At 61.4% G+C, this 57,671-nt stretch carries 51 protein-coding genes and 4 pseudogenes; 26 read left to right on the forward strand and 29 right to left on the reverse strand.

Annotation, left to right across the window (positions count from 1 at the left end; translation table 11 throughout):
* Positions 1–2 precede the first annotated feature (2 nt).
* Complete coding sequence (locus RS887_RS17770) at positions 3–746, forward strand: enoyl-CoA hydratase-related protein (RefSeq protein WP_322616355.1); 744 nt, start codon at positions 3–5, stop codon at positions 744–746.
* Positions 743–1,924 carry an acetyl-CoA C-acyltransferase family protein gene (locus RS887_RS17775; protein ID WP_322616356.1) on the forward strand — a complete coding sequence of 394 codons (1,182 nt, stop codon included), beginning with the start codon at positions 743–745 and terminating at the stop codon, positions 1,922–1,924. The genes RS887_RS17770 and RS887_RS17775 overlap by 4 nt, the downstream gene beginning before the upstream one ends.
* 924 nt (positions 1,925–2,848) lie before the next feature.
* On the opposite strand, the gene RS887_RS17780 is transcribed toward RS887_RS17775, so the two are convergent.
* Positions 2,849–4,129 carry a serine/threonine transporter gene (locus RS887_RS17780; protein WP_322616357.1) on the reverse strand — a complete coding sequence of 427 codons (1,281 nt, stop codon included), beginning with the start codon at positions 4,127–4,129 and terminating at the stop codon, positions 2,849–2,851.
* Positions 4,130–4,508: 379 nt separating this feature from the next.
* Between RS887_RS17780 and RS887_RS17785 the strand changes: the two genes are divergently transcribed.
* From RS887_RS17785 to RS887_RS17805, 5 genes are all read left to right on the forward strand, one after another.
* Positions 4,509–4,892: a tautomerase family protein gene (locus RS887_RS17785; protein ID WP_322616358.1), complete on the forward strand. Its 384-nt coding sequence runs from the start codon at positions 4,509–4,511 to the stop codon at positions 4,890–4,892.
* A gap of 29 nt (positions 4,893–4,921) precedes the next feature.
* Positions 4,922–5,509, forward strand: coding sequence for a TetR/AcrR family transcriptional regulator (locus RS887_RS17790; protein ID WP_322616359.1), 588 nt, complete (start codon positions 4,922–4,924; stop codon positions 5,507–5,509).
* A 198-nt stretch (positions 5,510–5,707) separates the two neighbouring features.
* A complete protein-coding gene (locus RS887_RS17795; RefSeq protein WP_322616360.1) occupies positions 5,708–6,673 on the forward strand; it encodes a 2-hydroxyacid dehydrogenase in 966 nt (321 codons plus the stop codon).
* 144 nt (positions 6,674–6,817) lie between these two features.
* Positions 6,818–7,885 carry a phosphotransferase family protein gene (locus RS887_RS17800; RefSeq protein ID WP_322616361.1) on the forward strand — a complete coding sequence of 356 codons (1,068 nt, stop codon included), beginning with the start codon at positions 6,818–6,820 and terminating at the stop codon, positions 7,883–7,885.
* 107 nt (positions 7,886–7,992) lie between these two features.
* Positions 7,993–8,760 (forward strand): SDR family oxidoreductase, encoded by a 768-nt coding sequence (locus RS887_RS17805; protein ID WP_322616362.1) that lies wholly within the window; start codon positions 7,993–7,995, stop codon positions 8,758–8,760.
* 127 nt (positions 8,761–8,887) lie between these two features.
* Here RS887_RS17805 and RS887_RS17810 read toward each other — a convergent pair whose 3' ends face one another.
* The 7 genes from RS887_RS17810 to RS887_RS17840 form a co-directional block, all read right to left on the reverse strand.
* A complete protein-coding gene (locus RS887_RS17810; protein WP_322616363.1) occupies positions 8,888–9,109 on the reverse strand; it encodes a hypothetical protein in 222 nt (73 codons plus the stop codon).
* Between the two features lie 143 nt (positions 9,110–9,252).
* Complete coding sequence (locus RS887_RS17815; RefSeq protein ID WP_322616364.1) at positions 9,253–9,414, reverse strand: hypothetical protein; 162 nt, start codon at positions 9,412–9,414, stop codon at positions 9,253–9,255.
* A 29-nt stretch (positions 9,415–9,443) separates the two neighbouring features.
* Entirely contained in the window at positions 9,444–10,547 is a 1,104-nt protein-coding gene (locus RS887_RS17820) for a helix-turn-helix transcriptional regulator (RefSeq protein WP_322616365.1), read from the reverse strand.
* Positions 10,548–10,648: 101 nt separating this feature from the next.
* Positions 10,649–11,542: an RNA polymerase sigma factor SigJ gene (gene sigJ, locus RS887_RS17825; RefSeq protein WP_322616366.1), complete on the reverse strand. Its 894-nt coding sequence runs from the start codon at positions 11,540–11,542 to the stop codon at positions 10,649–10,651.
* A gap of 3 nt (positions 11,543–11,545) precedes the next feature.
* Entirely contained in the window at positions 11,546–11,980 is a 435-nt protein-coding gene (locus tag RS887_RS17830; protein WP_322616367.1) for a carboxymuconolactone decarboxylase family protein, read from the reverse strand.
* Positions 11,981–12,074: 94 nt separating this feature from the next.
* Positions 12,075–13,358 carry a Zn-dependent hydrolase gene (locus tag RS887_RS17835; RefSeq protein WP_322616368.1) on the reverse strand — a complete coding sequence of 428 codons (1,284 nt, stop codon included), beginning with the start codon at positions 13,356–13,358 and terminating at the stop codon, positions 12,075–12,077.
* 147 nt (positions 13,359–13,505) lie between these two features.
* Positions 13,506–14,990 (reverse strand): NCS1 family nucleobase:cation symporter-1, encoded by a 1,485-nt coding sequence (locus RS887_RS17840; protein WP_322616369.1) that lies wholly within the window; start codon positions 14,988–14,990, stop codon positions 13,506–13,508.
* A gap of 565 nt (positions 14,991–15,555) precedes the next feature.
* Between RS887_RS17840 and hydA the strand changes: the two genes are divergently transcribed.
* The 3 genes from hydA (at position 15,556) to preA (ending at position 19,791) form a co-directional block, all read left to right on the forward strand.
* Positions 15,556–16,995, forward strand: coding sequence for a dihydropyrimidinase (gene hydA / locus RS887_RS17845; protein ID WP_322616370.1), 1,440 nt, complete (start codon positions 15,556–15,558; stop codon positions 16,993–16,995).
* Positions 16,996–17,148: 153 nt separating this feature from the next.
* The gene (locus RS887_RS17850; RefSeq protein ID WP_322616371.1) at positions 17,149–18,516 is read left to right on the forward strand and encodes an NAD(P)-dependent oxidoreductase; all 1,368 of its coding nucleotides are present in this window, start codon (positions 17,149–17,151) and stop codon (positions 18,514–18,516) included.
* Positions 18,517–19,791 carry an NAD-dependent dihydropyrimidine dehydrogenase subunit PreA gene (gene preA, locus RS887_RS17855; RefSeq protein ID WP_322616372.1) on the forward strand — a complete coding sequence of 425 codons (1,275 nt, stop codon included), beginning with the start codon at positions 18,517–18,519 and terminating at the stop codon, positions 19,789–19,791. It abuts the gene before it with no gap.
* A 116-nt stretch (positions 19,792–19,907) separates the two neighbouring features.
* On the opposite strand, the gene RS887_RS17860 is transcribed toward preA, so the two are convergent.
* Entirely contained in the window at positions 19,908–20,528 is a 621-nt protein-coding gene (locus RS887_RS17860; protein ID WP_322616373.1) for a TetR/AcrR family transcriptional regulator, read from the reverse strand.
* Between the two features lie 135 nt (positions 20,529–20,663).
* Here RS887_RS17860 and copC point away from each other — a divergent pair, with 135 nt between their 5' ends.
* The 9 genes and pseudogenes from copC to RS887_RS17905 all read left to right on the forward strand — a co-directional run bounded on the left by copC (position 20,664) and on the right by RS887_RS17905 (position 29,364).
* Positions 20,664–21,029, forward strand: coding sequence for a copper homeostasis periplasmic binding protein CopC (gene copC, locus RS887_RS17865; RefSeq protein WP_322616374.1), 366 nt, complete (start codon positions 20,664–20,666; stop codon positions 21,027–21,029).
* A 3-nt stretch (positions 21,030–21,032) separates the two neighbouring features.
* Complete coding sequence (gene copD, locus RS887_RS17870; protein ID WP_322616375.1) at positions 21,033–21,890, forward strand: copper homeostasis membrane protein CopD; 858 nt, start codon at positions 21,033–21,035, stop codon at positions 21,888–21,890.
* A 244-nt stretch (positions 21,891–22,134) separates the two neighbouring features.
* A complete protein-coding gene (locus RS887_RS17875; protein WP_322616376.1) occupies positions 22,135–23,430 on the forward strand; it encodes an OprD family porin in 1,296 nt (431 codons plus the stop codon).
* A 291-nt stretch (positions 23,431–23,721) separates the two neighbouring features.
* A pseudogene (locus RS887_RS17880) lies at positions 23,722–24,544 on the forward strand (NAD-dependent epimerase/dehydratase family protein).
* A gap of 52 nt (positions 24,545–24,596) precedes the next feature.
* Positions 24,597–25,490, forward strand: a complete 894-nt coding sequence (locus tag RS887_RS17885; RefSeq protein ID WP_322616377.1) for an SMP-30/gluconolactonase/LRE family protein — start codon at positions 24,597–24,599, stop codon at positions 25,488–25,490.
* Between the two features lie 67 nt (positions 25,491–25,557).
* Positions 25,558–26,529, forward strand: coding sequence for a TRAP transporter substrate-binding protein (locus RS887_RS17890; protein ID WP_322616378.1), 972 nt, complete (start codon positions 25,558–25,560; stop codon positions 26,527–26,529).
* 78 nt (positions 26,530–26,607) lie between these two features.
* Positions 26,608–27,135, forward strand: coding sequence for a TRAP transporter small permease (locus RS887_RS17895; protein ID WP_322616379.1), 528 nt, complete (start codon positions 26,608–26,610; stop codon positions 27,133–27,135).
* The gene (locus RS887_RS17900) at positions 27,136–28,416 is read left to right on the forward strand and encodes a TRAP transporter large permease (protein ID WP_322616380.1); all 1,281 of its coding nucleotides are present in this window, start codon (positions 27,136–27,138) and stop codon (positions 28,414–28,416) included. It begins immediately after the preceding gene.
* Between the two features lie 60 nt (positions 28,417–28,476).
* Positions 28,477–29,364, forward strand: a pseudogene (locus RS887_RS17905) (aldose 1-epimerase).
* Here the strand turns inward: RS887_RS17905 and RS887_RS17910 are convergent.
* The 14 genes from RS887_RS17910 to RS887_RS17975 form a co-directional block, all read right to left on the reverse strand.
* Complete coding sequence (locus tag RS887_RS17910) at positions 29,340–31,076, reverse strand: NahK/ErcS family hybrid sensor histidine kinase/response regulator (protein ID WP_322616381.1); 1,737 nt, start codon at positions 31,074–31,076, stop codon at positions 29,340–29,342. The pseudogene RS887_RS17905 and the gene RS887_RS17910 overlap by 25 nt on opposite strands.
* Positions 31,060–32,223, reverse strand: coding sequence for an alcohol dehydrogenase-like regulatory protein ErcA (gene ercA, locus RS887_RS17915; protein ID WP_322616382.1), 1,164 nt, complete (start codon positions 32,221–32,223; stop codon positions 31,060–31,062). Before ercA ends, RS887_RS17910 begins: the two co-directional genes overlap by 17 nt.
* A 222-nt stretch (positions 32,224–32,445) precedes the next feature.
* Positions 32,446–33,588, reverse strand: a complete 1,143-nt coding sequence (gene pqqE, locus RS887_RS17920; RefSeq protein ID WP_322616383.1) for a pyrroloquinoline quinone biosynthesis protein PqqE — start codon at positions 33,586–33,588, stop codon at positions 32,446–32,448.
* Complete coding sequence (gene pqqD, locus RS887_RS17925) at positions 33,566–33,838, reverse strand: pyrroloquinoline quinone biosynthesis peptide chaperone PqqD (protein WP_322616384.1); 273 nt, start codon at positions 33,836–33,838, stop codon at positions 33,566–33,568. The genes pqqE and pqqD overlap by 23 nt, the downstream gene beginning before the upstream one ends.
* Entirely contained in the window at positions 33,835–34,587 is a 753-nt protein-coding gene (gene pqqC / locus RS887_RS17930) for a pyrroloquinoline-quinone synthase PqqC (RefSeq protein WP_322616385.1), read from the reverse strand. The genes pqqD and pqqC overlap by 4 nt, the downstream gene beginning before the upstream one ends.
* Before the next feature lie 112 nt (positions 34,588–34,699).
* Entirely contained in the window at positions 34,700–35,614 is a 915-nt protein-coding gene (gene pqqB / locus RS887_RS17935; protein WP_322616386.1) for a pyrroloquinoline quinone biosynthesis protein PqqB, read from the reverse strand.
* A 55-nt stretch (positions 35,615–35,669) separates the two neighbouring features.
* The gene (gene pqqA / locus RS887_RS17940; protein ID WP_003253598.1) at positions 35,670–35,741 is read right to left on the reverse strand and encodes a pyrroloquinoline quinone precursor peptide PqqA; all 72 of its coding nucleotides are present in this window, start codon (positions 35,739–35,741) and stop codon (positions 35,670–35,672) included.
* A gap of 261 nt (positions 35,742–36,002) precedes the next feature.
* Entirely contained in the window at positions 36,003–37,523 is a 1,521-nt protein-coding gene (locus tag RS887_RS17945; protein WP_322616387.1) for an aldehyde dehydrogenase family protein, read from the reverse strand.
* A 267-nt stretch (positions 37,524–37,790) separates the two neighbouring features.
* Positions 37,791–39,566 (reverse strand): PQQ-dependent methanol/ethanol family dehydrogenase, encoded by a 1,776-nt coding sequence (locus RS887_RS17950; protein ID WP_322616388.1) that lies wholly within the window; start codon positions 39,564–39,566, stop codon positions 37,791–37,793.
* Between the two features lie 276 nt (positions 39,567–39,842).
* A complete protein-coding gene (locus tag RS887_RS17955; RefSeq protein ID WP_322616389.1) occupies positions 39,843–40,781 on the reverse strand; it encodes a quinoprotein relay system zinc metallohydrolase 1 in 939 nt (312 codons plus the stop codon).
* A 16-nt stretch (positions 40,782–40,797) separates the two neighbouring features.
* On the reverse strand, positions 40,798–41,559 hold the full coding sequence (locus RS887_RS17960; protein ID WP_322616390.1) for a quinoprotein dehydrogenase-associated SoxYZ-like carrier: 762 nt from the start codon (positions 41,557–41,559) through the stop codon (positions 40,798–40,800).
* Positions 41,560–41,568: 9 nt separating this feature from the next.
* On the reverse strand, positions 41,569–42,444 hold the full coding sequence (locus tag RS887_RS17965) for a substrate-binding periplasmic protein (protein WP_322616391.1): 876 nt from the start codon (positions 42,442–42,444) through the stop codon (positions 41,569–41,571).
* A 3-nt stretch (positions 42,445–42,447) separates the two neighbouring features.
* The gene (gene pedF / locus RS887_RS17970; RefSeq protein ID WP_008017475.1) at positions 42,448–42,909 is read right to left on the reverse strand and encodes a cytochrome c-550 PedF; all 462 of its coding nucleotides are present in this window, start codon (positions 42,907–42,909) and stop codon (positions 42,448–42,450) included.
* A 56-nt stretch (positions 42,910–42,965) separates the two neighbouring features.
* Complete coding sequence (locus RS887_RS17975) at positions 42,966–43,130, reverse strand: hypothetical protein (RefSeq protein WP_322616829.1); 165 nt, start codon at positions 43,128–43,130, stop codon at positions 42,966–42,968.
* A 157-nt stretch (positions 43,131–43,287) separates the two neighbouring features.
* Here RS887_RS17975 and RS887_RS17980 point away from each other — a divergent pair, with 157 nt between their 5' ends.
* The 6 genes from RS887_RS17980 (at position 43,288) to RS887_RS18005 (ending at position 48,481) form a co-directional block, all read left to right on the forward strand.
* Positions 43,288–44,472: an ABC transporter substrate-binding protein gene (locus tag RS887_RS17980; RefSeq protein WP_322616392.1), complete on the forward strand. Its 1,185-nt coding sequence runs from the start codon at positions 43,288–43,290 to the stop codon at positions 44,470–44,472.
* A gap of 28 nt (positions 44,473–44,500) precedes the next feature.
* A complete protein-coding gene (locus tag RS887_RS17985) occupies positions 44,501–45,460 on the forward strand; it encodes a YVTN family beta-propeller repeat protein (protein ID WP_322616393.1) in 960 nt (319 codons plus the stop codon).
* The gene (locus RS887_RS17990) at positions 45,457–46,188 is read left to right on the forward strand and encodes an ATP-binding cassette domain-containing protein (protein ID WP_322616394.1); all 732 of its coding nucleotides are present in this window, start codon (positions 45,457–45,459) and stop codon (positions 46,186–46,188) included. Before RS887_RS17985 ends, RS887_RS17990 begins: the two co-directional genes overlap by 4 nt.
* The gene (locus RS887_RS17995; RefSeq protein ID WP_322616395.1) at positions 46,185–46,976 is read left to right on the forward strand and encodes an ABC transporter permease; all 792 of its coding nucleotides are present in this window, start codon (positions 46,185–46,187) and stop codon (positions 46,974–46,976) included. The genes RS887_RS17990 and RS887_RS17995 overlap by 4 nt, the downstream gene beginning before the upstream one ends.
* 225 nt (positions 46,977–47,201) lie before the next feature.
* Complete coding sequence (locus RS887_RS18000) at positions 47,202–47,759, forward strand: PQQ-dependent catabolism-associated CXXCW motif protein (RefSeq protein WP_322616396.1); 558 nt, start codon at positions 47,202–47,204, stop codon at positions 47,757–47,759.
* 56 nt (positions 47,760–47,815) lie between these two features.
* Entirely contained in the window at positions 47,816–48,481 is a 666-nt protein-coding gene (locus RS887_RS18005; RefSeq protein WP_057397452.1) for a response regulator transcription factor, read from the forward strand.
* Positions 48,482–48,596: 115 nt separating this feature from the next.
* Here RS887_RS18005 and nahK read toward each other — a convergent pair whose 3' ends face one another.
* From nahK to RS887_RS18035, 6 genes and pseudogenes are all read right to left on the reverse strand, one after another.
* Positions 48,597–51,239, reverse strand: coding sequence for a hybrid sensor histidine kinase/response regulator NahK/ErcS' (gene nahK, locus RS887_RS18010; protein WP_416339981.1), 2,643 nt, complete (start codon positions 51,237–51,239; stop codon positions 48,597–48,599).
* On the reverse strand, positions 51,169–52,332 hold the full coding sequence (gene nosP, locus RS887_RS18015) for a nitric oxide-sensing protein NosP (protein WP_322616397.1): 1,164 nt from the start codon (positions 52,330–52,332) through the stop codon (positions 51,169–51,171). Before nosP ends, nahK begins: the two co-directional genes overlap by 71 nt.
* A gap of 315 nt (positions 52,333–52,647) precedes the next feature.
* A pseudogene (locus RS887_RS18020) lies at positions 52,648–53,831 on the reverse strand (porin).
* A gap of 209 nt (positions 53,832–54,040) precedes the next feature.
* Positions 54,041–54,847 (reverse strand): sulfite exporter TauE/SafE family protein, encoded by an 807-nt coding sequence (locus tag RS887_RS18025; RefSeq protein ID WP_085718101.1) that lies wholly within the window; start codon positions 54,845–54,847, stop codon positions 54,041–54,043.
* Between the two features lie 9 nt (positions 54,848–54,856).
* Positions 54,857–56,101, reverse strand: a complete 1,245-nt coding sequence (locus RS887_RS18030; protein WP_322616398.1) for an FAD/NAD(P)-binding oxidoreductase — start codon at positions 56,099–56,101, stop codon at positions 54,857–54,859.
* A 164-nt stretch (positions 56,102–56,265) separates the two neighbouring features.
* Positions 56,266–56,606: pseudogene (locus RS887_RS18035) on the reverse strand (ArsR/SmtB family transcription factor).
* Positions 56,607–56,705: 99 nt separating this feature from the next.
* On the opposite strand from RS887_RS18035, the gene RS887_RS18040 reads away from it, so the two are divergent.
* The gene (locus RS887_RS18040; RefSeq protein ID WP_322616399.1) at positions 56,706–57,569 is read left to right on the forward strand and encodes an MBL fold metallo-hydrolase; all 864 of its coding nucleotides are present in this window, start codon (positions 56,706–56,708) and stop codon (positions 57,567–57,569) included.
* Positions 57,570–57,671: the final 102 nt, after the last annotated feature.

A 57,671-nucleotide genomic window follows, 5' to 3' on the forward strand; every position in this document is an offset into this window, starting at 1 on the left:
TGTTGACGCTGACCATCGACCGCCCGGACAAGCTCAACGCGCTGAATAACGCCATGTACACGCAACTGGCCGACCTGTTGCTGGCTGCAGACGAAGACGCGCAGACCGGCGTGATCATCCTCACCGGCGGCCCGGCCTGCTTTACCAGCGGCAATGACCTGGTGGATTTCCTCCAGCATCCGCCGACGCATCTGGACGCCCCGGCGTTCCGCCTGATGAAAGTCGTCACGCGCCTGCAAAAGCCGCTGATTGCGGCAGTCTGCGGGGCCGCCATCGGCATCGGCACCACGTTGCTGTTGCATTGCGACCAGGTGCTGGTCACCCGCAACGCCAAGTTGCGCATGCCGTTCGTCAACATCGGCCTGTGCCCCGAATTTGGCGCCAGCCTGTTGCTGCCACGCCGGCTCGGCCATGCCCGTGCCGCGAGCCTGCTCCTGTTGGGCAATGGCCTGGACGGCAATGAAGCGGTGGCCTGGGGCCTGGCCAACGAAGCCTTCGATGACGGCGAACAATGCCTGGCGGCGGCCACAACAATCGCCCGGCGCTTTCTGGCCATGCCCCAGCAAGCCTTGCGCCAATCGCGGCAACTGATGAAACAGGCTTCCCTGGCCGAACTGGAAGCCACCCTGCGCGAAGAAAACACCCTGTTCATTCAGCGCTTGAACACCGACGAGGCGAAAACCGCCTTGAACGCCCTGCTCAATCGCAGTACAGATAAGAATCCACCGAAAGGAAACCAGCCATGAACACTCCGGAAATCTACGTCGTCAGTGCCGCCCGTACCGCCATCGGTACCTTCGGCGGTTCGCTCAAGGACGTGCCACTGGCCGACCTGGCGACCACGGCCGTAAAAGCGGCCCTGCAACGGGCCGCCGTGGACCCGGCGCTCGTTGGCCATCTGGTGATGGGCAACGTGATCCCGACCGAAACCCGCGACGCCTACATCTCCCGCGTCGCGGCGATGAATGCCGGCATCCCCAAGGAAACCCCTGCCTACAACGTCAACCGCCTGTGCGGTTCGGGCCTGCAAGCCATCATCAACGCTGCGCAGACACTGCTGCTGGGCGATGCTGAAATCGTCGTGGGTGCCGGTGCCGAATCCATGAGCCGCGGTCCCTACCTGATGCCTTCGGCCCGTTGGGGTTCGCGCATGGGCAACGCCCAGGTCATCGACTACATGCTCGGGATCCTGCATGACCCCTTCCATGGCATCCACATGGGCATCACCGCCGAGAACGTCGCCGAGCGCAATGGCATCACCCGCCAGATGCAGGACGCCCTGGCCCTGGAAGACCAGAAACGCGCCGCCCATGCGATTGCCAACGGCTACTTCGGCGAGCAGATCGCGACCGTGGAAATCCAGGATCGCAAGGGCACCAAACTGTTCAGCGTCGACGAGCATCCGCGCGCCACGTCCCTGGAACAGCTGGCGGCGATGAAGCCGGCGTTCAAGAAGGACGGCTCGGTCACCGCCGGCAACGCCTCGGGCCTCAACGACGGCGCCGCCGCACTGGTCATGGCCACCGGCAACGCGGTCCAGGCCAATAACCTGAAACCCCTTGCCCGCCTGGTCAGCTACGCCCATGCCGGCGTCGAACCGGAATTCATGGGCCTGGGCCCGATCCCGGCCACGCGCCTGGCGCTCAAGCGCGCCGGCCTGACCATCGCCGACCTGGACGTGATCGAAGCCAACATCGCCTTCGCCGCCCAGGCCTGCGCCGTCAGCCAGGAACTGGACCTCGACCCAGCCAAGGTCAACCCGAACGGTTCCGGCATCGCCCTGGGCCACCCGGTAGGCGCAACCGGCGCAATCATCGCCACCAAGGCCATCCACGAACTGCACCGCACCGGTGGCCGTTACGCGCTGGTGACCATGTGCATTGGTGGTGGTCAGGGGATTGCGGCGATTTTTGAGCGGGTTTGAAAGGGCTGACTTGGGGCTTTAACCGCGTACATATCCATTGCTGCGGTTACGGCCACTTATGGTTTCGCCCTTACGGCGAGTTACTTTGGAAAAGCGCCAAAGTAACCAAAACGCTTTGCCCCTGACGTTCGGTGCCTCGCTTAGGCTCGGCATGCCCTCCTTCCGGTCCTGCTCCGTGGGCCCGCCGCCATCGGCCATCCATGGCCGGCGGCGGCTAAACCGGCATCCATGCCGGTTTGCCCACTGCGCAGAACCTCCACTCGGCCTCTCGAGGGGGCAAGAAGATCAAAAGCCAAAGCCAAAGCGAGGCGGCCTGACAGCCGACCTGGCTTTGGCTGGCGTCCCCGATTCCCTGTAGGAGCGAGCCTGCTCGCGATGGACGTCAACGATGACGCGGGGTGTCTGGATGAACACGTTGTCTGGGCATTTTTCGCGAGCAAGCTCGCTCCTACAGAAAATTGAGTACAGCCACGATAGCCAGGTCGGCCCGCAGCAGGCCGCCTCGCTTTTGCTTTTGCTTTTGCTTTTGCTTTTGATCTGCCCTGCCCCGTCGAGAGGCCGAGCGCAGGTTCTGCGCAGTGGGCAACCCGGCATGGATGCCGGGTTAGCCGCGTACGGCCATGGATGGCCGATCGCGGCGGGCCCACGGAGCAGGACCGGAGCGAGGGAACCCTGAGCCTAAGCGAAGGGCCGTACGTCAGGGGATAAAGCGCTTGGTTACTTGGCGCTTCTCCAAGTAACCCGCCGTAAAGGCGGAACCAATAGTGGCCATCACCACAACAATGGATATGCCCACCATCCAAAAACCCGACCAACTGTCACGCCGCCTTCACAAGCAGGCTCGCTCCCCCGAGATCCCCCCAAAAAAAACGGCCAACCCGAAAACCGGATCAGCCGTCATTGACTCACCAAATCAAACAGCAATCACGCACTCAGCGAATACACCAACGCCGAAATCGCCACCAAGCCCACCGCCGTCACAAAGACGTTGGACGCCTGACCGCGATAGCGTGCCATCGCCGGCACCTTGCGGATGGCGTACATCGGCATCAGGAACAGGATCGCCGCAATCACCGGACCACCCAGGGTTTCGATCATCCCGAGAATGCTCGGATTGAGTGTCGCGACGATCCAGCACACCACCAGCATGAACGCAGCGGTCATGCGGTCCAGCGACTTGGCGGATGGACGCTTGCCGCTCTTGACGATCAGGCCCTTGAGGCCTTCGCTGGCGCCGATGTAGTGCCCCAGGAACGACTTGGAAATGGCCACGAAGGCAATCAACGGCGCCGCAAAGGCGATGGTCGGATTGCTGAAGTGGTTGGCCAGGTACGACAGGATCGACAGGTTCTGCGCCTTGGCTTCAGCCAGTTGCGCTGGCGACAGGGTCAGCACACAGCTGAAGACGAAGAACAGCACCATCACCACCATCAGCAGGTGGGCGCGGGACAGGATCTGCGAGCTGCGCTCCTCGGCATGCTCCCCGTAGCGACGCTTCTGGTCCACGGCGAACGCCGAAATGATCGGCGAGTGGTTGAACGAGAACACCATCACCGGAATCGCCAGCCACAAGGTGTGCAGCAACGCCGACGGCGCCGGCACGCTGCTGGCGGTGGTCAGGATACCGCCGTTCCAGTGGGGAATCAGGTACACCGCCAGAAACAGCAGGGCGACGATGAACGGGTAGACCATCAGGCTCATGGCCTTGACGATCAGTTGCTCACCGCAACGCACCACGGCCAGCAGGCCGAGGATCAGCACCAGCGACAGCACGGCACGCGGTGGCGGCATGATGTGCAGTTGATGCTCGAGGAAACTGCCCACGGTGTTGGTCAGGGCCACGCTGTAGATCAGCAGGATCGGGAAAATGGCGAAGAAGTACAGCAAGGTGATCAGCGCGCCGGCCTTGATCCCGAAATGCTCCTCCACCACCTCAGTGATGTCGGCGCCTTCGCGCCCGGACAGCACGAAACGGGTCAGCCCGCGGTGTGCGTAGAAGGTCATCGGGAACGCCAGCAACGCCAGGACCAGCAGCGGCCAGAATCCGCCCAGGCCTGCGTTGATCGGCAAAAACAGGGTTCCCGCACCAATCGCCGTGCCAAACAGGCCCAGCATCCAGGTAGTGTCTTGGCGGTTCCAGCTCGAAAGTGTCGCTGGTGTTGCTGCTACATAGCGTTTGTTGACGCTATTGGCCTGATCATTCATCCGGTGGGATCTCCACATTCCGGTCACTTGCCACCCGGCCGGGACGCGTCGGAATACCCGACAGGCAGCGCCCTGGCCGAAACAGGGGCGCGATTCTGGAGGATTACTGAACAGAAGCAAAGACTTAGGTGAGGAACGGTGGTACCAGGTTGCACCTCTGCACCCTACCACTGTAGGAGCGAGCTTGCTCCGGGCGGCGTTCCGACGATGGTCGTCAACGATAACGCTGGAAACCAGACACCCCGCGGTGCTCGCGGGTTTCTCGCGAGCGAGCTCGCTCCTACAGGGGGTCGCAATCAACGCCAGCCGACGATGTGCGCTTGATAAAGGTTAAACGTCATGTATTTTTAACTGACCTGTATCTTTCCGGAGTCTTCCCATGCCACTGGTTCGCGTCGACATCAAAAAACATCAGGACCCCACCCACGCCAAACGCATCGGCCAATTGATCTACGCCGCCATGCACAACACCATCGGCGTGCCGGAGAACGATAATTTCCAGATCCTGGCCGAACACGATGAGCAGCATTTCATCTTTGATCCCGGTTATCTGGGCATCAACCGCACGGACCAGTTGGTGGTGATCCAGATCACCATGAGCGAGGGGCGAACCGTCGAGCAGAAAAAAAACCTCTACAAAAACATCGCCGAAAGCCTTCACGCAGAGCTGGCCGTGCGCCTGGAGGATGTTTTCATCAATCTGGTGGAAGTGAAAAAAGAGAACTGGTCGTTCGGCAACGGGATTGCCCAATACGCCCTCTGACGTTCAACCTGTAGACCCGAGAGTGACCCATGCCCCGAGTTTCCCGCAAACAAGCCGACCTCAACCGCGAGATCATCGTCGATGCCGCCACACGGCTGTTTCGCGAACGCGGTTTGCACGGGATCAGTGTTGTCGATGTGATGGCTGCCGCGGGCCTGACCCACGGCGGCTTCTACGGGCACTTCGAATCCAGGGAAGCCCTGGCACAAGAGGCCAGTGGCCGGGCTTTCGAGCAAGCCGCGCAACGCTGGCAAGCGCGGGTGGCCGAGCATGACAGCAAGGACGCTGCCCGCCGCGCCGTGATCGGACCGTACCTGTCCAATGAAAGCCGGGACAATCCGGGCGACAGCTGCCCGGTGGTGGCCTTTGCCGGGGACATGTGCCACGAGGCCGCCGAGAGCGGTTTGCGTCAAACCTATATGCAGGGCCTGAACAACCTGCTCGACTCGCTCGGCTCGCTACTGGATACAGAGGACGAAGCCGGTAAACGGCAGCAGGCACTGGTGCAGTATTCGCTGATGTTCGGCGCGCTGATGCTGTCCCGGGCCACCCGCGGCGACCCGCTGTCGGATGAAATTCTAGAGGCTGCCCGGGCCGCTCTCGCGCAGTCCAGGTAAAGCGACCTCGATCCACGCCAAAAAATCGCAGGCTTCGCCAGCCCCCCACACTGAGCGCGGCGACCACTATGTCGCGCTGCCCGCCGTTGCGCAGGCGCTGTCGCGGGCTGCGATCACTGGTGGTTGCCAAGCTATCCTTAAATCAGCAATCTCAAACGATGTTCGAGCCGATTTTTCGATGCCCACAGGGAGCCAAGCATGCCTGCAACCGTTCTGGTACTGGTTGAAACCATCAATGATTACCTGCCTATCCTCGAACATCAGGGCTTCCACCTGATTCTGGCCCCGACGCCCGCCGAGCGCGCCGAAGCCATCGCCCGGCACGCCGGCCAGATCGACGCCGTCCTCACCCGTGGCCCATTGGGGCTGTATGCCGATGAAATCGCCGCGCTGCCCAACCTCAAGATCATCTGCGTGATTGGCGCCGGCTATGAACACGTCGACCTGCAGGCCGCCGCCGACCGGGGCATCACCGTTACCAATGGCGCCGGGGTCAACGCCTCGTCCGTCGCCGACCATGCCATGGCGCTGCTGCTGTCGCTGGTTCGCGACGTCCCGCGCTGTGATGCCGCCGTACGGCGTGGCGAGTGGCCGAAGATCATGCGCCCTTCCCTCGCCGGCAAACGCCTGGGCATCCTTGGTCTCGGCGCGGTCGGCATGGCCATCGCCAAACGTGCCGGCGCCGGTTTCGACATGAGCATTTGCTACCACAACCGCCAGCATCGCAGCGATGTGCCCCACACGTTCTGCTCGACCCCGACCGAACTGGCGCGCGCCTCGGACTTCCTGATCGTCGCCACGCCCGGCGGCCTGGGTACCAAGCACCTGGTCAATCGCCAGGTACTCGACGCGTTGGGCCCCCAGGGATTTATCGTCAACATTGCCCGGGCCAGCGTGGTTGTCACCGCCGACCTGATCACCGCCCTGGAGCAACGCCGGATCGCAGGCGCCGCGCTGGATGTGTTCGACGCCGAACCGAAGGTGCCGGATGTGCTCAAGACCCTGAGCAACGTGATCCTCACGCCCCATGTCGCCGGGTTGTCCCCGGAAGCCACCCAGGGCACCGTCGAACTGGTGGGCAAGAACCTCGTGGCGTTTTTCTCCAGACAACCGGTGCTGACGCCGATTGTCTTGCCACCCGCCATGAACCGGGTTGCCCATTGACGGCGATTCAAACAGCTGTATCAAAAGCAATGATTGGCCGGCAACACGCTCACCTATAAGAGCCGTTCGCGGTTGTGGGTGCGCCGTGTGCGCATTAGATTAGCCAATAGTTTCAGGCCTCCAGAATAAGCAGAAGGGATAAGCATGGCGCTTAATGACCAGTCCACCCGTATCCGCACCGGCGAAGAGCTCGATGTCAGCCTGATCGATCCGTACCTCAAGGTCCATATTCCGGGGCTCAGCGGCTTGCCACAGATCAGCCAGTTTCCGGGTGGCGCTTCAAACCTCACCTACCTGCTGGAATACCCCGAACAGGAATTCGTCCTGCGTCGCCCGCCCTTTGGCCACAAAGCCAAATCCGCCCACGACATGGGCCGTGAATTCCGCATCCTCAATCAACTGCGCGACGGTTTTCCGTATTGCCCCAAAGCCTATGTGCACTGCACTGACGAATCGGTGATCGGTGCCGAGTTCTATGTCATGGAACGGGTCAACGGCATCATCCTGCGCTCGGACCTGCCGCTGGAACTGGGCCTGGATTCGGCGAAAACCGAAGCCCTGTGCAAGAGCTTCATCGACAAGTTCGTGGAACTGCATCGCGTCGACTACAACGCCTACGGCCTGGCTGACCTCGGCAAACCCGAAGGTTACGTGGCGCGGCAGATCAAAGGCTGGAGCGATCGCTACGAAAAAGCCCTGACCCCCGATGCGCCGCAATGGGACGTGGTCAAGGCCTGGCTCAACGACAAGATGCCGGCCGACCATCCGACCTCCAGCATCGTGCACAACGATTACCGCTTCGACAACGTGATCCTCGACCCGAACAACCCGATGCAGATCATCGGCGTGCTCGACTGGGAACTGACCACCCTCGGCGACCCGCTGATGGACCTGGGCAACACCCTGGCCTACTGGATCGAAGCCGATGACCCGGCGCCGGTGCAGATGATGCGCCGCCAGCCGAGCCATGCGCCGGGCATGTTGACCCGCCGCGAGTTCGTCGATTACTACGCCGAACGTTCGGGCATCCGCATCGACAATTTCGACTTCTACTACACCTACGGCCTGTTCCGCCTGGCCGGCATCGTGCAGCAGATCTACTACCGCTTCTACCATGGCCAGACCCAGGACAAACGCTTCGCGCAGTTCATTCACATGAACAAGCTGCTGGAGCAGATGAGCTTGCAAGTCATCCACAAATCCACCCTGTAGGAGCGAGTTTGCTCGCGAAGGTCGTGAACGATAACGCGCACTGACTGCCCTCAACTGAACAGCATCGGCCACAACCCCGGCATTCGACTCAATAACAAGGAAAACCCATGTCCAAGACTCAGTTGTTCGACCTCGACGGCAAGATCGCTTTCGTCTCCGGCGCCAGCCGTGGCATCGGTGAAGCCATCGCCAAACTGCTGGCCCAGCAAGGCGCCCACGTGATCGTGTCGAGCCGCAAACTTGAAGGCTGCCAGCACGTCGCCGATGCGATCATCGCCGCCGGCGGCAAGGCCACCGCCATCGCCTGCCACATCGGCGAAATGGAGCAGATCAGCCAGGTTTTCGCCGGCATCAAGGAACAATTCGGCCGCCTCGACATCCTGGTCAACAACGCCGCGACCAACCCGCAGTTCTGCAACGTGCTGGACACCGACCTCGGCGCCTTCCAGAAAACCGTCGACGTGAACATCCGCGGCTACTTCTTCATGTCAGTCGAAGCCGGCAAGCTGATGCGCGAAAACGGTGGCGGCAGCATCATCAACGTGGCGTCGATCAACGGTGTTTCGCCGGGCGTGTTCCAGGGCATCTACTCGGTGACCAAGGCTGCGGTGATCAACATGACCAAAGTCTTTGCCAAGGAATGTGCGCCGTTCGGGATTCGTTGCAACGCCCTGTTGCCGGGTTTGACCGACACCAAATTTGCTTCGGCACTGGTGAAGAACGAAGCGATTTTGAACACCGCGCTGCAGCAGATTCCGCTCAAGCGTGTGGCGGATCCGAGCGAGATGGCCGGGGCGGTGCTCTACCTGGCCAGCGATGCATCGAGCTACACCACCGGCGTTTCGCTGAATGTGGATGGCGGTTTCCTGTCCTGATCGTTTGAACAGCACAAATCCCTGTGGGAGCGAGCCTGCTCGCGAAAGCGGTGTATCAGTCGACATTGACGTTGAATGTGACGCCGTCATCGCGAGCAGGCTCGCTCCCACAGAGTGAAACCCCGATTTACTGCGTGACGCAGCGAGTCGTGGTGGTGATTCGAGTCACCTGCCCGTCTTCGCCTTGAGCATCGCCCAGCACATCGGTTTTATCCATGGCCTGGCAGGTGCGTTCAGGAGGGGGTGGAGTGACCGCTGGAGGGGGTGGCGGACTGGCACAACCGCCGAGAATCGCCACGCAGAATGCCAGCGACACAGGTGAGATAACGCGTTTCCCAAGAATTTTCATAGGTTGACCCGCGATGAGTGATCGACACATTTTTTGTGACAACAGAACCGGCGCGGAAAATCCACACACCTGTCAAAAAAATAAATATTTGCGAATCACTGATAGCCCAGCCGGTGACCGATGCCAGTAAAAGCTGGCAGTTCTTACATCACCGGGTCAGGGCGTCGCTGGGAATTGCTCTGCAGTTCATCGCGCAACTCTTCGATCAGGGCCACGACCGTTTCGTCGCACTGCAGCGCGCTCATGATCAGGCCACTGACCTGCTGCACTTGTTCAGCCCAAGAGCCACTACTGCGGGTCGACACATCAATTTGCACCCTGCGCCTTAGTGCATTTACACCTTATTCGAGAACAGCCCCCGCTCCCGCGCCCAGACAATCGCCTCGCTGCGGCTATGCACATCGATTTTCGAATACACCGCCGCCACATGATTGCGCACCGTGTTCGGCGCGAGTTTCAGGCGAGCGGCGATTTCCTTGTCGGCCCGGCCTTTGCAAATCAGGCCCAGCACTTCGCGCTCACGGGCGGTCAGGTCGGTGAAGGACACACTGGGCAACTTCGGTGAATTGACGTTCTTCACGTTGGCCAGCTTTTCGATCAGCGTGCGGCTGAACCATGAGGCGTCCTTCATCGCTTCCTCGATGGCCGACACCAGTTCCAGCTCGGTGCGCCTACGCTCGGTGATGTCCATCAGTACCAGCAGATAGCACGGGTTGTCTTGAATGTTCACAGTGTCCGCCGACACGGTGCAATCGATCAGCCCGGCGTCTTTTCTGCGTACGCGCACATCGACGCGGTCCAGACTGCCGGTTTTCTCCAGCGTGGCGAACAGCCAGATCCGCGCGTTTTTGTCATCAATGAAGTCGATCTGCGCAATGCTGATCCCAAGCACTTCTTCACTGGGATAACCCAGGGTATCGAGGAACGCTTCGTTGACGTCCAGTACCCGTTGATCAGCCGCGCTGCACAGCAGAATCGGCACTGGGGACAGGCGAAACGCTGTGGCGAAGCGTTGCTCGGCGCTGGCCCGGTCGGTGACATCGTCCATGATCAACACCAGCGATTCCGGCTCGCCACGGCTGTCGGCCAATACCAGGCTGCGCACGCGATGGACCCAGGTACGCTCTTCATTCGCCGACGACGTCACTTCCACCAGCACATCGCTGAACGTCTCGCCGCGCCCCAGCCGGTTGATCGGGTAGCTGTCGACGGGCACCCCATGGTTGTTGCGATAGCGCAAGGCGAAGCGCTTGGCATACGCCTTGGCGTTGGCACCCAGGTCACTGACTTGCGCAACACCGTGCATGGCCAGTGCCGCCTCGTTGGCCCACAGAATGTTCTGGTCGGGATCGAGCAGTATCACCCCGTCGGACAGACCGGCGATGATCTGCTGCAACTGGCGGCGATTGGTTTCCGTGGTCAAAACGTCCTGGCTCATGGTGACTCCACAAGTAGGGGGAGCCCGTGAAGAGTAAGACCGCAGACCCGTCTGATCGTGCGAAGAACCGGTGGGATCTTCATCATTTTCGGGATGTCTGACTAATGCACGTTCAGCGCCCCCTCCAGCCCCGCCAGCTTGTCCGGATTGCGCATGATGAAGATCCGGCTCACCCGCCCCGCCTCATCGAAGCCAAAGGTCATCGAGGCCGTGATAACGCCGTCGGCCTTGATGACGACACCTTGGGCACCATTGATTTCAATGGGCAGCCATTCACACGCCTGCCAATAGGTGTGCAACGACTGAGCGACGAAATCCAGCACGCGCGCGATACCCGACAGGGTTTCGCGGATGGCCGGGGCCTTGCCGCCGCTGTCGGCGCAGAGTTCAACGTCTTCGCTCAGCATGGCACTCAAGGTAACGGTCGAGCCGTTGGCGATAGCGCCGTGAAACGCACTCAGCAATTGAGTTTGACGCATGGGCTCCGGTTGGTAACGGGCGTGTCCGTTGCCCAGGCTCGTCTTGGCCCGGGACACCAGTTTGCGGCAAGCCGCTTCCTGCACCCCGACCGCATCGGCGACCTGCGGGTAATCCATGTCAAAGATTTCGTGGAGCAGGTACGCCGCGCGCTCCTTGGGTGTCAGGCGCTCCAGCAGCAACATGAACGCGGTGGACAATGACGAAGCCAGCTCGAGCCTGTGCTCGGGTGAGTCCTGATGGGTGGTATGAATCGGCTCCGGCAGCCAGGTACCGATGTAGTCGACCCGGGATGTGTGCGCCGAGCGCAGCACATCGATGCAGTGCCGGGTGCAGGCCGTGGTCAGCCAGGCGGCCGGCGTGGCGATGGAGGCCCGGTCGGCCTCCAGCCACTTGATGAACAACTCTTGCACCGCATCCTCGGCTTCGGCGCGCGAACCGAGGATGCGATAGGCCAGGCCGAGCAAAAAGGGTCGGCGCTGCTCGAACACAATGACGACGTTTTCAGCGAAGTTCATCAATCAGTGCCTCGACACCTGCAAGCGGTTCCACAGGTTGATCATGCCGATCTCGGCCGTCAAGGCACCGATCTGTTCATCGTTGAAATGCGCCCTCAGCTCACCGCGCAGGCTGGCGTAATCGGTTTTTTCATCCAGCACCGTCAAGGCTTCGGTCCACGCCAGCGCGGCGCGCTCCGAATGGCTGAAATCACTGACATGACGCCAGACGATCAGGCGATCCAGACGCTCATTGGTTTCATTGGCTTCCCGGGCTTCGCGGGTGTGCATCTTCACGCAGAAACCGCACTGGTTGATCTGCGAGGCGCGCAGATGGATCAAGTGCTTGAGGGAGGGATCGAGATCATGCTGATCGAGCACGACATGGACCCGGGTCAGGCTTTCGAAAACCTGTGGGATCGATTGCAGCAGGTTGACCGGTTGGGTGTTGGACGACATCGCGTTGCTCCACTGATTGAGGGATTCAACAGGATGACGATTGAGGATTGCGCGTTGTGACGTGCGCCGAACAATTCAGCGCACGTCACAGAGTTCAGCCCACCAACGCCCCCTTGGCCACCGCCGCCGAAGCCGCCAGCATTGCCCGCAACAGCACGGCACACCCGGCCGCCAGGTCATCCGGCGCGGCGTTTTCGATTTCGTTGTGGCTGATGCCGCCTTCGCACGGCACGAAGATCATCCCGGCCGGGCCGAGTTCGGCGAGGAAGATGGCGTCGTGCCCTGCACCACTGACGATGTCCATGTGCGAAAGGCCCAGGCCTTGGGCGGCGCCGCGCACGGCTTCGACGCAGCCCTTGTCAAAGTACAGCGGCGGGAAGTCGGCGGTTGGGGTCAGTTCGAACGTCAGGCCGTGTTCTTCGCAGGTGGTTTCGATGACTTCGCGTACTTCGGCGATCATCGAGTCCAGGCGTGCCGGTTCCAGATGGCGGAAGTCCAGGGTCATGCGCACCTCGCCCGGGATGACGTTGCGCGAGCCGGGATAGGCTTGCAGGCAACCGACAGTGCCGCAGGCGTGGGGTTGATGACCGAGGGCGGCGCGGTTGACCGCACCGACAATCACCGCGGCACCGACCAGGGCATCCTTGCGCAGGTGCATCGGGGTCGGGCCGGCGTGGGCTTCGACGCCACGCAGTTTCAGGTCGAACCACTTCTGCCCGAGGGCGCCCATGACCACGCCTATGGTCTTGCGTTCGTCTTCAAGGATCGGGCCTTGCTCGATGTGGGCTTCGAAATAGGCGCCCACCGCATGGCCGCTGACCTGACGCGGGCCCGCGTAGCCGATGGCGTTCAACGCTTGCCCCACGGTGATGCCATCGGCATCGACCTTGGCCAGGGTTTCCTCGAGGGTGAATTTTTCGGCGAACACGCCGGAGCCCATCATGCACGGGGCGAAGCGCGAACCTTCTTCGTTGGTCCAGACCACCACTTCCAGCGGTGCTTCGGTCTCGATGTTCAGGTCATTGAGGGTGCGCAGCACTTCGACGCCGGCCAATACACCGAAGCAGCCATCGAACTTGCCGCCGGTGGGCTGGGTATCGATGTGACTGCCAGTCATCACCGGCGGCAGGTCGGGATTGCGCCCGGGGCGACGGGCGAAGATATTGCCGACGGCGTCGACGCTGACGGTGCAGCCGGCATCGATACACCATTTGACGAAGATGTCCCGGGCCTGGCGGTCGAGATCGGTCAGGGCCAGGCGACACACGCCCCCCTTGACCGTGGCGCCAAGCCTGGCCAGTTCCATGAGCGACTGCCACAGGCGGTCGCGGTTGATGTGCTGATGGCTGGACTGCAGAACGTCGACGGCAGCGTTCATGATGATCTCCTCAGGCTGTTCTTATGGATTTCTTCAGGCAATCGGTCGGTGATATTGAGGCCTCATCGCGGGCAAGCCCGCTCCCACAGGTTTTGTGAACACCCGAGAACCCTGTGGGAGCGGGCTTGCCCGCGATGAGGCCCTCCCTTATACCGGTGATTTCGCGACAGACGGACTAGGCCGCATCACACTCAACCCGTAATAAATCACCCCACCAAGGGCCGAGCCGGTAAACCAGCCATAGCTGTAGAACCAGCTGAACGCATCGCTGCCCAGGGACAGCAGCGTCAACACCACCGGTACGCCGAAGGCCATGAAACCGCACCAGTTCCACGCCGGGTACACGTCATCGCGGTACAGGCCGGCAAGGTCCAGTTGTTGTTTCTTGATCAGGAAATAGTCCACCACCATGATCCCGGCAATCGGCCCCAGCAGACTGGAATACCCAAGCAACCAGTTGGAATAAACGGTTTCCAGACTGACATCCGAGACGATCAGGCCAAGCTTTTTCAGCAGTTCATGGGCCATCAACGCCAATCCGACGAATCCGGTAAGCAGCACGGCGTTGGTGCGGTTGATCACCTTGGGCGCGATGTTCTGGAAGTCATTGGTCGGCGACACGATATTCGCTGCGGTATTGGTCGACAGCGTGGCGATGATGATCAGCGCCATCGCCAGTGCAACCCACACCGGGCTCTGGATATGACCGATCAGGGTCACCGGATCGGACACCGTGACGCCCACCAGTTTCACTGAGGCCGCGGTCATCACCACGCCGAGCGAGGCAAACAGAAACATGGTCAGCGGCAGGCCGATGATCTGCCCGACAATCTGGTCCTTCTGGCTTTTTGCGTAGCGGCTGAAATCCGGAATGTTCAGTGACAGCGTGGCCCAGAAGCCGACCATCGCGGTCAGCCCGGCGGCGAAGTAGCTGGCCACGCCGGCGCCTTCGGGGCGCTTGGCCGGAATCGCCAGCAATTCGGTCATCGACACGCTGGGCATTGCCCAGACCAACAAGCCTACGCCCACCAGCACCAACAGCGGAGCCGACAGGGTTTCCAGCCATTTGATCGACTCGGCGCCGCGAATCACCACCCACAGGTTCAGCGCCCAGAACACCATGAAGCCGATGACCTCGCCGGTGCCGCCCAGAGACTTCCAGCCCTCGAACACCGAACCGAGGAACAGGTGAATCGCCAGCCCGCCGAACATGGTCTGGATGCCGAACCAGCCACAGGCCACCAGGGCGCGGATCAGGCAAGGAATGTTGGAACCGAGCACACCGAAGGACGAGCGCAGCAACACCGGAAAGGGAATGCCGTACTTGGTGCCGGGAAAGGCGTTCAGTGTCAGGGGAATCAGCACGATGATGTTGGCAAAAAGAATCGCCAGCAGCGCTTCACCGACGGTCAGGCCGAAGTACGCGGTCAACACCCCGCCAAGGGTGTAGGTCGGCACGCAGATCGCCATGCCCACCCATAACGCGGTGATGTGCCATTTGTTCCAGGTCCGCTCACGCACCCTGGTCGGTGCTATGTCGTGGTTGTAACGGGGACTGTCGAGGACATCGCTGCCGGCTTCCAGCTCAAACAAGCCGTCGCGCTCGGTCACTTGCGATCTGATCTGTTGCATGGCCGCTCCACTGTTCTTTGAATTATTTTTTTGCTCATCGCAGGCTCGCGGCATCAATAAACGTGCCGGGTGCCCCGTTTGCGCATCGGGCAGTTCCATAAACACTTTGTAAACAACTGATGTTTATCAGTTTTATTGGGTCAACGAGGCAGTCCTCGGTGCAGTCCTCAGTTGCATGTCTTGCCACTCAGGCCGAATGCCAGCCAAGTTGTCCGAACAGTCAGGACTCAATCTGGTGCATTGATCTTTTTTTCAAAGTCGCGCATCAACCATAGACCATCCACAAACAACTGATTTCACGTAAGAAATCTTGACCATATTTCGAACCTGTCAAGTGCGTCAAAATGGTGAGAGACCTCACCATTTTGGTGATTCAGACTTTTAATACTTATTTATCAATTAGTTAATACAGTCATAAGCTTATAAAAAATATTCTTGCTCATTCCCGGAACTCAGACTAGCTTTTATTCCTGACAGCACTGACAGGAATACACCTGTTGACGCTGGCGTCATATAAAACATCTAGAACTGGCACAAGCCGGTCATTGCCTGCGAGGAACTCGGAATGTCTCTGTTGATCCGTGGCGCCACCGTTATTACCCATGATGAAAGTTATCGCGCCGATGTGTATTGCGCAGACGGCGTGATCAAGGCCATCGGCGAAAACCTCGATGTTCCTCCAGGGGCTGAAGTGCTCGACGGCAGCGGTCAATACCTGATGCCCGGCGGCATCGACCCGCACACCCACATGCAACTGCCCTTCATGGGCACCGTGGCCAGCGAAGACTTTTACAGTGGCACGGCGGCGGGACTGGCCGGCGGCACCACCTCGATCATCGACTTCGTGATTCCCAATCCGCAGCAATCCTTGCTCGAAGCCTTCCATCAGTGGCGCGGCTGGGCCGAGAAGTCGGCGTCGGACTACGGTTTTCACGTCGCCATTACCTGGTGGAGCGAACAGGTCCGCGAGGAAATGGCCGAGCTGGTCAACCAACACGGCGTTAACAGCTTCAAGCATTTCATGGCCTACAAGAACGCGATCATGGCTGCCGATGACACCCTGGTGGCGAGTTTCGAACGCTGCCTGGAACTGGGCGCGGTGCCGACCGTTCATGCGGAAAACGGTGAACTGGTGTATCACCTGCAACGCAAGCTGATGGCCCAGGGCATCACCGGGCCGGAAGCGCATCCCCTGTCGCGCCCTTCACAGGTTGAAGGCGAGGCCGCGAGCCGGGCGATCCGCATCGCCGAAACCCTGGGTACGCCGCTGTACCTGGTCCACGTCTCGACCAAGGAGGCCCTGGATGAAATCACCTACGCCCGGGGCAAAGGCCAGCCGGTGTACGGCGAAGTGCTGGCCGGGCACCTGCTACTGGATGACAGCGTCTACCGCGATCCGGACTGGCAAACCGCAGCCGGTTATGTGATGAGCCCGCCGTTCCGTCCCCGCGGCCATCAGGAAGCACTCTGGCATGGCCTGCAATCGGGCAACCTGCACACCACCGCCACCGACCACTGCTGCTTCTGCGCCGAGCAAAAGGCCGCTGGCCGCGACGACTTCAGCAAGATCCCCAACGGCACCGCCGGCATCGAAGACCGCATGGCGGTGTTGTGGGATGAAGGCGTGAACACCGGACGCTTCTCGATGCAGCAATTCGTCGCGCTGACGTCCACCAACACGGCGAAGATCTTCAACCTCTACCCACGCAAAGGCGCGATCCGCGTCGGTGCCGATGCCGATCTGGTGCTGTGGGACCCGCAAGGCACGCGGACCATTTCCGCCAAGACCCACCATCAGCAGGTGGACTTCAACATCTTCGAAGGCAAGACCGTTCGCGGCGTGCCCAGCCACACCATCAGCCAGGGTCGCGTGGTCTGGGCCGACGGCGACCTGCGGGCCGAGCGTGGCGCCGGGCGGTATATCGAACGGCCGGCGTACCCGGCGGTGTTTGACTTGCTGAGCAAGCGGGCCGAGCAACACAAGCCGACTGCTGTGAAACGCTGAAATCGAGGCCTTCGGCCTTCGCGAGCAAGCCCGCTCCCACAGGGGAACGCGTTCCAAATGTGGGAGCGGGCTTGCTCGCGAAGAGGCCGGTACAGACAACAAAAAACAATGCCCATCAGAGGCAGCACCTCAAATCACCGTGAGGCCAAAACCGTGATCAAGACCCTGAGTCATCTCCCGCCCCCCTACGAGAACGCGGCCACCCTCGCCGGCCATTTCACCGATCTGGCGCCGCCGCTCAACGAACGCCAGGCGCACCTGGAAGCCTCGCGCTGCCTGTATTGCTACGACGCGCCGTGCGTGAATGCCTGCCCGAGCGAAATCGACATTCCCTCGTTCATCCGCAACATTGCGCAGGACAATGTGCAAGGCGCCGCGCAGAAGATCCTCTCGGCCAACATCCTCGGCGGCAGTTGCGCCCGGGTGTGCCCGACGGAAATCCTCTGCCAGCAAGCCTGCGTGCGCAACAACGCCCACGAATGTGCGCCGGTCATGATCGGCCTGTTGCAGCGCTACGCCGTGGACAACGCCCATTTCAGCGCCCACCCGTTCCAGCGTGCGGCCGCCACCGGCAAGCGCATCGCCGTGGTCGGTGCCGGTCCGGCCGGTTTGTCCTGCGCCCACCGCAGTGCCATGCACGGGCACGACGTGGTGATCTTCGAGGCGCGGGAAAAGGCTGGCGGCCTCAACGAATACGGAATCGCCAAATACAAACTGGTGGATGACTACGCGCAAAAGGAACTTGAGTTCCTGTTGCAGATTGGCGGCATCGAAATTCGCCACGGGCACAAGCTCGGGGAGAACCTGACCTTGAGCGAACTGCAACAACAGTTCGATGCGGTGTTCCTCGGCCTCGGGCTCAACGCCAGCAAACAACTGGGACTGCCCCACGAAGACGCACCCGGCCTGCTCGCCGCCACCGACTACATCCGCGAACTGCGCCAGGCCGATGACCTGACCCGACTGCCCCTGGCCGACCATTGCATCGTCCTCGGCGCGGGCAACACCGCCATCGATATGGCGGTGCAAATGGCCCGCCTCGGTGCCCGTGACGTGAATCTGGTGTACCGGCGCGGTGCCGAAGACATGGGCGCCACCCATCACGAACAGGAGATTGCCAAGGCCAATCAGGTGCGGCTGATGACCTGGGCTCAACCTGAAGAAGTGCTGCTCGATGACCAAGGTCACGTGCGCGGCATGCGATTCGCCCGCACCCATCTGGTCGAAGGTCGCCTCCAAACCACCGGTAAAACCTTCGAACTGGCCGCCGACGCAATCTTCAAGGCCATCGGCCAGGCCTTCGACAGCAGCGCCCTCGCCGATCCGCTGGCCCGTGAGCTCAAGCGCCAGGGCGAACGGATTGAGGTCGATGAAAACCTGCGCACCAGTATCCCCGGCGTGTATGCCGGCGGCGACTGCACCAGCCTCGATCAAGACCTTACCGTGCAAGCAGTGCAACACGGCAAACGCGCCGCCGAGGCGATCAACGCTCAACTGATGCTCAACGTGGAGGCTGCGTAAATGGCCGATCTATCGATAGTCTTCGCCGGCATCAAAGCGCCCAATCCTTTCTGGCTGGCCTCCGCGCCACCCACCGACAAAGCCTACAACGTGGTCCGCGCCTTCGAGGCGGGCTGGGGCGGCGTAGTCTGGAAAACCCTGGGTGAAGACCCGGCGGCGGTCAACGTGTCGTCGCGCTACTCGGCGCATTTCGGGGCTAACAGGGAGGTACTCGGTTTTAACAACATCGAACTGATCACCGACCGCTCGCTGGAGATCAACCTGCGGGAAATCACCCAGGTCAAAAAGGACTGGCCGGACCGTGCGCTGATCGTATCGTTGATGGTGCCCTGCGTCGAAGAATCCTGGAAAAACATCCTGCCGCTGGTGGAAGCCACCGGTGCCGACGGCATCGAGTTGAATTTCGGTTGCCCCCACGGCATGCCGGAACGGGGCATGGGCGCGGCAGTTGGCCAGGTGCCGGAATACGTGGAACAGGTCACCCGCTGGTGCAAGACGTATTGCTCTTTACCGGTGATCGTCAAGCTCACGCCGAACATCACCGACATCCGTGTCGCCGCCCGAGCAGCCCACCGTGGCGGTGCCGATGCGGTTTCGTTGATCAACACCATCAACTCGATCACCAGCGTCAACCTTGAACGCATGGTCGCCAACCCCATGGTCGGCGGCCAAAGTACCCACGGCGGTTACTGCGGCTCGGCGGTCAAGCCGATTGCCCTGAACATGGTCGCCGAAATCGCCCGTGATCCACAGACCCAGGGCCTGCCCATCAGCGGCATTGGCGGCATCGGCAATTGGCGCGACGCGGCGGAATTCATCGCGCTCGGCAGCGGCGCGGTGCAAGTGTGCACGGCGGCGATGCTGCATGGCTTCCGGATTGTCGAAGACATGAAGGACGGTTTGTCACGCTGGATGGACAGTCAGGGCTACGCCAGCATTTCGGAGTTTTCCGGCCGCGCGGTGGGCAACACCACGGACTGGAAGTACCTGGACATCAACTACCAGGTGATCGCGAAAATCGATCAGGAGGCGTGCATTGGTTGCGGTCGTTGCCATATCGCCTGTGAGGACACCTCGCACCAGGCCGTGGCCAGCCTCAAGCAGGCGGATGGCACTCACAAGTATCAAGTGATCGATGAGGAGTGCGTGGGCTGCAATCTGTGCCAGATCACCTGCCCGGTGCAGGACTGTATCGAGATGGTGCCGGTGGAGACTGGCAAGCCGTTCCTGGACTGGAACCATGATCCGAGGAATCCTTATCATGTCGCAATCTGAGTTCAGCGGCGCCTGAACCGACGCCTTCGCGAGCAAGCCCGCTCCCACATCTGGAATGCATTCCAATGTGGGAGCGGGCTTGCTCGCGAAGAGGCCGGCAGCCGCACCACAGATCCTCAAGGCTCCAACCCGATCCCCCGCAAAATCACACTGGTCACCGTCTGCACCGCTTTTTCAAATTGCATGTCCGACAGCGGCTGATGGTCGTTGAGGATGTTCACCTGGTGATCGAAGTCGGCGTAGTGCTGGGTCGAGGCCCAGATCATGTACAACAGGCTCGACGGCTCCACCGGCAGGATGCGTTTGTCGTCCACCCACTGGCGGATTTTCGCTTCCTTCATCTTGGCCCAGTCGTACAGGCTCGCATCCAGCGCAGCGCCCAGGGTTGGCGCGCCATGGATGATTTCGTTGGCCCAGACTTTCGAACCATAAGGCCGGCTGCGGGAATGGTTCATCTTGGCGCGGATGTAGCTGCTGAGCACCACCCGCGGGTCATCGAACATCTCGAAGCACAGGGCATCCTGCTTCCAGACTTCCAGCAAATCGAACAGCACTGCGCTGTACAGTTCGGTCTTGGTGCTGAAGTAGTAATGCAGGTTGGAACGCGGCAGTTGCACTTCGGCAGCGATGTCGGCCATGGCGGTGCTGCCGAAGCCCTTTTCAGCGAAGACTTTTTCCGCCCCCAGCAGAATCTTTTCGATGTTACTGCGACGAATCTCGATCTTGTGATTGCCCATGCGGGTCCCCGACAACAACGTTGAACAAGACTAGCATCCGCTCTGGACCGCGGCGACAGGGGAAAACGAAACTTCGTACAGCCGCTGTCGTAACGCTAAACTCTGCGCACCTGGAAACTGCCTGAGGAACTCACGATGCTGTTCAAGAAAACCCTGACCGTCTCGGCCCTGCTCGGCTCGCTGCTCGCCGCTTCTTCGGTGTTTGCCCACGCCCACCTGAAAAGCCAGACACCGGCCGCCGATAGCACCGTGACCGCGCCAACGGAATTGCGCCTGGAGTTCTCCGAGGGTGTCGAGGCCAGTTTCACCAAGGTCACGCTGACCAGGGATGGCGCACCAGTGGCGGTCAAGGCGCTGACCACCGAAGGCAGCGACAAGAAGACCCTGATCGTCACCCCGGCCGCACCGCTAACCGCCGGAGCCTACAAGGTCGAATGGCACACCGTGTCGGTCGACACTCACAAAAGCGAAGGTGCCTACGCCTTCAAGGTTGGCCAGTAATTCATGGCGAGCGCGCTGGTGCTGTGCCGCTTCCTGCATTTCATCGTGGTGTTGATGCTGTTCGGGGCCTGGGTGTTCAGGCCGTTGTTGGCGAATGGCGAAATCGCACTGGATCAGCGGCTGGCACGCACCTCCCATTGGCTGGCCGCGGTGGCGCTGGGCAGCGGGGTCTGTTGGTTGCTGCTGGTTACCGCAAGCATGGCCGGCGCCTGGGACGCGGCCTTCGACCCGCCGACCCTGAACCTGGTGCTGGGCAATACCTTTTTCGGCCAGGTCTGGCGCTGGCATCTGCTGATCAATATGGCGTTGCTGGTGTTGTTGCTGACACCGCTACGCGCCAGCCTTGCGCCGCGTCTGATCCTCGGCGGTCTGCTGGTGGCCACGCTTGCGCCGGTCGGTCACGGCGCCATGCTCGATGGCACCGCAGGACATTTGCTGATCCTCAATCAACTCATTCACTTGATGTGCGTAGGTGCCTGGCTCGGCGGCTTGATGTTGCTGGTGATGATTCTGCGACAGCCTGCGGGGCATTCGATCCGCTGGATGTTGCAGCGCTTCAGCGGCGTCGGCTACGGGTTGGTCGCCGGGCTGCTGATCACCGGGCTGATCAATGTGCGGGTGCTCACCGGGGCGTTCTGGCCGACGCCGTTGTTCACCGGGTTCGCCTTGATCCTCTTGATCAAGGCGTTGCTGGTGGCCTCGATGTTGGGCCTGGCGTTGTTCAATCGCTTGCGGATCAATGATTGCGAGCCGCGTCTGCAAACACTGCGCACCAGCGTGATGCTGGAGTGGATGCTGGGGCTTGGCGCAGTGGCTGCGGTCTCGCTGCTGGGCACCCTGCCCCCGATGATTTCCAGCTGACAATCCATCCCCTTGTGGGAGCGGGCTTGCTCGCGAAGGCGTCGTAACATTCAACATTGATATCGCCTGTGCTGACGCCTTCGCGAGCAAGCCCGCTCCCACAGTTTCTCTCAAGCCAGTCTCCAGCGTGCAAGTCATCGTATAACTTCTGATTGACAACCCACGAAAATCCCGCAAATATCGCCCCCAATGTTGTACGACGACGTATGACAACAATAAAAACAAGAAACAAGGGAGCGTCACAGTGAGCAAGCTCGTCCGCAATTCCTCCACCCGTTCTTCGCGTCCAGACTTTACCCGTCGTTATGCCCTGAGCCTGATCGGCTGCAGCGGACTTGCCCTCGTCCTGCCCATGAGCAGCCAGGCCGAAGGTTTCACCGACGACGCCAAGGCCACGCTGAACCTGCGCAACGCCTACTTCAACCGCAACTACACCAACCCGGCCTACCCCCAGAGCAAGGCTGAAGAGTGGACGCAGAACTTCATTCTCGATGCCCGCTCCGGTTTTACCCAGGGCACCGTGGGCTTCGGTGTCGATGTACTTGGCCTGTACTCGCAGAAGCTCGATGGCGGCAAAGGCACCGGCGGCACGCAGCTGTTGCCGATCCATGACGATGGCCGCCCCGCCGACAATTTCGGCCGGCTCGGCGTGGCGCTCAAAGGCAAGGTCTCGAAAACCGAATTGAAGGTCGGCGAATGGATGCCGGTGCTGCCGATCCTGCGTTCCGACGATGGCCGCTCGCTGCCGCAGACATTCCAGGGTGCTCAGGTGACCTCCACTGAAATCACTGGCCTGACGCTCTACGGTGGTCAATTCCAGAAAAACAGCCCGCGTAACGACGCGAGCATGGAAGACATGTTCATGAACGGCAAAACGGCGTTCACCTCGGACCGTTTCAATTTCGGTGGCGGTGAATATGCGTTCAATGAAAAACGCACGCAGGTCGGCGTCTGGTACTCGGAACTCAGTGACATCTACCAGCAGCAATACTTCAACCTGACCCACAGCCAGCCCATCGGCGACTGGACCCTGGGCGCCAACCTGGGCTACTTCATCGGCAAGGAAGACGGCAGCGCCAAGGCCGGCGACCTCGACAACAAGACCGCGTTCGCCCTGCTGTCGGCCAAATATGGCGGCAACACCTTTTATGTCGGCCTGCAAAAACTCACCGGCGATGACGTCTGGATGCGGGTCAATGGCACCAGCGGCGGCACCCTGGCCAACGACAGCTACAACTCCAGCTACGACAATGCTCGGGAGAAATCCTGGCAAGTGCGCCACGACTACAACTTCGTCGCCCTCGGCATTCCCGGCCTGACCCTGATGAACCGCTACATCAGCGGTGACAACGTGCACACCGGCGCCATCACCGACGGCAAGGAGTGGGGCCGCGAATCCGAACTGGCCTACACGGTGCAGAGCGGTCCGCTGAAAAACCTCAACGTGAAATGGCGAAACGCGAGCATCCGCAAGAACTTCAGCACCAACGAATTCGATGAGAACCGGGTGTTCATCAGCTATCCGATTTCGTTGTTGTAAATCGCGGGCATCAACACGAGCCCCTTGTAGGAGCGAGCTCGCTCGCGATGGTTGTCAACGATATCGCTGGCTGGCAGGTGCCCCGCGGCGTTCTCAGGCTTAGCGCGAGCAAGCTCGCTCCTACAGGGGAGGCATTCCAAATCTGAAGATTGACCCCAGCAGGCATGAAACGACCCTCGGTCATTTTCAACCAATGTCGCGTTGACAAGCAGCGGAATCCCTAACGATACTCCAGCACAGTCATACGACAACCTACAACAAACCAATAACAACCGCGTGTCCAGGACTCCCATGACGACCACTTCTACCACCCAAACGCCATTCAACCGCCTGCTGCTGACCGGCGCCGCCGGTGGCCTCGGTAAAGTCCTGCGCGAAAGCCTGCGCCCCTACGCCAATGTGATTCGCCTGTCGGACATCGCCGACATCGCGCCGGCCATCGATGACCGCGAAGAAGTCGTGCCGTGCGACCTCGCCGACAAGCAGGCGGTGCATCAACTGGTCGAAGGTGTGGACGCGATCCTGCACTTCGGCGGTGTGTCGACCGAGCGCTCGTTCGAAGAGATCCTCGGCGCCAATATCTGCGGCGTGTTCCACATCTACGAAGCCGCGCGCCGCCACGGTGTGAAGCGGGTGATCTTCGCCAGTTCCAATCATGTGATCGGCTTCTACAGGCAGGATGAAGTCATCGACGCCCACTCCCCTCGCCGCCCGGACAGTTACTACGGTTTGTCCAAGTCCTACGGCGAAGACATGGCCACCTTCTACTTCGACCGCTATGGCATCGAGACCGTCAGTGTGCGCATCGGCTCGTCGTTCCCGGAGCCACACAACCGCCGGATGATGAGCACCTGGCTGAGCTTCGGCGACCTGACCCAACTGCTCGAGCGCGCCTTGTACACCCCGAATGTCGGCCACACCGTGGTTTATGGCATGTCCGACAACAAGGACATCTGGTGGGATAACCGCTACGCCACGGCCTTGGGTTTTGCCCGCAGGAGACAGCTCGAAGTGTTCCGCGAAAAGGTCGAAGCCAGCCGATGCCGGCCGCCGATGATCCGGCACGGCTGTATCAGGCGGTGCCTTCTGCGCAGCCGGCCCGTTCGGTGACTGAGCCTTCGCGCGTTGCTTGATCCCCACAACAAAAACCAAGGGAATGAGTTGCCATGCATGCCGAATTGATTGTCGACGCCCGCAACGCGGTCGGTGAAAGCCCGGTCTGGGTACCTGAGGAAAACGCCCTGTACTGGGTCGATATTCCCGCTGGTGCTTTACAGCGCTGGAGTGCCGCAACCGGGCAGGTGAATAACTGGAAAACCCCGCAGATGCTCGCATGCATCGCGCGTCACCGTGACGGTGGTTGGGTCGCGGGGATGGAAATCGGGTTTTTCCGCCTGCATCCTCAAAATGACGGCAGCCTCGATACAAAACTGTTGGCCCACGTCGATCACGCCCGCGACGACATGCGCTTGAACGATGGCCGCTGCGACCGTCAGGGACGTTTCTGGGCCGGCAGCATGGTGTTGAACATGGGCGCCAACGCCGCCGACGGTACCTTGTATCGCTACACCGCCGGGCAGCGCGGGCCGCTCGCTGCGCAACTGGGCGGCTTCATCGTGCCCAACGGCCTGGGCTTCAGCCCGGACGGGCGCACGATGTACCTGTCCGACTCTCATCCACTGATTCAGCAGATCTGGGCCTTCGACTACGACATCGACACCGGTACGCCTTCGAACCGACGCGTGTTCGTGGACATGAACCAGTACGAAGGTCGCCCCGACGGCGCGGCGGTCGACGCCGATGGCTGCTACTGGATTTGCGCCAACGACGCAGGCTTGATCCACCGTTTTACCCCCAACGGCCGCCTTGACCGTTCCCTCACCCTACCGGTGAAAAAACCCACCATGTGCGCCTTCGGTGGCCCTCGGCTGGACACGCTGTTCGTGACCTCGATCCGCCCCGGTGACGACCATGACCCCGACTCACTCGCTGGTGGGGTGTTCGCCCTCGATCCCGGCGTAAAAGGCTTACCGGAACCCCTGTTCAACGACTCGCTGTAAACGCGTCTGCTTCTGCTGCCCCGCTGCGCCTTTGAATACAAAAATAACAAGACTGGAGAAACGCCCCATGGACTTCAAACGCACCTTGCTCGCCGCTGCACTCCCATTCACCTTCGTCCTCAGCAGCGCCGCCCAGGCACTGGAAATCAAATTCGCCGACATCCACCCCGCCGGTTATCCGACCGTGGTGGCTGAAGAGCAACTGGGCAAAACCCTGGTGTCCGACAGCAATGGCGCGCTGACCTTCAAGATGTTCGCCGGTGGCGTGCTCGGCTCGGAAAAAGAAGTGGTCGAACAGGCCCAGGTCGGTGCCGTGCAGATGGCCCGGGTCAGCCTCGGCATCGTCGGCCCGGTGGTGCCGGACGTGAACGTGTTCAACATGCCGTTCGTGTTCCGTGACCAGGCCCATATGCGCAAGGTCATCGACGGTGCGGTCGGCGACGAAATCCTCGACAAGATCACCAACTCCGAATTCAACCTGGTCGCCCTGGCCTGGATGGACGGCGGCACGCGAAATCTCTACACCAAGAAACCGGTACGCAGCCTTGAAGACCTCAAGGGTATGAAGATCCGCGTGCAAGGCAACCCGATGTTCATCGAAACCATCAACGCCATGGGCGGCAACGGCATCGCGATGGACACCGGCGAAATCTTCAGCGCCCTGCAGACCGGCGTGATCGACGGCGCGGAAAACAACCCGCCGACCCTGCTCGAACACAATCACTACCAGAACGCCAGGTTCTACAGTCTGACCGGCCACCTGATCCTGCCCGAGCCGATCGTGATGTCGAAAATCACCTGGGAAAAGCTCACCCCGGAGCAGCAAGCCCTGGTGAAGAAAGCCGCCAAGGCGGCCCAGGCCCAGGAACGCACCCTGTGGGATGCGAAATCGGCCAGCAGTGAAGAAAAACTCAAAGCCGCTGGCGTCGAGTTCATCACCGTCGACAAGAAACCTTTCTACGAAGCGACTGCCTCGATCCGCGAGAAATACGGCGCGCCCTACGCCGACCTGATCAAGCGCATCGAAGCCGTTCAGTAACCCTCCCTGAATTCAAGAAAGGCCCGGCGCCGCTGACGTTGGTGTACGTCAGTGCGCACCCGGTTACGGTGGAACCCGATGAAGAATCTGCTGCTAGGCATCAATGACAAGCTCTACATGGCCTGTATCTGGGTCGCCGGGCTTTCTGTTCTGGCCATTGCGTTAATCATTCCCTGGGGCGTCTTTGCCCGTTACGTCCTCGGCACCGGCTCCAGCTGGCCAGAGCCCACCGCCATTCTGCTGATGATGGTCTTCACCTTCATTGGTGCCGCGGCCAGCTATCGCTCCGGCTCGCATATGGCCGTGGCCATGCTGACCGACCGCCTGCCGCCGCACCTGCGCCAAGCCGCAGCCATCCTGGCGCAACTGTTGATGGCGACCATCTGCCTGTTCATGGCCATCTGGGGCAGCAAATTGTGCCTGTCCACCTGGAACCAGTTCATGAGCGCCCTGCCGACCCTGCGGGTAGGCATCACGTACATGCCGATTCCGGTTGGCGGCGTGCTGACGCTGGTGTTTGTCCTGGAAAAACTCTTGCTCGGTGACCAGAGCAACCGTCGGGTCGTGCGTTTCGACCTCGTTGAAGAAAACGAAGGGGCTGCCTGAATGGACGCTTTTATTCTGTTGGGCAGTTTTATCGCGTTGATCCTGATCGGCATGCCGGTCGCCTACGCCCTGGGTTTCGCTGCATTGATCGGCGCGTGGTGGATCGACATCCCGTTCCAGGCGCTGATGATTCAGGTGGCCGGGGGCGTGAACAAGTTCTCCCTGTTGGCCATCCCGTTCTTCGTCCTTGCGGGCGCGATCATGGCCGAGGGTGGCATGTCCCGGCGCCTGGTGGCGTTCGCCGGGGTACTGGTGGGCTTCGTGCGTGGCGGCTTGTCGCTGGTCAACATCATGGCTTCGACCTTCTTTGGCGCAATTTCCGGCTCCTCGGTGGCGGACACCGCCTCGGTCGGTTCGGTGCTGATTCCGGAAATGGAACGCCGTGGCTATCCACGGGAATTCGCCACGGCGGTGACCGTCAGTGGTTCGGTGCAAGCGCTGCTGACACCACCCAGCCACAATTCGGTGCTCTACTCCCTGGCCGCCGGCGGCACAGTGTCGATTGCCTCGCTGTTCATGGCCGGTGTGGTGCCGGGCCTATTGATGAGCGCGTGCCTGATGGTGCTGTGCCTGATCTTCGCCAAGAAGCGTGACTACCCCAAGGGCGAAGTCATTCCGATGCGCGAAGCGCTGAAGATCTGCGGCGAAGCGCTGTGGGGCCTGATGGCCATGGTGATCATCCTCGGCGGCATTCTGTCGGGTATTTTCACCGCGACCGAATCGGCGGCCATCGCCGTGCTGTGGTCGTTCTTCGTGACCATGTTCATCTACCGCGACTACAAGTGGAGCGAACTGCCAAAACTGATGCACCGCACCGTGCGGACGATTTCGATCGTGATGATCCTGATCGGCTTCGCCGCCAGCTTCGGCTACATCATGACCCTGATGCAGATTCCGGCGAAGATCACCACGCTGTTCCTGACCCTGTCGGACAACCGCTACGTGATCCTGATGTGCATCAACGTCATGCTGCTGTTGCTCGGCACCGTGATGGACATGGCGCCGCTGATCCTGATCCTCACGCCGATCCTGATGCCGGTGATCCTCGGCATAGGCGTGGACCCGGTGCAGTTCGGCATGATCATGCTGGTGAACCTGGGCATCGGCTTGATCACGCCGCCCGTGGGTGCGGTACTGTTCGTGGGGTCGGCGGTGGGCAAGGTCAGTATCGAAACAACCGTCAAGGCGCTGATGCCGTTCTATGCCGTGCTGTTCCTGATGTTGATGGCCGTGACCTACATCCCGGCGCTGTCGCTGTGGTTGCCGCATCTGGTGTTGTGATGCCAATGGTAAGGGAGGCGCATCCTCCCTTGCCACAAACCGTTCTGGAAGCCAGTCAACATGTCGCTAACACTGCTCGAACTCGAAGACGAGTTCACCCGCCTCACCCTCGCCCCGGAACTCGGCGCCAGTATCGTCAACTGGAGCGTGCGCAGCACTGGCCAGCCCTTACTGCGCCACGCCGATGAGCATGCGCTGAACACCGGCCTGCCCGGCAAGCTTGGCTGCTTTCCCTTGATCCCCTGGTCCAACCGCATCGCCGAAGGCGGTTTCGACTGCCCCGATGGCTGGCTGGCATTGGCACCCAACAGCCTCACCGATCCTCTGCCGATTCATGGCAGCGCCTGGCAGCAGCCGTGGGAGGTGGTTTCCCGGTCGCAAAATGAAGTGATCCTGCAACTCGACAGCACAACCCCCTTCGCCTTTCGCGCCCGGCAACGTTTCCATTTGAGCGCGGGCAAGCTGGGTATCGAACTGCGCGTCACGCACCAGGCTAAACACGCTGCGTGGCATGGCCTGGGACTGCATCCGTACCTGCCGCGCACACCCAACCCGACTACGGGCACCCGCCCGGCATGTGTGGTTGTGCGACGAGACAAAACTGCCGACTGAACTCAGCGCATTACCGGTCGAATGGGATTTTCAGCAACTCAAGTCATTGCCCGAATCGCTGGTGGACAACGGCTTCTGCGAATGGAACGGTCACTGCCTGATCCAACAACCCGACCTTGGATACGAACTCGACTGCCAGGCGACCGGCAGCGATTACTACCTGCTTTATTGCCCGGTCGGACTGGATTTTTCTGCATCGAACCGGTGAGCCACCCGGTCAATGCGCACCACCTGCCCGGTCGGCCGGGGTTGCGTTTACTGGAACAGGGTCAGTCCACCGGGCTGGGTTTCATCCTGCAGTACCGGCCGCTTCAGGCAGATGTCCCCAACAGTTGACTCAACACCGCTCGCAACTTGCCGGGCTTCACCGGTTTGTTCAGCAACGGTGCGTTGAGCCGCTGCAACGCACGCCGACAATGGTCGGTGCGGTCGGCAGTGATGATCACCGCGGGAATGTTCTGGTGGAAATGCTCGCGCAAATGTCGCACCACATCACAGCCGACCACCCCGTGATCGAGATGATAGTCCGCGAGAATCAGTTCGGGCGCCTGCCCGCGTAATGCCGCCAGCGCAGACGCTTCATCGGTGGCGGTCAGCACGTCGCAGCCCCACTGCCCGAGCAACGCACTCATGCTTTCGAGAATGCTCACTTCGTTGTCGACCACCAGCAAACGGCGTCCCGGTAGCGGGTTGCCTGTGCCTGGTTGTGGCGCCGCCTGGCTCACGGGTAACGGCACCTCGCGGGATATCGGTACCTCGATGCTGAACATCGACCCACGCCCCGGCAACGAGTACACGCCGACTTTATAGCCAAGGATCTTGGCGATGCGCTCGACAATCGCCAGCCCCAGGCCCACGCCCTTGCGGTCGGCGGCGCGGCCGACATCCAGCTGGTTGAACTCGAGGAAGATCGAATCGAGCCGGTCTGCGGCGATGCCACGCCCGGTGTCCCAGACCTCCAGGCGCAACATCTCGCCTCGACGCCTTGCCCCCAGCAGGATGCTGCCTTCATCGGTGTAGCGACAGGCATTGCTGAGGAAATTGCGCAGGATCCGCGTCATCAGGCGCAAGTCGGTGCTGATGGCGTAATCGGCCATGCGCACCCGCAGGTCCAAGCCGGCCGCCTGCGCGACGGACTGAAACTCCGAGACCAGCGGCCCGAGCAGTTCGTCGAGACGGTACGGCGCGATGTCCGGCTTGACGGCGGCCTGGTCGAGCCGGGAAATGTCGAGCAGATCCGTCAGCAGGTCTTCGGCCCCTTCCAGGGCCTGGTGGGTACGCTCCACCAGCACCTGTTCGGTTTCCGGCAACTTGCGTTCGCGCAAGGTCGAAATCAGCAACCGCGCGGCATTCAGCGGTTGCAGCAGGTCGTGGCTGGCGGCGGCGAGGTATTTGTCCTTGCTGTGATTGGCGGCCTCGGCGGCATCGCGGGCGTCGCGCAAGGCCTCGGCGATCTGTTTACGCTGGATGATCTGCTGCTGAAGGTTACGGTTGGCTTCGAGCAGTTCATTGGTGCGCGCGACGACGCGCAGCTCCAGTTCGTCATTGAGTTGCTGCAGACGTCGCTGGGCCTGCTTGCGCTCGGTGATATCGGAAACGAACCCTTCCACCAGCCCTTCCTGGCCGGGCTTGAGCAGCAGGTTCATCAACACATCGAGGTGACTGCCGTCCTTGCGACGCAAGCGGGTTTCATAGCCGTGCAGGCTGCGCTGGTGCCTGAGGATTTCGCCGATGTTTTCCAGCTCCTGTGCGCCGTCGACAAACAGAGCGCTGGCCAGGTCGGTCAGGGAGAACAGCACCTCCTGCGGGTCCTGGTAGCCAAGCATGCGGGCCAGCGCCGGGTTGGCGGCACGCATGCCATCGTGCAGGCTGGCCTGGAAGATCCCGTGCACCGCGTTTTCGAACAGCCACTTGTAGCGGTTACGCTCGGCTTCCAGATCATCCAGGCGCGCAGCCAGTTCCGGGTAATGACTCTTGCGCGCCGAATGGCTGCCCAACCCCAGCAGCCCGGCCAGGGCCCGTTGTTGCTCGTCAGAGGGCTTCGCCATAGACGACCTCGACATCACGCTGGCTGGATTCGCGCGGGTTGGTCAGGATGCACGGATCGTCCATGGCATGTTGTGACAGGAACGGAATGTCCGAGGTCCTGACGCCATGTAAACCGAGGGTTTCGTGAAAGCCGATGGCGTGCTTGAGGGCGATCAGGTGTTCAACCAGACGCACGCAGATCTGCCGGTGATTCAGACCCCGGCAGTCGATGCCGAAGGTCTCGGCGATCACCTTGAAGCGCTCCGGTGCCGAGTTGTAATTGAAGGCCACCACGTGCTCGACGAGCACCGCGTTGCACAGGCCATGAGGCAGGTCGAGAAAGCCGCCGAGGCTGTGGGACATGGCGTGCACGGCGCCGAGGATTGCGTTGGAAAATGCCAGCCCGGCCTGCATGCTGCCGAGCATGATCTTCTCGCGCAGGGCGATGTCGGTCGGATTGGCGATCATTTGCACCAGGTTGCCATTGATCAGGCGCATCGCCTCCAACGCATGGGGGTCGGTCAACGGTCCGTGGCCGGTGGACACGAACGCTTCGATGGCATGCACCAAGGCGTCGATGCCAGTACAGGCCGACAGGAACGGATCCATGCTCAGGGTGGTTTCCGGGTCGATCAGCGAAACGTCCGGCACCACCGCCTTGCTGACGATGGAGAACTTCATGCGTTCCTGCTGGTTGGAAATGATCACGAACTGCGAGACGTCAGCCGAGGTGCCGGCAGTGGTCGGAATCAGGATCAGCGGCGGGCTGGGCACGCGGATGGTGTCCACGCCCTCGAACTCGAGAATGCTACGGCCATGGGCGACAACGATGCCGATACCCTTGCCGCAGTCCATCGGGCTGCCACCACCGACGGCGACGATCACGTCGCAGTGGTTTTCCCGGTACAGCTCGGCGCCGCGCATCACCTCTTCGACCCGCGGGTTGGGCGAGACATCACTGTAAAGGCAGTATTCGATGCCCAGCGCCTGCAGGCTGGCTTCGACATCGGCGACCCAGCCGGCGGCAATCACGCCGGGATCGCTGACCACCAGGACCTTGCGCGCGCCAAAGGTCTTGGCATAATTGCCGACATTGTGCCGGCTACCGGCACCGAAGATGATTTCAGGCGAAACGAATTTACGCAGCTGGTTGAGACTCTGGCTCATTGGAAAGCCTGTTTTTATTGTTTTGGAAGGTAAAAGCCACACTAAACCATCCAGCTGCGAATGCAATCAGACCAAGGTCATCTGCCCTATTCCGCGAACGCCGCAGATCCCCTGTGGGAGCGGGCTTGCTCGCGATAGCGGAGTGTCAGGCAACTCACATGTTGAATGTGACACCGTCTTCGCGAGCAAGCCCGCTCCCACAGGGGACTTGTGTGGCCCGACTCATCCGCGATAGATCAGGCGCGACGCCTTTTCATTGCGCAATGTCAGATGTTCCATGCCCAGCCCCGGCAACTCAGCCTCCTCCCGGGCCTTGAGAATGACGCCGTGGTGCGGCGACTTGCTGCACACCGGGTCGGCATTGCCGGCATCGCCGGTCAGCATGAAGGCCTGGCACCGGCATCCCCCCAGGTCCTTGTGCTTTTCGTCACAGGAGCGGCACGGCTCCTTCATCCAGTCATCGCCGCGAAAACGGTTGAAGCCGAACGAGTGGTTCCAGATGTGCGAGAGGCTGTGCTCGCGCACGTTGGGAAACTGTACCGGCAATTGCCTGGCGCTGTGGCAAGGCAACGCTGTGCCATCGGGGGTGATGTCGAGAAACAGGTTGGCCCAGCCGTTCATGCAGGTCTTGGGACGCTCTTCGTAGTAGTCGGGGGTGACGAAGATCAGCTTGCATGGGTGGCCCTGGGCTTCGAGACGTTGGCGATACTCGTTGGTGATGCGCTCGGCCCGTTGCAGTTGTTCGCGGGTCGGCAGCAAGCCAACGCGATTGAGCTCAGCCCAGCCATAGAACTGGCACGTGGCCAGTTCGACAAAATCCGCTTCCAGCTCCAGACATAGCTCGATGATCTGCGCGATCCGGTCGATGTTGTGCCGATGGGTGACGAAGTTCAGCACCATCGGATAGCCCTGGGCTTTCACCGCCCTGGCCATCGCGAGTTTCTGGGCAAAGGCCTTGCGCGAGCCGGCCAGCATGTTGTTCACCGCCTCGTCGGCGGCCTGGAAACTGATCTGGATATGGTCCAGCCCGGCCACCTTGAAGTCGCGCACCTTCTGCTCGGTCAGGCCGATGCCCGAAGTGATCAAATTAGTGTAGTAGCCCATGTCTCGCGCGGCCTTGATCAACTCGGCGAGGTCCTGACGTACCAGCGGCTCGCCACCGGAAAAGCCCAATTGCGCGGCGCCCATGTCCCGTGCTTCGCGGAATACGCGAATCCATTCTTCCGTGCTCAACTCCTCGCCGTGCCGGGCAAAGTCCAGTGGATTGGAGCAATACGGGCATTGCAACGGACAGCGGTAGGTCAACTCGGCGAGCAGCCACAACGGTGGTCCGGGCTGCGTCTCACTCGATCCAGAATTGCGCATGGGCTACCTCCAGAAACGCCAGCACGTCTTCGTCGATCCCCGGTACGCCGGGGAAATTCGCGCTCAATCGATCAATGATCGCCGCCACGCTGCGCTGGCCATCCACCAGGTCGAGAATCTGTCCGGCACTGCTGTTGAGCTTGATCATGCCTTCGGGGTACAGCAGCACATGGCAGGCCTGACGGGGCTCCCATTGCAGACGAAAACCGCGACGCAAGGCCGGTGACTGCTGGCGATCGATCAGGCTCACAGGGCGATCCCCCGGTGCCAGACGTTGTCGCCGGTGACCGTATGATAAGGCGGGCGCTCCAGCTCGTAGGCCATGCTCATGGCATCGAGCATGCTCCACAGCACGTCGAGCTTGAATTGCAGAATCTCCAGCATGCGTCGTTGCCCCTCGGCCGTCACGTAGTGCGCCAAGGTGATGCGCAAACCATGCTCGACATCGCGCCGCGCCTGGCTCAGGCGCGTGCGGAAATAGTCGTAGCCTGCGACGTCGATCCACGGGTAATGGGTGGGCCAGGCGTCGAGTCGCGATTGATGGATCTGCGGGGCAAAGAGTTCGGTCAGCGAACTGCTGGCTGCTTCCTGCCAGCAGGCGCGACGGGCGAAATTGACGTAGGCGTCCACCGCAAACCGCACCCCGGGTAACACCAGTTCCTGGGACAGAATCCGTTCGCGATCCAGCCCCACTGCTTCGCCCAGGCGCAGCCAGGCTTCGATACCGCCCTCGCTGCCAGGGACGCCGTCGTGGTCGAGAATCCGTTGCAACCATTCTCGGCGCACATCACGGTCCGGGCAGTTGGCCAGAATCGCGGCGTCTTTCAGAGGGATGTTGACCTGATAGTAGAAGCGGTTGGCAACCCAGCCCTGGATCTGCTCGCGGCTGGCGCGTCCGGCGTACATGGCTTGGTGGAACGGATGATGGATATGGTAGTAGGCGCCCTTGGCGCGCAGGGCGGCTTCGAATTCTGTGGGGGACATGGGGATGTCAGTCATTTTGTTCTCCGGGAACTTCTGCGGTGCCTGTACTGGCCTCATCGCGAGCAAGCTCGCTCCCACAGGGTTTTATGTTTGCCGCGCAACCGCTTGCTCGCGATAGGGCCCGCCGCTACAGCTCGATACTCATGCCGTCATAAGCCACTTCGATCCCCCGCCGCTCCAGCAGCGCCCGCTCGGCCGAGTTTTCATCAAGTATCGGATTGGTGTTGTTGATGTGGATCAGCACCTTGCGCTGGCGATTGAAACCCTCCAGCACTTCAAGCATGCCGCCGGGGCCGCTTTGTGCGAGGTGCCCCATTTCGCTGCCCAGGCTCTGGCCGACTTCGCAGAGACGCATCTCATCGTCGCGCCACAGGGTGCCGTCCAGCAGCAGGCAATCGGCACGGTGCATCCAGCTGAGCACTTCATCGTCGATTTGCCCGAGGCCCGGGGCATAGAACAGCGAGGCGCCGTTGCGCAGGTCCTCAATGAACAAGCCAATGGTGTCGCCCGGTTGCGGATTGCCGCGATTGGGCGAATACGGCGGCGCGTTGCTCACCTGGGGAATCGCGCGAAATTGCAAATGCTCGCAGGCCGGGATGCTGAACGGCTGGCGATCGAGGCCGACCGGTTGCCATTGCAATCCGCCGTTCCAATGCCCAAGCATCTCGAACAACGGGAAACCACTGCTCAGGTCCTGATGCACGCGCTCGGTGCACCACACCGCATGCGGGCATCCTTCACGCAGACTGAGCAAACCGGTGCAATGGTCGATCTGGCTGTCCAGCAGCACGATGCCGGCGATGGCGCTGTCACGCAGGCGTCGCGCCGGTTGCAAGGGCGCAAAACTCTCGAGTTGCGCGCGAATGTCCGGTGAAGCGTTGCACAGCACCCACGCCACACCGTCGTCACTCAGGGCAATCGACGACTGCATACGGCGCTGGGCCTGGAGGCTGCCATTGCGCACGCCGGCGCACTGGCGGCAATTGCAGTTCCACTGCGGGAAGCCACCGCCGGCTGCGGAACCGAGAACGCGGATGTACATGGCAGATGCTCCGGAAGGCAGGCCCGGCCAACGCAGCGGCTGGCCGGGTGATCAATCAACGGTTGGCGAAATACATCGTCACTTCGAAGCCAATGCGCAGATCGGTAAACGCGGGTTTAGTCCACATGGGTCATTCCTCTTCTTGTGCCCGGGTGATTCCGGTAATGCCATTAATGCACGGGGCGTCGAACGCCCGAATGCTACTTTCGAAGGAGTTTGCGGGGTGATTTGGTAGGGGTGTTGCGCAGTCATTGGCATCACACAAACCCCATGTGGGAGCGGGCTTGCTCTCGAAAGCGGTGTGCCAGTCAACATATCTGCTGAATGACACTCCGTATTCGCGAGCAAGCCCGCTCCCACATTTTGGTTTGTGGTGTTCCTGGGGAAGTTAGAAGAACCCCAACGGATTGATGTCGTAGCTCACCAGCAGGTTTTTGGTTTGCTGATAGTGGTCGAGCATCATCTTGTGGTTTTCCCGACCGACGCCGGACTTCTTGTACCCGCCGAACGCCGCGTGCGCCGGGTACAGGTGGTAGCAGTTGGTCCACACGCGCCCGGCCTTGATCGCCCGGCCCATGCGGTAGGCACGGTTGATGTCGCGGGTCCACAGGCCGGCGCCGAGGCCGAACTCGCTGTCGTTGGCGATGGCCAGGGCTTCGGCTTCATCCTTGAAGGTGGTGACACCCACCACCGGGCCGAAGATTTCTTCCTGGAACACACGCATCTTGTTGTGGCCCTTGAGCAGGGTCGGCTGGATGTAGTAACCGCTGGAAAGGTCGCCCTCCAGACTTTCGGCCGCGCCGCCGGTGAGCAACTCGGCGCCCTCCTCCCGGGCGATGGTCAGGTACGAGAGGATCTTGTCGTACTGCTGCTCGGAAGCCTGGGCGCCGACCATGGTCTCGGTGTCCAGCGGGTTGCCGCGCTTGATCTTGACGATCTTCTTCATCACCTCGGCCATGAACGGCTCGTAGATCGACTCCTGCACCAGCGCCCGGGACGGGCAGGTGCAGACTTCGCCCTGGTTGAAGAACGCCAGCACCAGGCCTTCGGCAGCTTTTTCAATGAACGCCGGTTCCGCGCTCATGATGTCTTCGAAGAAGATGTTCGGCGACTTGCCGCCCAGTTCGACGGTGCTGGGAATGATGTTCTCGGCGGCGCAATGCAGGATGTGCGCGCCCACCGGGGTCGAACCGGTGAAGGCGATCTTGGCGATGCGCTTGCTGGTGGCCAGGGCCTCGCCGGCTTCGCGACCGAAGCCCTGGACAATGTTCAGCACGCCCGGCGGCAGCAGGTCGGCGATGAGCTCGGCGAAGACCATGATCGACAGCGGCGTCTGCTCGGCAGGCTTGAGCACGATGCAGTTGCCCGCCGCCAGGGCCGGGGCGAGCTTCCAGGCGGCCATCAGCAGCGGGAAGTTCCACGGAATGATCTGCCCGACCACGCCCAGCGGCTCATGGAAGTGATAGGCCGTGGTCAGCTCGTTGATCTCGGCGGCGCCGCCTTCCTGGGCGCGGATGCAGCCGGCGAAGTAACGGAAGTGGTCGGCCGCCAGCGGCACGTCGGCGTTCAGGGTTTCGCGCACGGCCTTGCCGTTGTCCCAGGTTTCGGTGACGGCCAGGACCTCAAGGTTCTGCTCGATGCGATCGGCGATTTTCAGCAGCACCAGGGAGCGATCCTGGGCCGAGGTCTTGCCCCAGGCGTCGGCAGCGGCATGGGCCGCGTCGAGGGCCTTGTCGATGTCGGCGGCGCTGGAGCGCGGGAATTCGGCAATCACCTCACCGGTGACCGGCGAGGTGTTGGTGAAGTACTCGCCATTGATCGGGGCAACGAACTCGCCACCGATGAAGTTGCCGTAGCGCGGCTTGAAGGTAATGACGGCGCCTGGGGTTCCGGGTTGTGCGTAGATCATGATGGGCCTCTGTCTGGGTCGAAGCCTGTCGTATTGACAGGCGATGAGCCGATACTAGAGAGCCCCGCGTGCCAGACGAATGCATCGTTGGCAGGAGGGGCTCTCGTTATTTGGTCGTAGGTTTCTGCACCAATCCCTGTAGGAGCGAGCTTGCTCCGGGCGGCGTTCCGACGATGGTCGCCAACGAAATCGCTGGGCACCTGACACCCCTCGGTGTTCTCAGGTTCATCGCGAGCAGGCTCGCTCCTACAGGATTGCGCATTGAGGTTAGTGCTTGGCCACCAGGTCCTTGGGCAGCTTGAAGGTCCAGAGCATGCCGCCCTGGTTGAAGTCCTTCACCCGCTTGGCCACTTCGCCCCCCCACAACGGTACGGCGCCGCCCCAGCCGGAGAGCACCGAGACATACTGTTCGCCGTCCATTTCCCAGGTCACGGGCGAGCCGAGCACACCGGAACCGGTCTGGAACTCCCAGACCTTCTCACCCGTCTTGGCGTTGAACGCCTGCAGGAATCCTTCAGGCGTACCGGTGAACACCAGGTTGCCCTTGGTGGTCAATACCCCGCCCCACAGCGGTGCGTAGTTCTTGTGGCGCCAGACTTCCTTGCCGGTTTTCGGATCGATGGCCCGCAACACGCCGATGTAGTCTTCGTTCAATGGCTTGATGGTGAATCCGGCGCCGAGGAACGCCGCGCCTTTCTTGTAGGCGATGCCTTCGTTCCAGATGTCCATGCCCCATTCGTTGGACGGCACATAGAACAGCCCGGTGTCCTGGTTGTAAGCCATCGGCATCCAGTTCTTCGCGCCGAGGAACGCCGGCGCCACGAAGACCGAACTGCCCTTGGCTTCGGAACCCGGGGCACCGGGACGGCTGGCTTCGTTGTAGATTGGCCGGCCGGTCTTATCCAGGCCGGTGGCCCAGGTGATCTTGTCCACGAACGGGAAGCCACGGATGAACTTGCCGTTGGTACGATCCAGCACGTAGAAGAAACCGTTACGGTCGGCAGTGGCCGCCGCCTTGATCTCTTTACCGCCTTCGCTGTAATTGAATGACACCAACTCGTTCACGCCGTCGTAGTCCCAACCGTCGTGGGGCGTGCTCTGGAAGTGCCACTTGATGGTGCCGTCATCTGGATTGAGTGCCAGGCGCGATGAGGAGTAGAGGTTGTCGCCAGGGCGCAGGTGCGAGTTCCACGGCGCCGGGTTGCCGGTACCGAACAGCAGCAGGTTGGTTTCCGGGTCGTAATAGCCGCCAAGCCAAGGGGCCGCGCCGCCGGTTTTCCAGAGATCGCTCGGCCAGGTCTTGCCCGCCTCGCCACCGGAGATGCCATTTTCCACTGCTTTGCCGTCTTTGTAGACGTAGCCCATATGGCCTTCGACCGTCGGCCGGGTCCACAGCAGGTCACCGTTTTTCGGGTCGTAGGCTTCGATCTTGCCCACCACGCCGAATTCGCCCCCGGCCACACCGGTAATCAGTTTGCCGTTGATCACCAACGGCGCTGCGCTGATCGAGTAGCCTTCCTTGTGGTCGGCGACTTTCTTGCTCCAGACCACCTTGCCGGTGTCCTTGTTCAGTGCCACGAGCTTGGCGTCGAGGGTGCCGAAAATCACCAGGTCGCCATACAGGGCGACGCCACGGTTGATCACGTCGCAGCAGGGACGAATGTCATCCGGCAGGCGCGCATCGTATTGCCAGATTTTCTTGCCGGTGCGCGCATCCACGGCGAACACCCGCGAGTAGGAACCGGTCATGTACATCACGCCGTCCTTGACCATCGGCTGCGCTTGCTGGCCACGCTGTTTTTCACCACCGAAGGAAAATGCCCAGGCCGGTCGCAGCTCCTTGACGTTGTCGACATTGAGAATGTCCAGCGGGCTGTAGCGCTGCCCCTGGACACCCAGGCCGTTGGTCACGACCTGCTCGGGATTCTTCGGGTCCTGGAGAATGTCCTGGTCGGAAACCCCGGCCAATGCCTGGCCGGACAACAGCATGGCACTGAGCAGCAGGCTCAGGACGAAGGGCTGGCGACGTGCGGGTTGAGTCATGACGGCTTCCTCTGCAATTTTTGTTATGCCCGGGAAATTTTCCCGGTCTGGTGCAGATTCTTGGGCGCCGCCGCCCTGGCAACAATTGCCCGCAATGTGGAGTTTTCTAGTTCCTTGGTAGCGGGTCGAGTAAGATGGACACTCGATTTTGTGAACGACACCGGCCCCTGTAGGAGCAAGCTTGCTCGCGATGGTCGTCAACGATAACGCTGGAAGCCTGACACCCCACGGCGTTCTCGGGTTCATCGCGAGCACGCTCGCTCCTACAGGAAAGCATCATTTGCCGGCGGCGGAATCCACCCGCGTCATCTGCCCGCGCTCGTAACGCGGATACAAATGACTGACGCTGCGAATCAGTTCGTATCGGCTCAAGTTGACCCCGGCGAAACGCTCGGGGATGGGGCTGCGGATCATCTCGGCCATGTCGCTGCCATTGGCGGCGCCGTCGCGCATCAGCTGATCGAGCCAGGTCAGGTAATCGCGCATTTGCTCGAAAGGTTGTGGATCGCTTGCCACCGGCCCATGGCCGGGTACGACCAGCGTCCAGGGCAAGCCTTGCAGGGTCGCGATGTCGGCCAGCCACACGGCCAGTCCTGGACTGTTGGGCGTGGTCAGCGCCCGCTGATAAAACACCAGGTCCCCGGCAAACAGCACACCGGTTTGCTGGTCGAGAATAGCCAGATCCGCGCCCGTATGCCCACCCAGGCTCAGCAGGCGCAGATCGTGATTCCCAAAACTTTTCACGCCGGGAGTCAGGGTCTGCGTCGGCAACAGCACTTCGGTGCCACGCATCCAGTCCCCCACCAGCCGATACATGTTCTCGGCCATGGCATCGCCCTGCTTCTTCAGCAGCTCGGCGGTGCCGGCCAATGCGCCGATCGGCACGTCGGTAAAAGCCTGGTTGCCCAGCACATGGTCAGGGTGATGATGGGTCAGCAGAACCTGGACGACCGGTTTGTCCGTGGTGGCGGCAATGGCCCGGCGCATGGCCTCGCCATAACGCTTCGACGGTCCGGTATCGATGACCACCACCCCGCGCTCAGTCACGATGAACGCCGTGTTGACGATGTTGCCACCGTTGCCCTTGGCAAAATTATCGATGCTGCCCTCGAGAAGCCAGGTGTCAGGAGCAATCAGTCGGGGCTTGAGCGAGTATTCGGGATCAGCCATGGCCGGCAGGCCCAGGCCGATAAACAACAGCAACATCCAGCGCATGACAGGCTCCTTTGGGTCAGGGTATGGCCGCTTCGAATTGATTGCCGCTGTTGTCGCGCAGCAACAGGCGCGTCTGCCCTGCCCCTTCTATATCAAAAGCCAGGCTGGGGTTTTCGCTGACGGCGGGAAACAGTTCAAGACGGGCCAGCAGTTGATCGTGCTGATCGCGCAGTTCGGCATGATTGATGAAAAAATCCGGGATGCCGCTGACCATGCCGTTGTCCATCGGATGCGCCACCTGCAGGCGCACACGACTGAATTCGCCACGGGGATAACGACCGCCCAGCACTTCACCGACGTGTTCTTCCCAACCCGGTTCAGTGCGTACCACGCTCGGTGCGGTACAGCCGCCACCGGCGGCATCGATCAGGGTCGAACCGATATGCCAGACCCCGTCACGGGTCAGCACCGCCGCCCGCAACGGCGTAGCCTGTTCGACGCGGATGCGGATCGACAGCCATGGCAGCACACCGGTCAGCGGCTGGAAATCGACGATTTTCGGCAAGGGGTTGAGTTCAGCCCAGGCGAGAACCTTCACCACTTCACCCTTGAAGGCACGGGCGTCGATTTCCAGGGGCACTTGCCGCGCGTCCTCGGCGAACGGTGGTGCCAGCAGCTTCACTCGCTGATCGAACACGCATGGCGCATCGCCAAGCATCTGCTTTTGATAGAAGGCCCACATCACCGACGGCACTGGGTCTTTACCGGGGTCGATATCGGCGGCTTGCACAGCCAGGCTCAAGCAGCAGACCAACAGACAACTCCTTTGCCAGATCATCACCTGCTCCTATTGATACATCTCGGGCACGTCGTAACGCAGGCCGTAATGGCTGTAGATAGCCTTCACCGAACCTTCGCGGATCAAGCCTTCCAGCGCTTCCTCCACGGCATAGGCCAGTTGCCGGTTGCTTTCGTGAACCGCCATGCCAATCTCCCAAAGCTGCTTGCCCATGTTCGGGTAGGCATTCTCCGCCAGTGCCCATTGCGGATCGGCCGCTTCATGCACTTGCCAATCGATCTCCCCGCGCATGGCCATGACGGCATCGACCTCCCCGGCCTTCATCGCGGCAAACGCCTGGGGCACGCCGGGATAGTGATGAGTCTTGCCGGCGAGCATGCCGTTGAACACCGAGGTCAGGTAGAACGACGGTACGCTGTCGACTTCGACGCCAATCGGGTGTTGCTCGAACACCGCGACGCTGGCGACCTTGTCCAGCCGCCGACGGTCATAGGCCACCTGCCATTGTTCGTTCTGGTACGGGCCGAACATCACCACATGGCCATTTTCCAGTTCGCCGAACTCATTACGCTTCTGCGCATAGTCACGGTCGTAGGGCACGCGCATCATCAGGTCGGCCAGTTGCTGGTTGTGCAAGGCACTGGCGCGCCAGATGTAATCGCGCAGGTCGTCATCGAGCTTTTCCCCGGCCGGTACCCAGATCAGCGACAGGCGCACACCGAGTGCCTTGGCCAAGGCCTCGGCGAGTTCAACATCGACCCCCTGGGGCTTTCCGGCGCTTTCAAAACTGTAGGGTAGGAAGTCCTTGTAGACCGCCACCTTCAACTCCCCGGCGGCGATCATTTCGTCGTAGTTGCGAACCTGCGCCTGCGCCGGCTGGCAGCACAGCCACAGAGCGCTGATCAACACCGCGAGCAGGCGCATGGGTCACTCCTCGACGTGCACAGTGTCCAGATAAGTGCGCACCGCCCACAGCGCTTCCTGGCTCAGGTAGTCGGCCATCTTCGGCATGTACACCCGACCGTCGCGCACCGCGCCATGGCGTACTCGTTCGGCGAACCATTCATCGCCCGACTCACCGACATCGAGCATGCGCAAGTCGGGGGCGATGCCGCCGGACTTGGCTTCCAGACCATGACAGGCCGCGCAGTTCTGGGTATAGGCCGAGGCGCCGATTTCCACTGCCTTGTCATGTTCCGGGGCGGTGCGATAAGGGTTTACCGCAGCCCAGCCGTCGGCATCGAGTTGCACACCGGCGTCCTTGACAGGCGTCAGTCCCTTGGTTTCCACGGCCTGGGGTACCACGTTGCCGTGGGCCCACACGGAACCTGCGCTGATAAGACCGGCCAGCAGCCCGGTCACGAGCAAGGCGTTGCGTTTTGTTGTCATTGTTCTGCCCTCAGGATTGCACGCAAAACCTCTTGTCAGAGGCTATGGCGGTCATCTTAGAAAGCCCTGCGCACAGGCCCCATGCTGCTTTGGTGGTCGCCACCTACTCCCTTGGTCGTAAGGCGATCGGTGGACTCCGGACGCGGGCCGTGGAGCCGGTCGACGCCGATCAGGGTCAGGATCAGCAGAAACGGCAGGAGCAGTGTTTTGACGATACGCATGGTCAATCCCCTCCAGATCAATGGCCGTGGTTGCCCATGCTAGAACCGCGCCGTACGTGGCGGGCTACTACCTTGGTACTGGCCCTTCGGTACTTTCTGCATATTTTCACTGCACCCCAGGCTTCCTATGCTGGCGCTACCGGTCATGGAGAGCCTTATGCGCCAGCTTGCCCCTTACGCCCTGATCTATCTGCTGGCAATTGCCTGCGCCGCCGGCCTGGCCACCCACAGCCAGGCCGCGGATGCACCCTTGCAGGTGCGCATCGGCTACCTGGGTTATCGCCCCGACCCTGGCCCGCTGCTGTCGAACGTCATTCCCGAACCCACCGATGCCGGCCTGCGCGGCGCCGAACTGGCGATCACCGACAGCAACAGCACCGGGCATTTTCTCAATCATGGCTACAGCCTGGTCAGCGCCAGCGTCGACAGCCCCGCGGCCTTGCTCGAAGCGGCAAAGGTGCAGCATGAGCAAGGCCTGCGCCTGTTTGTGGTCAATGCCCCCGCGACCAGCCTGAGCCAATTGAGTGCGGCACTGCCCGACAGTTTGCTGTTCAACGCCGGTAGCCCCGACGACAACCTGCGCACCACCGATTGCCTGCCAAACGTGCTGCACACCTTGCCGAGCCGGGCGATGCTCGCCGATGCACTGGTACAGTTTCTGGTGCTGCGCAAATGGCAGCGGGCACTGCTGATAGTCGGCCCGACTGCGGACGATCAAGCCTATGCCGCCGCCCTGCGCCGCGCCGCCAGGCGATTCGGCTTGCAGCTGGTGGCGGAAAAACCCTGGAGCTTTGATAACGACCAACGCCGCAGTGCCCAGGCGGATATGCCGCTGTTCACCCAGACCGCCGAGTACGACGTGGTACTGGTGGCCGATGAGCGCGGCGACTTCGGTGAGTACGTGCCCTACCAGACCTGGTACCCGCGCCCGGTCGCCGGCACCCAGGGCCTGACCCCGGTGGGCTGGCACAAGACCGTGGAAACCTACGGCGCCGCGCAACTGCAAAAACGCTTCGAAGCCCTGGCCGGTCGCTGGATGAACGACCGCGATTTCGCGGCATGGATGGCCGTGCGCAGTATCGCCAGCGCCGTGAGCAAACTGCGCCAGGCCGAGCCGATGGCGATCCGTGCACTTGAAATCAGCGACCAGTTGCCGCTCGACGGGTTCAAGGGCCGCAAGCTCAGCTATCGGCCGTGGAACGGCCAGTTGCGCCAGCCGATTCCCATTGTCCAGCCCCGGGCGCTGGTCAGCACGTCACCCCAGGACGGTTTTCTGCACCCGTTCAACGAGATGGACAGCCTGGGTTACGACAAGTCCGAGGTGAGCTGCCGCTTTCCCTGAACACAACAACGACAACAAGGACACTGCCATGCGCCGCACCCTGCTTTCATGCACCCTGCTGCTCGCCGCTGGCCACGCCGTCGCCAGCACGGCCTGGGTCTCCAACGAAAAGGACAACAGCCTGAGCCTGATCGACATGCAGACCCTGCAAGTCACCGACACCCTGCCCGTCGGCCAGCGCCCCCGCGGTCTGCTGCTGTCCCATGACAACAAGCTGTTGTACATCTGCGCCAGCGACTCGGACCGGGTCCAGGTGATGGACGTGGCCACGCGCAAGATCATCAAGGAATTGCCCTCGGGCAAAGACCCTGAACAATTCGCCCTGCACCCGAACAATCGCTGGTTGTATGTCTCCAACGAAGACGATGCGCTGGTCACGGTGATCGACACCGAGACCTCCAAGGTCCTCGGCCAGATCAACGTCGGCGTCGAACCCGAAGGCATGGCGGTGAGCCCCGACGGCAAGTGGGCGGTCAATACCAGCGAAACCACCAACATGCTGCACTGGATCGACACCAGCACCCAGACCCTGGCCGACAGCACCCTGGTGGATCAGCGACCGCGCTTCGTCGAGTTCTCCCCGGATGGCGCGAAGCTCTGGGCCTCGGCGGAAATCGGCGGCACCGTGACCATTCTCGACGTGGCCAGCCGCAATATCCTCAAGACCCTGAACTTCCAGATCAAGGGCGTGCACCCGGACAAGGTGCAACCGGTGGGCATCAAGCTCAGCGCCGATGGCAAGTACGCTTTCGTCGCCCTTGGCCCGGCCAATCACGTCGCGGTGGTCGACGCCAGAACCTACGAGATTGTCGATTACCTGCTGGTGGGTCGACGGGTCTGGCAGATGGCGTTCACCCCGGATCAGAAGCAATTGCTGGCCACCAATGGCGTCAGCGGCGATGTCTCGGTGATCGATGTCGACAGCCTCAAGGTGAGCAAATCGGTGAAGGTCGGGCGCTATCCCTGGGGCGTGGTGGTGACGCCATGAACGCCCTTGAAGTCAGCGACCTGAGTTTCGCCTACGGCTCCCAAGAGGCCCTGCGCAAGGTGAGTTTCAGCCTGGAACCCGGGCGTTTCGCCGCGCTGCTGGGACCCAACGGCGCGGGCAAGTCGACCCTGATTGCCCTGCTGACCCGGCTCTATGATCTGCAGCACGGCGAGATCCGCGTCGGTGGCTGTTCATTGCGCAGCGCGGCACGCCCGGCACTCCGGCAATTGGGCGTGGTGTTCCAGCAAAGCACCCTGGACCTGGACCTCAGCGTCGAGCAGAACCTGCGTTATCACGCGGCATTGCATGGCCTGTCCCGGCGTCAGAGCGGCCTTCGGGTCGACGCCGAACTGGCCCGCCAGGCCCTGAGCGAGCGCCGCCGCGAACGGGTGCGCGAACTCAACGGCGGCCATCGTCGCCGGGTAGAAATTGCCCGCGCGCTGCTGCATGAGCCACGCCTGTTGTTGCTCGATGAAGCCAGTGTCGGCCTCGACCCGGCGAGTCGCCTGGCGCTCAATCAGCACCTGCGCAGCCTGTGCCGCGAGGAGCGCATCAGCGTGCTCTGGACCACTCACCTGCTCGACGAAGTGCAGCCCAGTGACGACTTGCTGATCCTCCATCAAGGCCGGCTGGTGGCCAGCGGACAGGCGGCTGCCCTGAGCCTGGAACACGGTGGCAACCTCGGCTCGGCATTCACCCGCCTGACGACCACAGGAGCCAGGCAATGACAGCTTACTGGCAATGCTTCAGCGGCATCGTGCTACGCGAATGGCTGCGCTTTGTGCTGCAACGCACGCGTTTTCTCAGCGCCCTGGTGCGGCCACTGCTGTGGCTGCTGGTATTCGCGGCCGGTTTTCGCGCAGCGCTCGGGATCGCCATCATCGAGCCCTACGACACCTACATTCCCTATGAGGTCTACATCATTCCCGGGCTGGCCTGCATGATCCTGCTGTTCAACGGTATGCAGGGGTCACTGTCGATGGTCTACGACCGCGAGATGGGCAGCATGCGCGTGCTGCTGACCAGCCCCCTGCCGCGCACCTTCGTGCTGTGCAGCAAGCTGCTGGCCACCTCACTGATTTCGCTGTTGCAGGTGTATGCGTTTCTGGCGATTGCCTGGATTTACGGTGTGCGGCCACCGGCCATGGGGCTGTTGCTGGCGTTGCCGGCCCTGCTGCTGGTGGCGTTGATGCTCAGTGCACTGGGCCTGTTGCTGTCGAACGCGATCCGCCAGCTGGAGAATTTTGCCGGGGTGATGAATTTCGTGATCTTCCCGCTGTTTTTCCTGTCATCGGCGCTGTATCCGCTGTGGAAGATGCGCGAGGCCAGCGAATGGTTGTATTGGTTGTGTGCCCTGAACCCGTTCAGCCATGCGGTGGAGCTGGTGCGCTATGCCTTGTATGAGCGCTTCAATCCGCTGGCGCTGGCGGTGTGCGTGGGACTGACGCTGCTGTTCACGCTGCTCGCTGTGCTGACCTTCAACCCCCAGCATGCGGCCCTGCGCAAAACCAACTGACAACACAGGTCAACTGTGGGAGCGGGCTTGCTCGCGAAGGCGGCGGCAAATTCAATAAATAAGTTGACTGACACAACGCTTTCGCGAGCAAGCCCGCTCCCACAGGGGGATCTTCATTGAGCAGGGTGAAATTACTACTTTAGTACTGGTTTCCCTGTCTATCGTCGCATTCCCAACGCCCCCCGACTGGCATGTAATAGGTTCATAACTATAAGGACCGAACCCATGCCGCGAGCCCGACGTTGTCTGTTGCGCCCTACTCTCGCCGCCCTGTCGCTGGGCCTGCTGCTGAGCACCGCGCAGGCCGAAACTGTGCTGTTCTCTGCCGACGGCTATCGCATCGGCCTGTACCGCAGCCCGACGCCGGAACAACTGCAAGGCGCAACCATCATCGACACCCGCGCCCTGCAAGCGCTGCTCGGTCAAACCCCACGCCCGGTGCTGATCGACGTCTACCGTCGTCAGTGGCTGCAAGGGCAATTCATCGAAGACCAGCCCCATGAAAACCTGCCCGGCAGCCATTGGCTGGCCAATACCGGTGACGGCGACCTGACGCCCGCCTGGCAGGATTACTTCTCCCGGAACCTGAAGTCACTGACTGGCGGGGACCCGACGCAACCGCTGGTCTTCTATTGCCGCTCCGACTGCTGGTTGAGCTGGAACGCGGTCAAACGCGCAGCCACCCTGGGCTATAAGACCCTGTATTGGTATCGCGATGGCCTGGACGCCTGGCAAGCGGCCAATCTGCCGGTTTCGCCAGCCAGCCCCGAACCCTTTCCCTGAGCTTTACGCGTGCGTGTAGTTGCCACACCATAATCAAAATAATGAGGTGAAAGGCCATGTACAAAATTCTGATTGCCGACGATCACCCGCTGTTTCGCGAAGCCATTCACAACGTCATCAGCGACGGTTTTGCCGGCAGCGAAGTGATGGAAACCGCTGACCTGGACAGCGCCCTGGCGCTGACCCGGGAACACGATGACCTGGACCTGATCCTGCTCGACCTGAACATGCCCGGCATGCACGGGCTCAATGGACTGATCAACCTGCGCAACGAAGCACCGACCATTCCGGTGGTGATTGTCTCCGCCGAGCAAGACAAACAGATCGTGCTGCAAGCCATCACCTACGGTGCCGTGGGTTTTATCACCAAGTCTTCACCACGGGCACAGATGACCGATGCCATCCAGCAAATTCTCAATGGCAATGTCTACCTGCCCCCGGACATCATCCGCACCGCCAAAAGCAGCACCCAGCGGCGGATGAACGACACCCCGAGCTTCCCGCCCGAACTGCTCCAGGCCCTGACCCGCAAGCAACTGCAGGTGCTGGAGCGCATGACCAAGGGCGAATCGAACAAGCAGATCGCCTACACCCTGGAAATCGCCGAAACCACGGTCAAGGCCCACGTCTCGGCGATCCTGCGCAAGCTCAACGTGCACAACCGGGTACAGGCGATCCTGAGCGCCGGGGATATTGATTTCGGGTCTTATCTGCGGCGTTGAGAGAACTGTAGGAGCGAGCATGCTCGCGATGGACGTGAGAACGCCGCGGGGTGTCAGGCACCCAGCGTCATCGTTGACCACCATCGTCGGAACGCCGCCCGGAGCATGCTCGCTCCTACAGGGGGGCGCCCTGGCCCAACAAATGACTCATCGCCGTCTTCAGCTTCATCGGCCGCACTGGCTTGTGCATCAGGGTGTGGCCCAGTTCGCGGATCTGCTGCTTGAGCTCATTGCTGTAGTTGGCCGTGATCATCATCGCCGGGACCGGTGACGCCCGCCGGGCATTGATCCGGGCGACGGCGTCGACACCGTTGCGGTCGTTGTCCAGGTGGTAATCGGCTATCAGCAGGTCGGCCTCGGCGTGGTAGTTGTCCACTTGCCGCACCAGGTCCTCCTCCGACAATGCCGTCACCACCCGACACCCCCACCCCTCCAGCAAGGTGCGCATGCCGGCACAGATGGTCGCATCGTTGTCCAGCACCCAGATCCGTGCACCACGCAGGCGTTCAAGCATCGGCTCGCTCATCGGCAATGTCGGCGGCGGTTTCGGCGCGGTGGCGCTCAACGGTACTTCGACCGCGAACATCGAGCCCCGGCCTGGCCACGAGCGCACATGAATGCGATGCCCGAGGATGCCGGCAATTTTCTCGACAATCGCCAGGCCCAGGCCCAAGCCGCGATCCTGATCGGGGCGCTGCACATCACCGCGCTTGAACTCCTGGAAAATCTCCTCCAGGCGATGCTCGGCAATGCCCATGCCGCTGTCCCAGACTTCGATCGTCAGGCACTGGTGATGCCGCCTGCAACCCAGCACTACGCGACCACTGTAGGTATAGCGAATCGCATTGCTCAGCAGGTTGCGCAGAATGCGCGCCAGCAACTGGATGTCGCTGCGCACCAGCGCCGAACAACCGATGAAGTGCAGTTGCAGGCCTTCACTGCGCGCCACCTGGGTGTATTCGGCGGCCAGGTTGTCCAGCAACTCGCTGAGGGCGAACGGTGCGATGTCGGCTTTAATCACACCTGCATCGAGCTTGGAAATATCCACCAGGGTGCCCAGCAGGTTTTCCACGTCTTCCAGGGAGTTGCTCACGTTGCGCACCAGTATCTCGCTGGACATCGGCTCGCGTCGTTCCAGCAAGGCACTGGTAAACAGCCGCGCGGCATTCAACGGTTGCAGCAGATCGTGGCTGACGGCCGCGAGGAACTTGGTTTTCGACAGATTGGCCTGCTCGGCTTCCTGCTTGGCCTCGCGCAAGCGTGACTCGACCAGGCGACGCTCATCGATCTCACGCAGCAACTGATCGTTGAGGGTGGTCAATTCCGCCGTGCGCTCGCGTACCCGCAGCTCAAGGTTCTGATAGGCCTGATGCAGCGCCTCGGCGGTGCGGCGGCGTTCGGTAATGTCACGGATCAGCACGAAAATCCCCACCACCTCGCCACTGGCCAGACGGTTGGGCACATAGGAGCGCAGCATGTAGCGCTCCTGGTTGTTGACGTTGGTTTCGGCGAACTCGAAGGTCACGCTCTCGCCCGCCAGCGCCCTGGCCACGTAGGGCTCCAGCCGCTGGCAATGCTGTTCGCTGTGCACTTCGCGCAGGCTCTGGCCGAGCATCACGCCTCGGGGCCAGCAGTACCACTCTTCGTAGACCTTGTTGGTGAACTCGTAGACCAGATCGGCATTGAGGTAGGCAATCAATGCCGGCACGTGATCGGTGATCAGGCGAATCCAGTGTTCGCTTTCACTCAGCGCCTCGGCATGCTGGTAGCGTTCGGTAATGTCGGTGAAGGTGTTGACGAAACCGCCGGTGGGCAACGGATGGGTGCGGATTTCCAGGACCCGGCCATCGTACAGGCGCTGCTCGCATTCCCTTACCGGTCGGCCGTTGCCGTCGCGACTGGCCGGGGTCAGCAGGTTCAACTCGCTGTCGGCGATCACCTCGGCAAACGGGCGATGGGCAGCCACCGGCGCCAAACCGCTCAACTCCAGGAAGCGCCGGTTCCACAGTTCCAGAATGCCCTCGGCGTTAACCATTGCCACCCCTTGGGACAGGTTGTCGACCGCCCGTTGCAACAGATGCGACTTCTGCGCCACCGCCTGTTCACGGCGTACGGTTTCGCTGAGTTTGACGTCGGTAATGTCGGTGAACAGAATCACCCGCCCACCTTCCTGGGTTGGTCGCTCGCTGACTTGCAGCCAGCGCCCGTCCTGCAGGCGGTAAAGCAGGTTTTCATCGGCATGCCCGCGTGGCTCTTCGGTGAACAGGCCGTTGTTCATCATCAGCCGCTTGACCTCGGCCAGGCGCATGCCGGCGTTGATGCGCATCCGGCTGTTGCTCCAGAACGCCTTGAAGCGACTGTTGAACAGCACGATGCGCTGCTCGGCGTCGAACAGCACGAAGGCGTCGGAAATGCTTTCGATGGCATCGATCAGGTGTTGATGCGCCGTTTCCGCGCGCAGGCGAGCTTCGCTGAGCAAATGATTACCGGCCTTGAGCTCCGCCATGGCCTGGTTCAGGGCATCGGTGCGTTCGCGCACTTGCTCGGCCAGCACCACCGAATGCTGGAATGCGGCGTACGGATCGTTGCCGCGGGTCACACCGGACTCGACCCGTTCGATCAGCGCGCCATTGATGCGCTGCAGTTTATGGTTTTCGAGGCGCAGCCTGGCCAGCTCGGCCTGCAGCTCAGCGAGGTCCTGGGGCACGGCCACGGGCAATGGCAACGCCGGTGAAGGTCTGGTTGATGTGCATGCCATTGAACTGTTCTCCATAGGTGTTGAAACCCATCACCCGTTGCTCACGCAAAAACGTGCCGATCCGATCAAGACTGCCGTCGTCTTCGAGTTCCAGACGCCGCAGGAAACAGTCGCACCCGATGGTCAGCAGCAAATCACCCAGGCGCGCCTGCAACCCCTCGAACAGGCTTTGCAGGTTCGGCAACATCGGGCCCGGGGTCATCGCGGTGAGGACGATGCCGTTTTCCACGGCGCAGTAGAAACTCAGGCTCAGGTCCGGATGCACCTGCTGGATGGCCCGCACGTAATACTGCTGGTTGATTCGCACCGCCAACGGGTGCGCGGCAAAGACCCGGTGATCGAGCTGCGCAACCGGCACGCGGATGTGCCGGGCGTACTCGGCGGCTGCCGGTTCGGCATTGAGTTCGAAGACCCGGCGCAAGGTGCTGTCGGCCCCGGTGACCACCAGTTTCTCGGCACGGGGCAACACGTGGTGGGTAGTAAACACTTCGAAATCCAGCCAGGTATTGACCAGCACCACCACGGCCGCGCCGCTGTGAAACTCGCCATCGAAGTACACGTGGGTATGGGTCAGGTAGTTATCGTCGCCGGCCGAGCCGCCAAAATGCGGAATGTCGCCCAAGGCCGCGCTCAAGGCCGCCAGGACCATTTCTTCGCGGCTGGACAGGCCATCGAGCAGGGTCAGGGCAAAGCTGTTGCCCTTGATCGGGGCCAGGGTGTTGCAGCGGCAGCCACTGACCAGGCGCTCGACCATTTGCTGGGCGTCGATCAGGCTGAAGTGCTCCATCTCGTCGATCAGCTCGATCGCGATGGAAAAGTGCCGATGATCGAAGCCCACTGCCGTCACGCAATTGCGCCCGTAGCCCAGCGGGGTGATCTCCCCGGCGCTGGTGCAGCCCGCCAGGCGAATGCCGCCGAAGCTTTGCTGCAAGGCCTGGCCCAGTGCCTGCAAGTCGTACTCGGCGGAACAGAAGAACAGCACGAACCCCAGGTGCGGATGCAACAACTGTCCTGCCAGTTCCTGCGCGACCTGCCGGGCATCGGTGGCCTGGGACATCGCACTGACGACACCTTCGTTCTGGACCGGCTGCATCGTCACCTCCCGCAGGTGCGTGTGTATGAGGCACGAGTGTACGAAGCCTGCGAGGTATGACGAATGCTACTTGGGTAGCGGGTAACCGGTTCGATGGGATGAGAGTGTTTGAGGGGTTGGGGACTTGAAGGTTGTAGCTGGAGATGTGAAGCACACGCTTTGGTGGCGAGGGAGCTTGCTCCCGCTGGACTGCGCAGCAGGCCCGAAACCGGCCGATGCGCGACCAGAATCCGGACCGCTACGCGCTCCAGCGGGACGGTGCGGCAATCCGACAAGCTCCCTCGCCACAGGGAAAGGATGAGCAGATCGGCTTTATTACCAGGTCAGCACCGCCCCCACCGCAAAGGTATCGGTGTCTTCGTTCTGGTCGCTGGTGTCGTGGCCGTTGATTTCGAACTGGTTGTACTCGGCCACCAGCTTGAGGTTGTCATTCACGTCATGGAACAACGCGATGCCACGGGTCTCGTAGTCCGCGCCGCTGCCGACCACGCCGTTGCCATCGTCATTGGTCTTGCCACAGGACAAGGCCAGGCGGTTCTTGCCCAGCTTGTAGGAGCCCTGCAACAGGTAGCCGTCGCTGTCGACGTTGCGCAGGGTCGGCTCGCCGGCATTGTTGGTGAAAAACGGGTTGATGCCCTTGGCCTGGAAACCCGACCCGGTGAGGGACAAGCCGCCCATCTTCGCCTGCACACCATAACCGACACCCTTGGAGGTGACGGTTTCGACTGTGGAGTCCGTGTTGTCCGAGGTTTGGTAGCTGCCGTTGACCCAGCTGTAGATCTTTGCCCCGGCCAGGTCGAACTGATAGGTGATTTCGCTCTCGGTACGCGGGTTTTCCTGATAGGCCTTGCCCGTCGGGCTGCTGTCGTTGGTGTCTACCGGGTCCATGATGCCTACCGCCACACGCAGACCGTCGATCACCGGGGTGCGATAGGTGATCTGCGAGGTCGGGAACGGATACGGGTAACCGGTGCCGATGTTGCCGAACGACACCCCGCCGCCATCCACCAGCCCCAGCGTATCGCTGACCTGACCGTAACCGGCGAGCATTTCGTCGAGCAGGATGTTGGAACGGGCGAATAGCCCGAAGTCTTTGCCGATCAGCACTTCGCCCCATTCCGGGTTGGCTACGGTGCCGTAGAACTGCCGCACATCGATGGCCGTGTCGGTGCCGTTGGTTTCGCTGTCGTTGATGGTGACCCAGAACGAGGCGCGGGCGCCGAGCTTGAGATCGTCTACCTGCTTGCCCATGTTGAACCCCAGGTAGTTGGGCAAAAGCCCATCTTCACCCGTGACTGCCGACGGTCGAACTGCTCGCCGGCACGGTCGACATCACTGTTCACATAAAAAGCGTTGATATAGCCGTCGGTGGAGAACGTCGTCTGGTCCTTGTCGTACAGCATGATTTCCGCCTTGGCCACCGGGCTCAGGCCAAGGGCAGACAGGCTGGCGATGAAGGCTGGCAGAAAACGATGCGTGAAGTTCTTATTGTTGTGCATGGCGCGCTCCGAAACGGGGGACTAAGTGTCGGAGGCGATTATCGAAACCTGACCGGCGGCGCCATACGCTGCCTTTGGGGTGGTTTTCAGGTGCTTTGGACTGGACGGCGGTGCGTGACCACTATGACGTACGACCGCTGATCGGCGAGGCTCGCCACTTAGGGTGTAGGCCTGCGGACCCGACTGGCGTCCGCAGGAACCGGTACCGGTCAGGCGTTGGCTTTGAACAGCATGTAAGCGGCGACCACCACACAGATGCTGGCGAACCCGACCTGCAACCCCCGCGCCGGAACCCGCGCGCACAGCTTGCGGCCAACGATCATGCCGGCGATGCTGGCGCCGATGAAGGTGGCACCGACGCCGTCAATGCGCACGCCCGCATGGAACGCGCCAATCACCCCGATGGCGGAAATCAGGCTGATCACCATCAGCGAGGTGGCGACAATCCCGCGCATTTGCACATCGGTCAGTTGCTTGAACGCCGGGACGATCAGAAAGCCGCCGCCGACGCCCAGCAATCCCGACACCACCCCCGTCACCGCACCGAGTGCGGCGAGGGTCGCGGTGCATTTGGCGGTCCAGGAAAAGCGCCCGGTCTGTTGATCGAGCATGCAGTTCTTCTGGCCCCAGTTGGCGTGCCCATGATCGCTCGGGCCGTCATCCTTGCGTTCACGGCGCAACATCCGCCAGGCCACCATGACCATCAACAGGCTGAACAGGATCATCAGGATTTTTTCCGGCAACTGATGGGCGAAGTAGATGCCCATCGGCGAAAACACCGCGCCCAGGGCCGCGATCAGCAGCGCCGCGCGATAACGCACCAGGCCATGGCGCAAACCATCGATGGCGCCGACCGCCGCCGCACTGCCCACCGCAAACAACGCCACCGGAGCGGCCTGGGTCATGCTCCAGCCCAGCCCCAACACCAGGGCCGGCACCGCAAGGATACCGCCGCCGGCGCCAGTCAAGCCGAGCACCAAACCCATCACTACGCCAAACAGACTTGCCAGCAACATAGGGAGTTCTCAGTTGACCCTGGACACACGTGTCAGCCACTCGCGGCCCTTGAGCATACCGTTCCAGTAGAACCACGGTAGCAGTGTCGCCTTCAGCCACCACGCCGAGCGGCGCGGTATCGTCGGGTCAAGGGGGAAGGTCGGCAGCAACTTGCCCGCGTACCCGAACTCGGCAAGGATCACCTTGCCCTTCTCCACCGTCAGCGGACAGGAGCCATAACCGTCGTACTTCAGCGGCAGCGGTTGTTGCTTGCGCAAGGCCAGCAGGTTTTCGGCCACCACCACGATCTGCTTGCGCACCGCTGCGGCGGTTTTTGCATTCGTGGTGCCGCAGATATCACCCAGCGCGAAGACGTCGGGATAACGCGGATGCTGCAGGCTGTGCGGATCGACCTCGCACCAGCCAGCGCTGTCGGCCAGCGGGCTGCGAGCGATAAAATCCGGGGAGACCTGGGGCGGTACGACATGCAGCAGGTCAAAGGTTTTTGCCTGACGGGTGACATTGCCATCGGCATCCCTGACATCGAACCATGCGGTTTTCGCCGGGCCGTCGACCTTGACCAGATTCGAGTTGAACGCCAACCGGGCCTTGTATTTCTCGATGTACTTCATCAGCGGCGGGACAAAGGTCGCCACACCAAACAGCGCCGCGCCAGCCAGGTTGAATTCGACGTCGATGTCGTTCAGCACACCGGTCCTGTTCCAGTGATCGCAGGACAGGTACAGCGCCTTTTGTGGCGCCCCCGCGCATTTGATCGGCATGGCCGGCTGAGTGAACAGCACCTTGCCGCCGCGCAATTTCTGCACCTGATCCCAGGTGTAGGTCGCGTGCTGATAGCTGTAATTCGAGGTCACGCCATGCTGGCCGAGGGTTTCCTCCAAACCTTCGATTTTCTCCCAGGCCAGGCGCAGGCCGGGGCAGACGACCAGATTGAGATAGCTGACGGTGCGCGCGTCACTGAGGGTGAGTTGGCGCTTGTCAGGATCGATGCCGGTCACGGCGGCCTGTACCCAATGGGCCCCGCGCGGCATCACCGACACTGTCGGCCGCACAGTGTTTTCCACGTTGTAGGCACCACCGCCGACCAGCGTCCAGGCCGGTTGATAGAAGTGCCGGGGGCTGGGTTCGATCACGGTGATGTTCAGATGCGGGCTACGCTTGAGCAGGCTGGCGACAAGGCCGATGCCCGCCGTGCCACCGCCGATGACCACGATATCTGCACTGATGGATGGGCCCCAGTGTTGATCGTTCATTGCTTGTTCCTTTTGCTGCACGCAAGGATTGTTACGAGTCAAACCACAAAACCTGTGGGAGCGGGCTTGCTCGCGAAAGCGGTGGGTCAGCCAATGAAGGTGTCAACTGACACTATGACTTCGCGAGCAAGCCCGCTCCCACAGGTTCGTGTGTGTTAATAGGATCAGGGTTGAACCCAGCTTTTAAGCACGGCCCCGCAATAAAGCCCGGAGAGGGTTTTCATCACCTGGATCACTTCGTGACTGGCGAGACCGTAAAAATGTACTTGCCTTCACGACGGGTCGCGACCAGTCCTTCATCGCGCAGGATCCCCAATTGCTGGGACAGGGTCGGTTGGCGCACGCCGGTCATTTTCTCCAGCTCGCCAACGTTGCGCTCACCCTGGGTCAGCTGGCACAGGATCAACAGGCGATCCTCATTGGCCAGGGCCTTGAGCAGCGCACAGGCCTTGGAGGCCGAGGCGCGCAATTGAGCGACTTCACATTCGGTCAGACTGGATTGCATTTGCAGGATGCCTTCAACGTCACTTAAGCTGCGAACATTATGTTTTTATATAAAGTGTTGCAACCCTGACTTTCCACCCTCCTGCACAGGTTCGTGTCCATGCCCGCGCTGATTGAAGCTTTCCTCGACCCCGCCTCCTCGACCTACAGCTATGTGGTCTATGAGGCCGATGGCGGACAGTGCGCAATCGTCGATCCGGTACTTGATTACGACAGTGCCGCCGGGCGCACCGCGACCACCCAGGCTGACAAAATCATCACCTTTGTCCGTGCCCGCAAGCTGCAGGTGCAATGGCTGCTGGAAACCCACGCCCATGCCGATCACCTGTCCGCCGCGCCTTACCTGCGACGGCAGCTGGGCGGCAAGATCGCCATTGGCGAGTCGATCAGCAAGGTCCAGGACGTGTTCAAGGCGCTGTTCAATCTGGAGCCGTCCTTTCGCGTCGACGGTTCCCAGTTCGATCACCTGTTCGCCCCCAACGAATCGTTCATGATCGGCAATCTCAAGGCGACCGCCCTGCACGTGCCCGGCCATACCCCGGCGGACATGGCTTACCTGATCGACAATGATGTGATTCTGGTGGGCGACACGATGTTCATGCCCGACGTCGGCACCGCACGCTGTGATTTCCCGGGCGGCAATGCCAACCAGATGTTCGCCTCGATCCACAAACTGCTGGCCTTCCCCGCCAGCGTGCGGCTGTTCGTCTGCCACGACTACCCGCCCGTAGGCCGCTCCCCCCAATGCATGACGACTGTGGGCGAGCAGCGCAAAAACAACATTCATGTGCATGACGGGATCGATGAAGCCGCATTCGTGGAAATGCGTACACGACGTGATGCAGGGCTGGGCATGCCGACGCTGTTGCTGCCGGCGATCCAGGTGAATGTGCGGGCGGGGAATTTGCCGCCGGCCGAGGGCAATGGCGTGACTTACCTGAAAATTCCTTTGAACAAATTCTGAACACAAAAACTTGAAATGCTGAAAGCGGCCTGCGGCCTTTCGCTGGCAAGCCAGCTCCTACACAAGGTTTGCGCACACCCGAGGCCCCTGTAGGAGCTGGCT

It is taken from the genome of Pseudomonas sp. BIC9C (assembly GCF_034541995.1).
Lineage (GTDB): Bacteria > Pseudomonadota > Gammaproteobacteria > Pseudomonadales > Pseudomonadaceae > Aquipseudomonas > Aquipseudomonas fluorescens_CC.

What these genes read in the sequence shown, in the direction of transcription:
- RS887_RS17980 (WP_322616392.1), top strand. Translation starts at nt 43,288, where the DNA reads ATGCGCCAGCTTGCCCCTTACGCCCTGATCTATCTGCTGGCAATTGCC.
- pedF (WP_008017475.1), bottom strand. Translation starts at nt 42,909, where the DNA reads ATGACAACAAAACGCAACGCCTTGCTCGTGACCGGGCTGCTGGCCGGT.
- RS887_RS17775 (WP_322616356.1), top strand. Translation starts at nt 743, where the DNA reads ATGAACACTCCGGAAATCTACGTCGTCAGTGCCGCCCGTACCGCCATC.
- RS887_RS17895 (WP_322616379.1), top strand. Translation starts at nt 26,608, where the DNA reads ATGAAGAATCTGCTGCTAGGCATCAATGACAAGCTCTACATGGCCTGT.
- RS887_RS17945 (WP_322616387.1), bottom strand. Translation starts at nt 37,523, where the DNA reads ATGATCTACGCACAACCCGGAACCCCAGGCGCCGTCATTACCTTCAAG.
- RS887_RS17985 (WP_322616393.1), top strand. Translation starts at nt 44,501, where the DNA reads ATGCGCCGCACCCTGCTTTCATGCACCCTGCTGCTCGCCGCTGGCCAC.
- RS887_RS17955 (WP_322616389.1), bottom strand. Translation starts at nt 40,781, where the DNA reads ATGCGCTGGATGTTGCTGTTGTTTATCGGCCTGGGCCTGCCGGCCATG.
- RS887_RS17795 (WP_322616360.1), top strand. Translation starts at nt 5,708, where the DNA reads ATGCCTGCAACCGTTCTGGTACTGGTTGAAACCATCAATGATTACCTG.
- RS887_RS17885 (WP_322616377.1), top strand. Translation starts at nt 24,597, where the DNA reads ATGCATGCCGAATTGATTGTCGACGCCCGCAACGCGGTCGGTGAAAGC.
- hydA (WP_322616370.1), top strand. Translation starts at nt 15,556, where the DNA reads ATGTCTCTGTTGATCCGTGGCGCCACCGTTATTACCCATGATGAAAGT.
- RS887_RS17975 (WP_322616829.1), bottom strand. Translation starts at nt 43,130, where the DNA reads ATGCGTATCGTCAAAACACTGCTCCTGCCGTTTCTGCTGATCCTGACC.
- RS887_RS17950 (WP_322616388.1), bottom strand. Translation starts at nt 39,566, where the DNA reads ATGACTCAACCCGCACGTCGCCAGCCCTTCGTCCTGAGCCTGCTGCTC.
- sigJ (WP_322616366.1), bottom strand. Translation starts at nt 11,542, where the DNA reads ATGAACTTCGCTGAAAACGTCGTCATTGTGTTCGAGCAGCGCCGACCC.
- nahK (WP_416339981.1), bottom strand. Translation starts at nt 51,239, where the DNA reads ATGGCATGCACATCAACCAGACCTTCACCGGCGTTGCCATTGCCCGTG.
- RS887_RS17995 (WP_322616395.1), top strand. Translation starts at nt 46,185, where the DNA reads ATGACAGCTTACTGGCAATGCTTCAGCGGCATCGTGCTACGCGAATGG.
- RS887_RS17900 (WP_322616380.1), top strand. Translation starts at nt 27,136, where the DNA reads ATGGACGCTTTTATTCTGTTGGGCAGTTTTATCGCGTTGATCCTGATC.
- RS887_RS17990 (WP_322616394.1), top strand. Translation starts at nt 45,457, where the DNA reads ATGAACGCCCTTGAAGTCAGCGACCTGAGTTTCGCCTACGGCTCCCAA.
- RS887_RS17810 (WP_322616363.1), bottom strand. Translation starts at nt 9,109, where the DNA reads ATGAAAATTCTTGGGAAACGCGTTATCTCACCTGTGTCGCTGGCATTC.
- pqqC (WP_322616385.1), bottom strand. Translation starts at nt 34,587, where the DNA reads ATGACTGACATCCCCATGTCCCCCACAGAATTCGAAGCCGCCCTGCGC.
- copC (WP_322616374.1), top strand. Translation starts at nt 20,664, where the DNA reads ATGCTGTTCAAGAAAACCCTGACCGTCTCGGCCCTGCTCGGCTCGCTG.
- RS887_RS17890 (WP_322616378.1), top strand. Translation starts at nt 25,558, where the DNA reads ATGGACTTCAAACGCACCTTGCTCGCCGCTGCACTCCCATTCACCTTC.
- RS887_RS17860 (WP_322616373.1), bottom strand. Translation starts at nt 20,528, where the DNA reads ATGGGCAATCACAAGATCGAGATTCGTCGCAGTAACATCGAAAAGATT.
- RS887_RS18040 (WP_322616399.1), top strand. Translation starts at nt 56,706, where the DNA reads ATGCCCGCGCTGATTGAAGCTTTCCTCGACCCCGCCTCCTCGACCTAC.
- RS887_RS18000 (WP_322616396.1), top strand. Translation starts at nt 47,202, where the DNA reads ATGCCGCGAGCCCGACGTTGTCTGTTGCGCCCTACTCTCGCCGCCCTG.
- copD (WP_322616375.1), top strand. Translation starts at nt 21,033, where the DNA reads ATGGCGAGCGCGCTGGTGCTGTGCCGCTTCCTGCATTTCATCGTGGTG.
- RS887_RS17830 (WP_322616367.1), bottom strand. Translation starts at nt 11,980, where the DNA reads ATGTCGTCCAACACCCAACCGGTCAACCTGCTGCAATCGATCCCACAG.
- RS887_RS17800 (WP_322616361.1), top strand. Translation starts at nt 6,818, where the DNA reads ATGGCGCTTAATGACCAGTCCACCCGTATCCGCACCGGCGAAGAGCTC.
- RS887_RS17965 (WP_322616391.1), bottom strand. Translation starts at nt 42,444, where the DNA reads ATGCGCCTGCTCGCGGTGTTGATCAGCGCTCTGTGGCTGTGCTGCCAG.
- RS887_RS17840 (WP_322616369.1), bottom strand. Translation starts at nt 14,990, where the DNA reads ATGCAACAGATCAGATCGCAAGTGACCGAGCGCGACGGCTTGTTTGAG.
- RS887_RS17805 (WP_322616362.1), top strand. Translation starts at nt 7,993, where the DNA reads ATGTCCAAGACTCAGTTGTTCGACCTCGACGGCAAGATCGCTTTCGTC.
- RS887_RS17785 (WP_322616358.1), top strand. Translation starts at nt 4,509, where the DNA reads ATGCCACTGGTTCGCGTCGACATCAAAAAACATCAGGACCCCACCCAC.
- RS887_RS17835 (WP_322616368.1), bottom strand. Translation starts at nt 13,358, where the DNA reads ATGAACGCTGCCGTCGACGTTCTGCAGTCCAGCCATCAGCACATCAAC.
- RS887_RS17960 (WP_322616390.1), bottom strand. Translation starts at nt 41,559, where the DNA reads ATGATCTGGCAAAGGAGTTGTCTGTTGGTCTGCTGCTTGAGCCTGGCT.
- preA (WP_322616372.1), top strand. Translation starts at nt 18,517, where the DNA reads ATGGCCGATCTATCGATAGTCTTCGCCGGCATCAAAGCGCCCAATCCT.
- nosP (WP_322616397.1), bottom strand. Translation starts at nt 52,332, where the DNA reads ATGCAGCCGGTCCAGAACGAAGGTGTCGTCAGTGCGATGTCCCAGGCC.
- RS887_RS18025 (WP_085718101.1), bottom strand. Translation starts at nt 54,847, where the DNA reads ATGTTGCTGGCAAGTCTGTTTGGCGTAGTGATGGGTTTGGTGCTCGGC.
- RS887_RS17820 (WP_322616365.1), bottom strand. Translation starts at nt 10,547, where the DNA reads ATGAGCCAGGACGTTTTGACCACGGAAACCAATCGCCGCCAGTTGCAG.
- pqqE (WP_322616383.1), bottom strand. Translation starts at nt 33,588, where the DNA reads ATGCGCAATTCTGGATCGAGTGAGACGCAGCCCGGACCACCGTTGTGG.
- RS887_RS18005 (WP_057397452.1), top strand. Translation starts at nt 47,816, where the DNA reads ATGTACAAAATTCTGATTGCCGACGATCACCCGCTGTTTCGCGAAGCC.
- ercA (WP_322616382.1), bottom strand. Translation starts at nt 32,223, where the DNA reads ATGAGCCAGAGTCTCAACCAGCTGCGTAAATTCGTTTCGCCTGAAATC.
- RS887_RS17790 (WP_322616359.1), top strand. Translation starts at nt 4,922, where the DNA reads ATGCCCCGAGTTTCCCGCAAACAAGCCGACCTCAACCGCGAGATCATC.
- RS887_RS17780 (WP_322616357.1), bottom strand. Translation starts at nt 4,129, where the DNA reads ATGAATGATCAGGCCAATAGCGTCAACAAACGCTATGTAGCAGCAACA.
- RS887_RS17910 (WP_322616381.1), bottom strand. Translation starts at nt 31,076, where the DNA reads ATGGCGAAGCCCTCTGACGAGCAACAACGGGCCCTGGCCGGGCTGCTG.
- RS887_RS18030 (WP_322616398.1), bottom strand. Translation starts at nt 56,101, where the DNA reads ATGAACGATCAACACTGGGGCCCATCCATCAGTGCAGATATCGTGGTC.
- pqqB (WP_322616386.1), bottom strand. Translation starts at nt 35,614, where the DNA reads ATGTACATCCGCGTTCTCGGTTCCGCAGCCGGCGGTGGCTTCCCGCAG.